The following is a 57,671-nucleotide window of genomic DNA, read 5'->3' as shown; positions in this document are numbered from 1 at the left end:
GGGAGCTTTATGCCGAAAGCGTGCGTCGCTTTGGGCATATTAGCACCATGATCGAACGCGATGACGATATTCCCCCACTTGCAACTCTCTTAAATGAGTTACAAAAGGCACGAGAGATTTCCGCTTCTGTTTTAACGCCGCAAAAAACTTTCGCCCACTCTATTTAGTAAAGGAATTTCCATGACAAGCTTATTCAACAGTTTTATCGACCTAACACTTCGGTGGCCTGAAAAAGTGGCGGCTTATTTACAATGGCTGGCCCCATTAGTCGCTCGTCTTATTGTAGGTGAAGTATTTATGACGGCTGGATGGGGAAAACTGCAAAATTTGGACGCGATGATTCAAAACTTTACCAGCTGGGGAATTCCATTTCCGCAAATACTTACACCTTTTACATCCGGTGCAGAATTTGTGTGTGGAATATTATTAATGCTGGGATTATTCACGCGCATTTCGGCTGGCATACTTGGCGTGATTATGATTGTCGCCATTAAAAGCGTACTCTGGGCGGACGTGGATTCATTGGACACTCTGTTAGGATTTTCTGAAACCGCTTACTTGGCCATTTTCCTGTGGTTATCAATTGCGGGCGCAGGGAAAATTTCTATCGATCACTGGTTAACACGTAAATAAAATGACGCATCCTAAAACGCTGGCGGATTTGCAACTGCAGTTACAAAATTTTTTGCTCGATAAAGATGAAGACGCGAGTGACATTACATTGGAGACACCACAGTTTTCCAAACATGAGCGCTTGAACATTTATCACGCTGCGTATCGCTTACGATTAATAGAAGCATTAGGCAATGATTACCCAGCCTTGCAAGGTTATTTGGGTAATGAGCAATTCACAGCTATGGCCCATGCATTTATTGCTGCACATCCGTCGCACCATCCATCGCTACGTTGGTTTGGTGAGAAGTTGCCAGATTTTCTACGCAACCACGAAACATGGAAATCAAATATTGAACTCGCAGAGTTGGCGGAATTTGAATGGCGCCAAGCTATGGCGTTTGACGCGGCGGATACACCTCTCGTCACTATGGACGATCTTCGCAGATTATTACCCGAACAATGGATGACACTGAAATTGCGTTTTCATCCATCCGTTCAAACTATGCATTTCTTTAGTAATGCACCAAAGCTGTGGCAGTCTTTGATACAGGATGAAACATCAATATCCGTGGAGCTGGCAACTGAAAACCAAACTTGGTTGATTTGGCGAGAAGACTTACAAGTTCTTTATCGCCCCTTAACTCAGGAAGAGGCTTGGGCGCTCAGCATATTTGCAGATGATAAAAATTTTGCGGATGTATGTGACGGCTTATGCAGATGGTTTCCCGCAGAACAAGTCCCTATGCAAGCTGCACAATATCTTCAACATTGGATTGGCAGTGGATTAATTGAAGAGATTCTCACCAATTAATTGCTGAGCACCAACTCCCACTGCTTATCCAACCGTTTGGGCGATATAGGAACTTGCGTTTTTAGCGTTTGCGCGAACAGCGATACACGCAATTCTTCTATCCACCAACGGTATTCCATTAACGCAGAATTCTGGCTTAACGCAAAATCCCCCTCTTTTTCCAAGTACTCTTGCAAGCGCAGCCAATAAGGCTGAATCTCCAACAGTGTCAGCTTGTCTTTTTGAGGATTGAGCGCAACTTTTTCCAAGCGCAATTGAATCGCGCGTAAATAGCGTGAATACTGTTTCAGCCATTCGTCCGGTGTTTTGTAAACAACGCCTACATAAAACAAATGTTTCAGCTGCTCTTGAATATCACTTAAAGCAAAAGCCATGACGAGCGCATTTTTTTGTTGCTTGATATTTTTTCGAACATCTACTAACAACTTTAGGCTAGTCAGTAAATGTGTGTAAATCTCCTGCGCATGGGCAACAAGCTTATCGCGAATTGAATTGACCACGTTTTCAAATTCAGGCTTGGTACGCGGCAAACTCTGCTGATCGCTAAGCGCTAGCTGCTTGATTGCAGCGAGAATAATGTCATCCACAACTTGATCCCGTGAGCCTATGCTGGCAAAGGTCAGCGCTATCTCTTGCCCCTTAAGTAATTCTTTTTGCAAATATTTTACGGGCGGGGTTAATTGCAAATATATTAAGCGCGCAAGACCGCGTTGAGTTAACTCCAAGGCTTGTTGGGGATTATCTAACACCTGTAAGGCCACCGAAGTATTTTTATCGACTAACGCGGGGTAGGCACGAATACCTATACCATTGCGCTGCAATTGAATCGCTTGCGGTAGGTTTTCAAAATCCCACTCAATAATATTGTCGCGTTCGATATTGGTCGCCGCTGATTGAATGTTTTGTTGCACTTGCGCGCGATATTTTTCCCGCAAAGGAGCCAGATCACGACCACTCGCAACAACCTTCCCTTTGTCATCAACCACTTTGATATTAAAGCGGTAATAATTATCCACCTGCGCTTCCAGCCATGCATCTGGCCCTACATCGACACCAGTTTGGCGTTTCAATTGCAAACCCAAGGCATCGGTCAGCGACTTATTGTCGGGTGACATTGCCGTAAGCGCTTTATCGACCACATCGGGTACAGGCACAAAATGTTTACGCAGGGATTTCGGCAAACCCTTAACCAAACTAATACACTTTTCACGCAACATGCCGGGTACTAACCATTCAAGGCGCTGTTCCGGCAATTGATGCAAGACACTCATGGGCACGTGGATACTCACGCCATCATCAGGATGATTGGGTTCAAAATGATAAGTCAGCGGAAACACCATACCACGCCATTCCAGCTCGTTGGGAAATTGCGCTTGAGTAATATCCAAGGCGCCGTGACGCATAAGGGTTTCGCGGCTGATGTATAAAATGTTGGGGTTTTCTTGCTCGGCTTTTTTGCGCCAATTTTCAAATCCGGCAAGGTTAAAAATATTTTCTGGAATGACTTCGTTATAAAACTCAAAAATAACTTGCTCATCTGCCAATATATCGCGACGGCGCGATTTTGCTTCCAAATCATCCAGCTCTTTTAGCAAAGTTTGCTGATGCGCATAAAAGTCATTCACCGCCCCTCTACGCTGCATATTTTTACGTTTAGGATGTTCCGCATATTGCCCTTCCACAAACGCGGAACGAATAAAGACTTCGCGGCAAATTGCGGGATCTATATGCGAATAAATAACCGATTTTTTTTCAATCAAGGTCAAACCATAGAGGCTTACCTTTTCATAGGCCATCACTTGACCGCTATGGCTGTTGTAGTGGGGTTCAAAGTACTGGCGTTTTACTAAATGCTCCGCTGCGACCAAAGCCCATTCGGGCTCAATTTTGGCAACCGTGTGCGCAAAAAGTTTTGAAGTTTCAATTAGCTCCGCCGCCATTATCCATTTCGGCGTTTTCTTAATGAGCGACGAGCCCGGGAAAATACTGAACTTGCGATTGCGCGCGCCTAAGTATTCGCGCTCTTCGTGGTTAAACCCTAAATTCCCAAGCAAACCGCTGAGCAAGGCTTTGTGTACGGGGTCATAGCCCGCAGGTACGGTGTTGACTTTAAATCCCAAATCTTTAATGGCAACGCACAATTGATGGTGAATATCTCGCCATTCACGTAGGCGCATGTAATTTAAAAATTCTTTTTTACACAGTTTTCGCAACTGGTTTTGCGAAAGCTCTTGCCGTTGCGTTTCAAAATAATCCCACAGGTTTACAAACCCGGCGAAATCAGAAAACTCCGCCCAAAAACGGCGATGACTTTGATCGGCTGCTTGTTGCTTTTCCACTGGGCGCTCGCGCGGATCTTGCACTGATAACGCACTCGCAATAATGAGCAATTCACGCACGCAAGATTGCTCTTGCGCCGCCAACAGCATGCGAGCGAGCCGCGGGTCTAAAGGCAATTTACTGAGTTGAGTTCCAATAGGCGTGAGTTGATTTTTTGTATTAACTGCTTGGAGTTCTTCCAGCAATTTGTAACCGTCGCTAATTAGGCGATGATCAGGCGCATCAATAAAAGGAAATTTATGAATATCGCCCATTTTTAATTGCAGCATCTGCAAAATAACGGCCGCAAGATTGGTGCGTAGAATTTCAGCATCGGTAAATGCGGGGCGATTATTAAAATCCTCTTCGCTGTATAGGCGAATACAAATGCCTTCTGCAACACGACCGCAGCGACCTTTGCGTTGATTAGCACTTGCCTGCGAAACCGGCTCAATGGGTAAGCGCTGAACTTTTGTGCGATAGGAATAGCGCGATATACGTGCAAAACCCGGATCAATTACGTAGCGAATACCAGGCACGGTAATGGAGGTTTCCGCGACGTTAGTCGCTAATACAATTCGCCTGCCGGTGTGCGGGGCAAACACACGTTGTTGTTCCGCCAAACTTAAACGCGCATAAAAAGGCACAACTTCCATATGCGCGAATTGGGCTTTGCGTAGCGCGTCTGCCGCCTCACGAATTTCACGCTCACCGCTTAGAAAAATTAATATATCGCCACCACGCGAGCCACCGCTGGCTTTTTCGTGCTGTTCAATCTCATGCACAGCATCCACTATGGCGCTATTAATATCTTGCTCGGTATCTTCGCTCTCATCATCTTCGGCTTGCGATTCAAATAAAGGGCGATACCACACATCCACCGGATAAGTGCGACCAGAAACTTCGATAATCGGCGCATTGTTAAAATGCTGCGAAAACTTTTCCAGATCGATGGTAGCTGAGGTAATAATTAATTTTAAATCGGGACGCCGCGGTAACAGCTGTTTTAAATAACCCAATAAAAAATCAATATTCAAACTGCGCTCGTGCGCTTCGTCGATAATCAGCGTGTCATATTTATTTAAGTAAGGATCATTTTGGATTTCGGCCAACAAAATCCCATCGGTCATGACTTTAATAAGTGTTTGATCGCTGGACTGATCGCTAAAACGAACCTGATAGCCGACCTTGTCACCCAAACGCGTATGCAATTCCTCAGCAATTCGCGTAGCTACTGTGTTGGCGGCAATGCGTCGCGGTTGAGTGTGTCCAATTAAACCGCGACTGCCGCGCCCAATGCTCAAGCAAATTTTTGGAATCTGTGTAGTTTTACCCGAGCCGGTTTCCCCTGCGAGAACGACCACCTGATTATTGGCTATGAGTTGAGCAATGTCTTCACGCTTTTCACAGACGGGTAGATCTGGAAAATCAATATTTGCGGGTATTAGTTCTTGCCGCTGAGCAACTTTGGCTTGCGATTGTACAAGCTGCGTCTGCCATTTCTCCAACGCCTGCTCAATGGGCTTCTTCGCTCGAGCGAGCTTTTCCAGTTCAACCAAACGACGCATCAGCCGGTGATAGTCCTGTGCCATCACATTTACGACGGATTGTTTGTATTTTGCCCACTCGCTCGCCATTCAACCTACCCTTTAATTACCCTTGGGTAATGTACTGCCAACTCACAATCACCCGATACAAGCAGCGCATATTAAAGGGCTGGTGCGCGGCTTCCAACTTTTAGTGCGTTCAACTGAACAGATTTTACAAACCTTATTCCTATTAGCGCTTCAGTCGTTGAAAACATGGCAATACAAAAGTCCAGATTCTGTTCAGTATTCGTTTGGGTTGAGTGACTAGAATAGCGTTTCGCTTTTGCTAATTCCGTATCTTGGGGGAAGCTCCTAATTTCACCCGTCCACGGGATGTAATACAATTAGCTACCCTCCTTTGGCGCATCGCCAGTAAAGGAGTCTTTTATGTACAGTGACCCCCTTATGAAAAAATGGTTTGCCGCCCTTGTTCTTTGCTCGTTAAGCATTCACACCTATGCCGATATTTTCTGGCGCTTTAGAAATCCAGATGGCACAACCAAATGGCAGTGGGTAGCCAACTTCTCCAGCAGTGTACTCATTCTCACACTGCTCATCGTCATGATTTTCCTGATTCTGGCAAACCGCCGGGCAGGCCGCGCTAACCGCGAGTTAACCGATATTAAATCCACTCTGGAAGATCGCGTTGCGCGCAGAACAGCATCCTTGATTGAAACCACTGAAGCATTAAAAAGCCGTGAGCAGTACATCACCAGCATTGTTGAATCAATGCCATTAATGCTCATCGGCTTAAACCAAAATATGGAAGTTATTCAGTGGAACCGTGTTGCCGAATCCTCCACTGGCCGCCCCATTGCCAGCGTGCTTGGCAAAAAATTGTGGGACGCCTACCCAGCAATTACATTAACGCCTGAACAAGTTTCAGAAGTTTTGCAAACACGCAAAACCATGACGATTAAACACAGCCAACGCGACCAATATTATTTTGATATTACGGTTTATGCACTTACCGATAAGGGCGAAACTGGCGTAGTTATTTTGGTGGATGACATCACCAAACAAATGAAAGCTGAAAATAAAGTTTCCGAGCGTGACAAAATGTCCGCCATGGGAGAGCTGGCTTCTGCCATGGCTTACGATATTAATTTGCCTCTGCAATCCATTTTATCCAGTTTGGATGATGCGCAAGCAAAATTATCGAATGCCGACATTCTGGCGACCAAAAGCGAACTGCTCGCAACATTGAAAAATGCCCGTTTTAGCGGAAAGCAAGCATCGGCCATTATTCAAAACCTGTTGGATTTGGCGAGCAGTCATCATGACGACAAATCACCGGCAGATATTACGCGCTTGATGGATGAAAGCATTTCACTGGCCGATACTTTATTTACCGATTTGTCCGGTTTGCGCTTTAGCGACATTAAAATTACACGTCATTATCACGATGGCTTGCCACAAATTCCTTGCTACTATTCCGAGCTGCAGCAAGTCTTTGTGCGCTTATTACGCAACGCATTTCACTCGCTTAATAACCTCGAACAAGCAAACCCTGCAATCAATGTAGAAATCAGTGAGTTTTATGATTCATTGTGGATTAAGATCCAGCACAACGGACGCCCCTTAACTCCATTAGAGCAGGAAGATATTTTTCAACCTTTCTTTTCTATTTCCGAGCGCGAACCTGCGTGTCCCGTTGAACAGCGCCTGTCTTATTCTTACTTTATTATTACCGATCATCATCGCGGCCAAATGTCAGTTACGTCTGATGAGAAGTTTGGTACCTGCTTTAATATCCAATTACCGCTCGTTTGATTTTGTCCTTATAGAAAAGAAAACGCCGACTCAAAAGAATCGGCGTTTTTGTTTGGGCAACGAATTACTCCAACAAGCTGCGCAACATCCACGCTGTTTTTTCGTGCAATTGAATTCGTTGCGTTAACAAATCTGCTGTTGCTTCGTCATTGGCTTTTTCTACCACGTCATACAGTGACCGAGCCGTGCGCACTACTGCCTCTTGCCCTTCCACCAACAAACGAATCATCTCTTGCGCTTTTGGAATCCCGTCCTCTTCTTTAATACTACTGAGCGCCGCAAATTGTCTGTAGGTTCCTGGCGCATAAACGCCTAATGAACGAATGCGTTCAGCAATTAAATCAACGGCCAGTGCAAGCTCTGTGTACTGAGTTTCAAACATCAAATGCAATGTTTGGAACATAGGGCCAGTAACATTCCAGTGAAAATTGTGGGTTTTCAGGTAGAGAGTGTAAGTGTCCGCCAGTAGTTTGGACAAACCCTGGGCAATGTCCTGACGGTCTTGCTCGTTGATACCAATATTAATGTTCATAGGTATATCTCCTTGGTGTTCAGCTGATGATAGTCTCAGCATATACGCACAACCAGTAGATTTTTCTTATCGGTCTGATTAATTGGACGAAGGCAGATTCACGCGCCCCATTAATATCCACCCGCGCTTACGTTCACGATGGCGAATATACATATCGGCAATATCTTGAGGTACTTGTTCGGGCGTGAAATATTGAAAATCCAAGGCGAGGTAAAATGTTTGCAGATGGGGAAGCGCGTAACAATAACAGCTACCTTCCAGTGTGGGTATTAAGCATCGCAGAAGATGACTCGCTAAGCCCTGATGCCTTAATTCAGGCGCCACACAAAGATTGCGCAGCAAAAAGCAACCTGAACGCTGCGGAATTATGCGCGCTGCCGCGATTATTTTTCCATTGAATGACAAGCTATAAACGCGCTCAAATCGCCCACATTTGACACGATAGTTGCAGCTCGAATAAAACTGGTTAGCCAGCGGCAGTCTTAACTCACTGACCAATTCAATCGAACATTTTTCCAGCTCAATAACAGCATCAAAAGACATCGCAAAGGCTATTTTTTATCTTCACTATTCGCGGGATCTTCCATACTATCCAACGGAAATAACTTGTCCAGGCTTTCTTCGTTATTCATCGGAATATGAGCAGGATCTTCATCCGACAAATCTATTTCTGTTTTAGCTTGTGGCTTTTCTGCAGGACTGGATTTAATTTCACCGGGCTTAGCGTTTAAGGTTTTCTCAAACTCTGCCAGCTCATCTTTTGCTTTTCCACCAATAAAGAATCGGTAGGCAAAATACAGGGCAGCGATCAATAAAAGGTTACCAAGACCTATGCCAATATAAAGCAGCAAGTTACTGGATTTCTCTTCCGGCTTTTTTTCCTCTTCATGAGCCGGCTTTTCCTCGTGAGCGCTCGGCTTTGCGTCTTCGTGTTTTACAGGCTTGTAGCTAAAGGTGTCAGCATGAACGGTCTCATCCAACTTATCGCCATCCAAAAGGTCACCGCGCGCCCGAATATCAATTTGATAGTCCCCTTCCTGCACCGGTGAAAAAGAAAATTCCCAATGATTGGATTCGAGCGAATTTAAATTCCTTTCCATATTGTTGTTTTGAGAATTTTTTATAGTAGCGCTTACTTGAGCTTTTTTAACATCTACCGATTTATCATCCAGGGAAATTTTGTAGCTATAAGTCACTCGTCCATGATCATCTGTGGCACTGGATTTTTCCAGAATGATTGCACTATCTCGCACAGTTAAGCTGTGTTTGAACTCACGCTTAAAGGTTTTGCCATCTATATATAGGTGTGTCTCATAATCACCGGTTGCCGGGAATGCATCCAAACTTTGGTGAAAAAAACCATCGGCTGGTAATTTTTCTACCGGAAAAGAAATACTCGTACTTTCGTTAGTCTTATCTTTAGCCACAATTGCGCTAGCTTCTAACAACCCTAAAAAGCGCTGATCGGTTATGGTTTTACCATTTTCTTGAAATGAATAGGTCAGGTTCAAAACATCTTTGCTGTGAATATTATTTTTTAATGGCTCTACCACTAATTGCAAATTACTCACAACTGTAATGCGGCTTTGGGGAGCAATTTCAGTTTTTATTTTCCACTGGCCCGCCTTCGGAGTGTCCGCAGTTATTAGGTCATAGGTATCAGTACGGTACCAGTTGATACCGTCCACGGGATTTGTAGCGGAATATTGTTTACCTTCAGGTGATTCAATCACCGTTTTGTCTTCGCCAGGCTTACGAAAAATTAGTGCTGTAAACTCTTTAATACTGGCGTCAACCAAGAATCCGTTATTCTCCAGTGGAACTCGCTCAGCAGGAACTGCTTGATCAAAAATTTTTAAAAACACACTCATCAACTGATCCGCAGACGCCGCTAAGGTATAAACACCATCAGTTGCGACGGATATTTTTTTAAGCAATTCAATGTCGGAATTTTCTGATAGTGCGACTGTGTGCACCGTGTAGCCCGCGGTTTTAAGGCTCGGCAAAATCTCGTTAATAATACGTTGGCGTTCCGCGAGATTAACAATCGCATCTTTACCAATATCCACCACACCGTCCGTTAATAAAACAATATGTGTTTTGTAATCGGGGCTCATGGCTTTTTTATCGAAACTTACTTCATCCAAGCCTTTGCCGATGTTGGTGTACATGGCAACGGAATTTATTTCGTTGGATTTTGCGGCTGCTTGTTTACGCCAATTTGCATCAACTGCCTTTAAAGGCATTAACATATTGACCGAGTTGCCAAAGGTCCATACTCCGGCACGGCTTTTGTCTGGTAGCAAACGAACGAGTAAATCTAATGCAGGTTTGCGCAGGTTCTTGGGGTCTGTTTGCTTCATGCTGCCGGAGATATCAATCAGCACACGAACATCTGAAGGTAATATTTTTGTCGCTTTAGAATCGGCCGCCGGTTTGGTTTCAGTGGCAGATTCCGCGTTCGCTGTGGGTTCTTCTTTTTTTTCCGCAGTGCTGCCTTTTTCCGCAGTGCTGCCTTTTTCTGCGGTGCTGTTTTTTGCTGACTCTGACGCGGCGGACGCCTGTGGCTTTGGTGCTTCGTGCGACTGCGCAAAAAGGGTTGGGCTAAAACCCAACACAATAATGAGCGCTAAAAGATGACTTATTCTGTTTCGCATAAATGAAAGCCTTTTTGGCAGGCAGCAGTTAAGTGATTAAGGAAGAACGCTAAATTTGCGTAATATCTTCATACATTTATAGCAGTAAAACCGTAAATCGCCATTTTCCTGACACCACAAATGAAAAAAGCCAGCATCTGCTGGCTTTTTATACGTCATCCAAAACTAATCCCGAACGGCTCGCATAGGAATTTCACCTTTGAGCAGCTCTTCTCGCGCCTCGTATTCATCTTTACTCAACCCGCGAGATGATCTAACAACCGGAGTTTCATGTCGACGCCCACCGTGGTGCTCAACACGGCGAGAACTACGCGATGATGAATTTCTACCTGATCGAGATCTACCAGAAGTCGCTTTTTGATCGCCCGATTTGCGCGTAAATACTACGAACACCGCCACCAAAATAATGCCAATTAACCAAATACCTACCATGACTTTAACCAAAGGCATAATTGCTTGTGGGCCGTTGGATAAGCCTTCAAATACCAAGGTGTAGATCGCAGGCGCCATGGTCATGGTTTCGGCGTCAATCGCGTAAGGTGTGAATAAAATCGTCATGACTGTCACAACCGCAGCGTAACGCACAAATCGCCACGCCCATAAAAACATCCACCAAGCGGCGATCGTACAACCTAAACTGCCTGCGAAGTAAATCGCCCAAGCGTATTGCAGTGTTGTTATTTGATTCATGAGTTCTCCTAAACCCAACGTACTACGTATTCTTCAAGATCATCGGGGTCAACCGAATTTTCATGCACAACGAGCCCTGCCACTGACATTCCCGCTTTATGTACAGAATCAGGATCACCTGATACTAGAGGATGCCAATCAAATAGTGGGATTCCCTCATCAATTAAACGATAGGCGCAAGTTTCGGGCAACCAGTAGGTGTCTTTTACCGACTCAGGCGTTAGCGCAATGCAATCTGGAATATGTGTTTGGCGCTCCTCATACACTTGGCATTTGCAACTCGTGTGATCAAGATAGCGGCAGGCGACCTTTGTGTAATAAACATCGCCTGTATCTTCATCTTCCAACTTATGCAGACAGCATTTACCGCAACCATCGCACAAAGATTCAAACTCAGTGCGAGACATTTCATGTAATTTTTTCGCGCGCCAAAAAACTTGTACCGGCATTTTTTTACCTGACTGATTTAATGGCCTGAGAGCTTGGAATTTTTTGCCCGCATCAGCTGCATCTCAGGATCTTGCTCATTACGGGGTGGCATTTGTAAATAATAACCTTGGGTATCCAAGCTTTCTGCGACCTTTTCTACACTCACGCGCGCTAACTTTTTGTCCGGCGTTAATAAAATTACCATCGCAGGTTGCGGAGTTCCAAAGAGCTTTATCAACTCATCGGGGACTTTTGACAAGCCTTCTTCTTTCTTAACGTAAAGATACATGCCCTCTTCTTTGGGGCTGCGGTAAATCTGGCAAATAATTTTCATGCGCACTTATTACTCAATACAATTTTAATCGGAGATTGACGTTGAAACTGGCTCAGATTGCAAACCAGATTTTGCTCCTTGCTGAACGAGCTCCAACAATCCTTTTCCGATCAAGTCATAACGCCAACCAAGCAGCCGCTCAGGCAAGGTGTAAGTTCCGCCTTTCATGCCTGAGCGTACAAGTGCTTCATATTCCTTTTTACGAATAAGTACTTCGGGCGGTAAATTGGAAGACTCCGCCACTTCACGCACATATTTTTTCAGCAGCTTCATCAACGGCGCTTCACTCAGCGCCAACGGCGCATCCAAACGCGCAGGCCAAGTTGATGAATCGGTTGCCGCGCTTGTTTTCACTATCCCCAACAGGGTTTCAGTATCCGTTCGCAAAGTGCGAGAAGGAATATCTTCAATACGCTGCAAATGAGTCAAATCCTGCGGTTGCTTGCGCGCGATTTCAAATAGAGAAGGTTCTTTAATCAAACGGTTGCGCGGAATATCACGCGCGCGCGCCTCGGTTTCGCGCCAAATACACAAGTCACGTAAAATCGCTAACTCTTGCGGACGCAACTTCCACGCAAAACCCACCTTATGATAAGCATCAGAAAAATCATCAGGCTTACGCGCATTAGTTACGAGATCAACGCAATCGCTTTTAACCCACTGCAACCGCTCGCTGGCTTTTAACAGCTGCAATAATTTTCCGTACACAATCAGCATATGCGCTACGTCGAGCGCTGCGTATTTTAATTGCGATGTACTCAACGGCCGCTGCAACCAATCAGAGCGAGTTTCATCTTTAGGGATTTCCACACCGAGCGCCGCTTTTATTAAACCGGCGTAACCGAGTGAAAAACCAAAACCGGCAAAGGCTGCCGCAATTTGTGTATCAAAAATCGGCGAAGGCACAATCCCCAATAATCGCTCGAAGACTTCTATATCCTCAGAGCAGGAATGCAAAACCTTAACAACCTGCTCATCCAACATTAATTCGCGCAGCGGCGAAAAATCCTGAATGGCGAGCGGATCGATCAAAAAACTGGTTTTGCCGTCGCCTAATTGAATTAAACCAGCGATGGGATAGAAGGTATCCGTTCGCATAAATTCTGTATCGACAGCAATCGCGGCTTGTTGACGCAAACGCGCGCACAACTCGGCAAGTTCAGCGTCTTGCGCAATCCATACAGGTTCAGAGGAAATCATCATAAATTAAAAATTTCTTCGGCTTGCAAACGCGTGAGCCAAGGTTCCGCCATCAATAAATTCCAGCTCACCACCTAAAGGCACACCGTGGGCAATGCGTGACACTAATACATGATGTTGCTTCGCGCGTTCGCTAATGTAATAGGCGGTCGCTTCACCTTCCACCGTAGGATTGGTAGCCAAAATAATTTCTTTGATAGGTTCACCGCTCGCCGCTGACTCTTGCAACAACCGCATCAACTGGTCGATGCCAATATCTTCCGGGCCTATGCCATCGATGGGCGAGAGATGGCCTAGCAACACAAAATATTTACCTTGGTAAGTGCCGGATTGCTCAATCGCCAACACATCCGCTGGGGTTTCAACCACGCACAAAATACTATTGTCACGACGATTGTTTGCACAAATTCCGCAATGTGTTTGTTCGGTGAGCGTGCGGCAACGTTGGCAGCGACCAACACCTTCAACTGCTTTATGCAGGCTCTGCGCTAACCGCTCTGCCCCTTCGCGGTCACGCTCGAGTAAATGCAAGGCCATACGCTGCGCCGATTTTGGACCGACACCGGGCAAGCAACGGAGCGAGGACATAAGTTCGTCGATTAAAGGGCTGAACATTGTTTAATTTTGTCTCAATAATTTTTCTATCATCAAAATGGCATTTTAAAATCGGCTGGCAAACCCATGCCCGCTGTCATCTTGGCCATTTGTTCGCGATTTTGGGTTTCGATTTTCCGTACAGCATCATTAACCGCAGCGGCCAATAAATCTTCGAGCATTTCTTTGTCTTCGCTCATCAAACTGTCGTCGATGCTCACGCGTTTTACGTCGTGACGACCAGTCATGACTACAGAGACTAAACCCGCTCCCGCCTCACCTTTCACTTCAGCTTGCGCGATTTGCTCTTGCATCTTTTGCATGTTTGCTTGCATTTGCTGAGCTTGTTTCATTAAGTCGCCGATGTTCATAGCTACCTCAAATTCAATTAAATAGGTTGTATAGTTTCTTCGCGCAAAGTCGCGCCGAAATGTTCAATAAGTTGCTGCACCACAGGGTCGGTTTTAATCGCATGCACGGCGTTGGCATAACGAGCCTCTTGCTGCCGCTTGGCAATCAGTGCCGGAGTTTCTGCGGTTAATTTTCCCGGCTGAATTTTTACGTGGACGCGCTCGATAAAATAACTGCTTAATAAATCCGCCAAGCGTTGCTGGTGACTGGGGTCGTAAAGCGTGCTGTTGTTTTCATCCACCACAAAATGAAATTCATTGCCGCTGCGCGCAATCATTTGGCAGTTGGCGATGGTGCTTTGCAAAATCCCCGTCACACCCAAACCTAAATAAATCTCAGGCCAATCCTGTACCGTCGCATGCTCATACGAAATTTTTCGAACTGTGGTTGCGGGCGGCACATCGACAATCGCTGGAACGGCCATCGGCACCGCTTGCTCTACTACTTCAGGTTTGGCTTCAACATTTACCGTCGCCTGAGTTTCAGGCGCTTCAGACTTTTTTGGTTGGGGCACCTCATCTGCAGGTGCATAATCTTCAACATCGAGATAGGCGGGTGCCGCTGCGTACTCGTCGTACTCATCGGCGCTCATCTCCGGCGCGTTATCGTAAGGTCCATCAAAAGGCGGTGGCGATTGCAGGTTAGACGCAGGTTGGACTGATGCTTGTTGAATTGGAACTTGTTGAATTGGCGTTTGCTGCACTGGCGCTTGCTGAACTGGCGTAAGCGCTGGGGATTTTTGCTCTGGAGCCTGTACCGATACCGAAATAACGGGCGCAGCCGGCACGACTGACGCAGGCTGAGCCGGCGATGCAACTGGCTGGAGCTTTAAAGGCGTGGACGATTGCGGCAAGGGCTGCGTGGGAACATCCACTACGCCTTGCGGCTTAAACGCCAACATGCGCAAGAGCACCATTTCAAATCCTGCACGAGCATCGGGCGCGAGCGGCAAATCACGGCGCCCCAACAAGGCGGTTTGGTAGAACAGCTGAACATCTTCAGCTGGCAATTGCTGCGCGAGCTGCATAATTCGCTCTTTATCGCCGTGGCTGTTATCAACCGCTTCTGGTAAAGCTTGGGCGATTGCAATTCGATGCAAAACCGAGAGCATTTCAGCCAAGGCATTTGCGTAATCGGGAGCTTGCTCTGCCATATTTTGCACGGCATTCAAAACCGCTTTGCCATCCAAGGAAGCCAAGGCATTTACAATTTCATAGACCGCAGCTTGATCCAAAGTCCCCAGCATAGCGGCCACTTCCGCTTGCGTGATTTTGCCCGAGCCGTAGGAGATGGATTGATCCGTAAGGCTGAGCGCGTCGCGCATACTGCCATCGGCCGCACGGCCCAATAACCAGAGCGCGCTTTCTTCGTAAGGAATCACCTCCTGTTCGAGTACGAACTTAAGGTGATTAACAATACGCTCAGGCGTCATGTTTTTGAGGTTGAACTGCAAGCAGCGCGACAGGATTGTCATGGGCAGCTTTTGTGGATCTGTAGTCGCTAACAGGAATTTTACGTGCGGCGGCGGCTCTTCAAGAGTTTTCAAGAGCGCATTAAAACTGCTGTTGGACAGCATGTGGACTTCGTCGATCAAATAGACTTTATAGCGACCACGTGTCGGCGCGTATTGGACGTTCTCCAAAAGCTCACGAGTATCTTCGACTTTGGTGCGGGAGGCCGCGTCCACTTCAATCAAGTCAACAAAACGACCTTCTGCAATTTCACGGCACGCCGAACAGGTGCCGCAAGGCTCAGAACTTACGCCCGTTTCACAGTTAAGACATTTGGCTAGAATTCGCGCGATTGTGGTTTTACCCACCCCACGAGTACCCGTAAACAAGTAGGCATGGTGCAAGCGGTTGTGATCAAGCGCGTTAATCAATGCTTGTAAAACATGCTCCTGCCCCACCATTTCGCGAAAAATGCGTGGACGCCATTTACGAGCAAGGACTTGGTAACTCATGCCGATAATTAACCTTCACAAAGCCAATAGGAAGCCACTAAAAATGAAGGCGATTATAGCCTTTCGAGGCTCAAATAGACACGCGAAAGATCGCAAGCAAGGCAAACACAAATGAGGGAGAAAAAGACGTAACACGAAGATGGAGGCAATCTAACCAGCCACACCCCGGCACATAACTAACTGCTACCGTTGCTCCCTTCCGGGCCTGGCGGGGTTCACAGGTCATCATTGCGAGGGGACCGGCTAGATCACCATTGCAGCTTGCAAGAAGATAACACGCGCCTTGCAAGAGGCGCGCATTATCAACAGTTTCATTTGCCATTGCAAGGCGCAATTGCGCCGCTCAGGCATTTAAAAGAAATCCGAGAAACACTTAAACGACATCTTATGGCCCGTCTATCGCCACGCAGTAAAACTATTGTTGAATAGGAATTAATTTAATTTCTACACGACGGTTTGCTTGGCGTCCTTCTTCGCTGGCATTGCTGGCAATGGGATTGGCTGGGCCGTAGCCTGCAGAATCTATGCGATCACTTGCCACACCTTGCGCCAACAAATAACTGCGCACAGCGGCGGCACGATCTTCACTCAAACGTTGGTTAAGCGACAAAGGGCCAGTTGAATCTGTGTAGCCGCTAATGCGAACAGTCGTTTGGTCATATTGCTTGAGCGCTTGCGCTACGGAATTCAATACTGAATAGAAATCGGCGCGAATATCCGATTTACCCACCGCAAAAGTAATATTGCCAGGCATGATTAAATTTAAATCATTGCCTTGGCGACTCACTTGAACACCGCTGTCTTTGAGTTTTTCGCGCAGCTCTTTTTCTTGCTTATCCATATAGTGACCGACGCCACCGCCAACCGCTGCACCGATCACTGCGCCCGTCAGCGCACCACGTCCACGATCGCTTTTGCTGGATGCCGCCGCGCCCAAAACAGCACCGGCAATTGCACCTATGCCCGCACCTTTTTTGGTTTTGGCATTGTCGCCATTTTGGGAATCCATGGTGGCGCATCCAGTGAATGCAATAACGGATAAGAAAACGATTAATTTTTTCATCTGTGTGTCTCTCTTGTGTGTGTCGCTTTTGTGTGTGTCGTTCTTGGGTTTGACTTCAATATCTACTCAAAAAATCAGGAAAAACTAGCCAGCCTTATTAACTTTCCGTAGACGAAGCTTAACGGAAAAAGTTCTTGGAAAAATCTATTCATACATCTTAACAAAGATTGAAATCGACAAAGCAGTTGGCAAGCTCGGACTAGACTGCGAGAATGCAAACTATTTAGCGCACTATAGGCACAGCCCCATGCATAGCAAATCCATCTACTCATTACTTAGCGCGATTTTGGCCTTTTTATCAATCAGCCTGATTGCGGGCTGCAAAAATTACTCCGTAAGCCTCAACAATAATGTTGTTTATACACCGCCATCAATCTTTAAAGATTATGCAATTGCCGACGCGAACCTTCGTGCATGCGTTGAGCAAACCATCTTGGATAAGCGCATTAGCAAAGCGGAAGATCTCAAACAACTCAACTGCAGCCATGCGGGCATAACTTCGCTCGCAGGGCTCGAAAAATTCTACGCGATTGAACATTTGAATCTTGCTGAAAACGCTATTCAATCCATAGCACCTATTACGAACATCAGCACTTTGAAGGTTTTGATCCTACGTAAAAATAACTTAACCAACGCTGAACCACTCCTCCATATCTTGGCGTTACAAGACGTGGACGTTTCAGAGAATGAAAAATTAGCATGCGGTGACTTAAAGCAACTCGCTAGCAATTTTCAGCACGGCAAATTGAAGTTAACGCTACCGGAACAATGCCGTTAATTACGCACCGTTTATAAATAAAAAAGCCATGCAGTGTTGAAGCTGCATGGCTTTTTTATTTGCATCAATCTCAGCGAACAAACATCAAACCAATAGTGTTTCTGAACTGGTGCATCACTTTCATTCGCACTGGCTCATGGTTGATGGGGCCAATGGATTTTCTAAACATCACCATCACTTCTGTACCTACAGGAGGACATGGCTGGTTTTCAATTTGAACTTGCGCACCGCCATCTGAAACGTCCTTTGCAAAACCCACAATAGTCCCAAAACTGGGATGGCTCATTTCTACGCGAACCGATGTGGTAGTCCGTTCAAACAGGCGTCTTTCAATCACAGCAGATCCCCTTGGTTTTTATTACGCTTATTGCAGAGATCTAAGGGCAGAAAACTGCCCCTAGTTAAAACATTTATTAAAAAGCCAGGCTTTTTAAAAAGTCAGTCCTATTAAAAAATTAGACCTAAGCGATTGCCTACAATCTCGTAGGACTCAACCACGTTGCCCAAGTTTTGGCGGAAGCGGTCTTTATCCAACTTCTCGCGGGTATCTTTGTCCCACAAGCGGCAACCATCGGGAGAGAATTCATCGCCCAGAATAACTTCGCCTTTAAACAAACCGAATTCCACTTTGAAATCCACCAGCAGCATATTGCCGCTCGCAAACAAGTCTTTCAGGATGGCGTTAATTTTAAAGGTCAGTTCTTTCATACGCGCCAATTGTTCTGGCGTTGCCCAACCAAAGGATTGCACGTGAGATTCGTTAACCATTGGATCGCCCAGTGCATCGTTTTTCAAAAACAATTCAAAGGTTGGTGGATTCAATTCCAAACCTTCCTGAACACCCAAACGACGCACCAATGAGCCAGCAGCTAAATTGCGGATTACGCATTCAACCGGGATCATTTGCATTTTTTTCACGAGTACTTCGTTGTCAGACAACAATTTTTCAAAGTGAGTTGGAATGCCTGCTTCTTGTAGTTTGCCCATGATGAAGGCATTGAACTTGTTGTTCACCATGCCTTTACGATCCAGCTGCTCGATGCGCTTGCCATCGAATGCAGAGGTATCGTTACGGAACACCATGATCACGCGATCTGGATCATCGGTTGTGTAAACAGATTTGGCTTTGCCCGCATAGAGCTCTTCGCGCTTTTCCATCGTTGTACTCACTTAAGTTGAAAAATAATTCTAGTCGACTTTTGGGATTATGCTCAGGCGATAGCGGCTATACGCCTTTCCTGAACAACTGCCAGCCAGTCAAAACCTTGATCCTGACAGGCATAGGTTACTTGTTGTATGGCTTGGGTAACGGGCTCCAAGGCAGCGCGCGCCACCTCAAGAGAATTGTTTTTTTGGCTGATATGAGCCACCACTAAATGCTGTAATCGCCGAGTATCTATCCGCTGTAAAAAGCCGGCTGCCTGTTGATTGCTCAAATGCCCCCATTGGCCACCGACCCGCTGCTTGAGCGAGGGGGGATAAGGGCCGGAAGCCAGCATAAACGGATCGTGATTTGCCTCAAGCAGCATGGCATCGCAGGCTTGGTAAGCCTCTTCCACGTGGGGTGTAATACTACCTAAATCCGTGAGTATTCCCAAGCGCAAGCCTTCATATTCAAAGACAAATTGCGAAGGCTCACGGGCATCATGCGGAACTGCAACCGGGTTTACGCGCAAGCCGTAAAGCTCGAAAGGCGCATAGGCATGAATGAAATTAAGTTGCGGCAGATCGCCCAAATCCCGGCTGTGGTAGGTTCCCGGCGTCATGTAAACAGGAATTCCGTAGCGCCGAGCCAGAGCAGGCACACCTTTGATGTGATCTGAGTGTTCGTGTGTGACGAGAATTGCAGTCAGGTCTTGGGCAGATTTACCGAGCCGCGCCAAACGCAGCTCAGTTTCTTTCACCGTAAATCCGCAATCAATCAGGAGCGAACCTTGCGCCCACTCCACGAGGGTGGCGTTACCCCTGCTCCCACTTCCTAAAGAAGCAAACCGCAGTTGTACGCCAGAGGAAAACAAATCCAACACCTATATCAAGTTCTTACGCAGCTTGGTGATCAAATCACGAGCCTCACGCGGCTTCAAACGTTTGCCGTAAGGGTCGCGCACGCGAACCAGATAATCGCCAGGCTTGCCAGTGACTACAAACAAGTAGCCGGGTGCTTTCTTGAGGTTCTTTTCATCATCACGAATAGAGTAAGGCGCAGACTCAAATGCTTCACCTTTCAGCATATTGGCGGTGATTTGATCCAAGCTGTAAGGCGTAGTTGCCGCCTTTGGCTTGCTCGCGCTTATGTGGAACAAACGCTTAAACCAACCCGGCTTGGATTCTTCTGGATCTTTGTAATAGACGTAGAACATGCCAGTGCTTGCGTCAGATTCAAACAACTGGAAACCATCTCGCTTGGCGGCATAGGCAATAGTTGCCATGGTACGCGTCTTATCCAACTTTAGGGTCATGACGGGTTCGTTTTTGAACATGCCCAAGGTCGCTTTGGCTGATGCATTACTGCTAATGCCTTGCGCCAACATGGAGGTGCCGCCTTCGGTGTTATCGCTCGCCAAGGTTGCGGAGAGCTCATCCAACAACCACTTTTCACGCTCTGGATTCATGGACTTGGAAGGCCATTCCGGATCTTGCGCGGGCGGCGTTGAACCTGCGACATTCATGTGGGTGATATGAATTTCACTGGTTTCTGGCTGGATACCTTGGTCGATTTGCAGACGGTATCTGTCTTGGCTATTCAAGTCAGTTTTAAATTGCAACCAACCGGTTTCGATAATCCCCTGCTTGAGATCAGCACGAGTTACTTTCAGGTTATTCGCATTCAAGAAATTGCGTACGCGCGGCCAAAGCTCACCGGGAGCATCATTCACCAGAATCCAGGAGTTCTCACCCACGCGTTGAATTTTTACGCTGTCTTGCAACATGTTGGCAGACAAAGGCATGGGACGTGGCACATCGTATTCAGAGGCGGTTGCATCGTAACCGAAATCGGCAGCGCTAATCGGTGGGATTGGGTAGAGCTCGCCCAGAGCATCTTTGTTAACACCTTCGGGCAAAACCAGTGGAGGTAGGCTATCCGCTTTCAAATAATCGTTTTCGCGATTGCGGAAAACACCGTCATCACCGAAGAATATGCCGCAACCAGAGAGCGAAACACTTAAACACACCAAGCATCCTAAACGAACCAAAACTGAGGGAGAAAAAACCGTCTTGGCCTTTGCAGTCATTAAATTCATGAAAATTCTCTAAGAGGATAAAACCGAATATCTAATTGCCAGATCTTGCACACAAATCCACGCTTCCCAAGGCTTGCCTCTAGACACGGACAAGTTGATAAAGTTCGGGATAGCCAACGAACCCCGCTTGCTTACTCAGGGGTAGCAATGCTCAGGGTCGCCAGCTTAAGTGATTACACGCCCGCGCGCAGCACTTTTTATAGGCCGATCTTACAAATCTGAAATCGGCTTATATTTAGGTACAAGCAAAACCATAATGCCGAGCGCCGCCAGATAAGCGACAGCGCAAATACCAAACATAATGGCATAGCCGGTGTAAATTTGACCTAACGCACCGTAGTAGTCGAACAACCAGCCACCCAGCTTCGACAATACAACACCGCCCATACCACCAGCCATACCGCCAATTCCCACCACAGAAGCCACAGCTTTCTTGGGGAACATATCGGACACGGTGGTAAAAATATTACAAGACCACGCCTGATGCGCGGATGCACCTATGCCAATCAAAATCACCGGAATCCAATAGCTGTAGCTGCCGAAGGGTTGCGCCAACAGAACCACTAGAGGGAAAAGCGCTATCACGAGCATCGCACGAATACGACCTTCGTAGGGGTTGTACCCTTTGTTCATAAAGTAGGTTGGGAACCAACCACCACCAATACTTCCCACCATGGTCATACTGTAAAGCACTGCGAGAGGAACCATGATTTCGGTTTTGTGCAGCCCGAATTGTGCTTCAAGGTATTTTGGTAACCAGAAAAGGTAAAACCACCAGACGCCGTCCGTTAGAAACTTACCGGACGCAAAAGCCCAGGTTTGGCGATAACTCAGTAACTTAAACCAAGATGTTTTCTCTGCCGGGGCTTCAGATGCAACCACCGGTTCTTCGTTATCGCTGTTGATGTAATCCAACTCAGCTTGGGACAAGCGTTTTTGCTTTTGGGGAACATCGTAAAAAACAAACCAAAAACCCATCCACACGAAACCTACCGCGCCTACCAAAATAAAGGCAGTTTGCCAGCCCCAGTGAGCTGCAATCCAAGGCACCAATAACGGAGCCAAAATCGCACCAACGTTTGCGCCCGAGTTAAAAATGCCCGTCGCGAAAGAGCGTTCTTTTTTAGGGAAATACTCAGCGGTTGCCTTAATCGCGGCAGGGAAGTTTCCAGCCTCACCAAACGCCAATACCGCACGCGACAGCATAAACCCGACAATGGATGCCGGAACTGCGGCTATACCGGCCAAGGCAAGAAGATTGTTGGTCAGCTCACCCATGGGAATTGCATAGGCGTGCATGATGGCGCCAATGGACCACACGATAATCGCGGCTATATAGCCTGTCCGCGTGCCCAATACGTCGATGATGCGCCCTGCAAATAACATGGAAATCGCATAAACAAATTGGAATACGGCGGTGATGTTCGCGTAGTCGCTATTGGTCCAGCCAAACTCTTTGGAAAGATCGGGAGCAAGAAGACTAAGAACTTGACGATCGAGGTAGTTGACGGTGGTGGCAAAAAAAATCAGCGCACAAATGGTCCATCGGTATCTGCCAATATTGGCATTGAGGCTTTGAATACTGCTCATGTTTTCTCTCTGTCTGGTTACGTTTTTATATACCCGTTGCGGCTGTATAAACCGCTTTATTGTTGTGTTTGGTACCAAACCGATGCCGATCGGAGAACTTTATAATTATGGTCTTGCTGTAGATATTACTTATTACCGGTAAGTGTCTTTATCTAGACGCTTCAAAAGCAAAAAAGCTCCACTGTTTAGCAGTGGAGCTTTAAATTTATTTTGCAGCGTTCATTGCTGCCGTTACTTGCGCATGGTATTGCTCTGACAAGCGCGTTAATGGCAAACGAATACCAGATTGAATCAAACCTAATTGCTCAACCGCCCACTTAACAGGAATTGGGTTGGACTCAACAAACATGGCATCGTGCAAAGGCAACAAACGCTGGTTAATAGCACGCGCTTCTTCAGCTTTACCAGCCAAAGCCAATTCACACATGCGTGCAATTTGTTTAGGCACTACGTTAGCCGTTACGGAGATGTCGCCTTTACCGCCCAAGAGGATCAGCTCTACAGCAGTTGCATCATCACCTGAGGTAACCGCAAAACCAGCGGGCGCACGCTCGATCAAATCTTTCGCGCGAACCAAATCACCCGTCGCATCTTTAATACCGATGATGTTTGGAACTGTGGCAATACGCAAAACCGTATCGTTTTTCATATCGACACCCGTACGGCCGGGTACGTTGTACAAAATTTGTGGGATCGCCACAGATTGCGCTACATATTGGTGATGCAAAAACAAACCTTCTTGCGTGGGCTTGTTGTAGTAAGGCGTTACGAGCAAGCAGGCATCGACACCTGCATCTTTTGCCGCTTGAGTAAGTTCAACCGCTTCTGAAGTAGAATTAGCACCTGTACCGGCAATAACTGGAACACGGCCATTCACTTGATCGACCACTTTTTTGATAACAGCCAAGTGCTCTTCAACACTCAAGGTAGCGGATTCGCCTGTGGTGCCCACAGCAACTATTGCGTGAGTGCCCTGCTCCAAGTGCCAGTCAACCAACTTATGCAGGCTCGCCCAGTCGAGTGAGTTATCTGCGTTCATTGGTGTTATTAGGGCAACCATACTACCTTGGATCATCACAAGCTCCGTTAGCTAAAATCTAGCGCACACTGAAAATTAGAAGGCGCAATGGTACTGAGTGGCAGGCAGGGACACAAGCAAAAGACTCGGCCCCACGCTTATTTCGACGAGTGCCCGTTTATTTTTTAAAGTCCAGCATGCGTTGCAGCGGAATCATAGCCTGACGCGCCAACTCTGGGTCTACATGAATTTCGTTATCGGCTCGATCAAACACGTTCACCAAATTATCCAGTACGTTCATCGCCATCCAAGGACAGTTGGCACACGAGCGACAAGTTGCTCCACTGCCGGCTGTAGGAGCGATATGGAAAATTTTATCCGGATTCAACTGCTGCATCTTGTAGAAGATGCCTTGGTCAGTGGCGACGATAAATTCTTTGTTGGGTAAGGTCTGCGCGGCTTTGATAAGCTGCGAGGTGGAACCCGCAACGTCTGCCAAATCCACCACCGCCTTAGGCGATTCCGGGTGAACCAAAATAGCCGCATCCGGGTAAAGCCTTTTCAGATCTTCCACACCCTTAGCCTTGAACTCTTCGTGGACGATACAGGCACCATCCCACAGAAGTACGTCAGCACCGGTTTTTTGCTGAACATAAGTACCTAAATGTTTATCCGGTGCCCAGAGAATTTTCTTACCTTGGCGATCCAGATAATCAACCACATCTAAAGCAATACTTGAGGTTACAACCCAATCAGCGCGCGCTTTAACAGCCGCAGAGGTGTTGGCGTAGACCACAACCGTGCGATCAGGGTTGGCATCGCAAAACGCCGAAAACTCATCAATGGGGCAACCCAAATCCAATGAACAGGTCGCCTCCAAGGTCGGCATTAGAACACGTTTGTGTGGCGTGAGAATTTTGGCAGTTTCACCCATAAACTTTACGCCGGCGACAATCAAGGTATCAGCCGAGTGATTTTTGCCGAAGCGCGCCATCTCCAAGGAATCTGATACGCAACCGCCGGTTTCCTCTGCCAAAGCTTGAATGAGCGGATCTGTGTAGTAATGGGCAACCAACACGGCATTATGTTGCTCGAGCAAGGCTTTGATACGGGCGATGTAATCTGCCTGTTGTTCAGGCGTATATTGCGGGGCATTCCAAGCGCGAGCGAGGTGTTCACGCACAAGCTCTTGGGCATTGGTGCTGGCTGCACCCATATGAAGTAGTTCAGACATTGGCTATCCCCGATCATCGCGCCCTAAGGCCAAAAAAGAGGTCGCGATTCTAACATAGCGCTGGAAAAGGGGTGGCCGAAAACGTTGATCACAGAAACAAAAAAGGATGCCGTTTGGCATCCTTTTATATCCAAAGCTGAGCTTTAAATAGTGGTGGGTCGTGCGGGATTCGAACCTGCGACCAATTGGTTAAAAGCCAACTGCTCTACCGACTGAGCTAACGACCCAAACTCGGGCATCTTGAATAAAAAAACGTATATTCAAGACTAAATATGGTGGGTCGTGCGGGATTCGAACCTGCGACCAATTGGTTAAAAGCCAACTGCTCTACCGACTGAGCTAACGACCCAAAGTCTTAATTAAGGGCACCTAATTAAGAGGCGCGTATAATAATGTTTTGCTCTGAAAAGACAAGCCTTTTTTGCGCCTATCTCCCTAAATCGAAAGGAAAAAAACGGAATTGATTATTTAAGAGGCAAGTTGCCGCATTGGTGACAGCTCAAATCGCTAACTCAAGCCTCTGCATAACGTGTTTGGTCAGGAACTCCAGCCTGCACAAAACCCGCTTTGCGCAAACGGCAGCTATCGCATTTACCGCAGGCTTCACCCTTGTCATTGGCCTGGTAGCAGGACACGGTAAGGCTGTAGTCAACCCCAAGACTCATACCCAACTTGATGATATCGCCCTTACTTAAATCGATAAGCGGTGTGCGAATTCTCAAATGACCACCCTCAGCACCAGCGCGCGTTGCCAAGTTCGCCATTTTTTCAAAAGCGGCAATGTATTCCGGGCGGCAGTCTGGGTAGCCGGAGAAATCCACGGCGTTGACACCGATAAAAATATCCTCTGCGCCCAAAACTTCAGCCCAACCTAAAGCAATAGATAGAAATACCGTGTTGCGTGCGGGAACGTAAGTAACTGGAATACCCGCCGTTTCGTGCTCGGGCACAGCGATAGATTCGTCGGTAAGCGCCGAGCCACCTATGGTGCGCAAATCCAGATTGATGACTTTGTGAGACACAGCGCCCATGGCTTTTGCCGTGCGCTCAGCCGCCGCCAACTCAATGCGGTGGCGCTGGCCGTAATCAAAACTCATGGTGTAGCAGTCGTAGCCTTCGCTGCGCGCAATAGCTAGGGCCGTGGTGGAGTCCAAGCCGCCGGACACGAGAACTACCGCTTTTTTTTGCGACATCTTAAGAACCTGATTTAACGATTAATGGCCGGGAACGTCGTTCCACAGCAGTTTGTGCAATTGCAGCTGGAAGCGAACCTTCAGGTTGTCCGCAAGAATCCACTCCGCCAATTCCAACGGCTGGATTTGGCCGAAGCTGGGGGAAAAGAGTACATCGGAAACCTTCTCGACCAATGCAAACTCATCCAACTTGAAGCGCGCCCATTCATAATCTTCGCGACTGCAAATCACAAATTTGATTTGGTCATTAGCTGTAAGCACGGGAATATTCTCCCAGCGATTGCGTGCAACTTCACCCGAACCCGGGGTTTTTAAATCCATGACTTTAACCACGCGCGGGTCAACTGCGTCGACAGCCAAAGCTCCGCTGGTTTCCAGTGATACCTTATAACCCGCATCGCACAACATCGTCAGCAACGTCAGGCACTCGCGCTGCGCCAAAGGTTCACCGCCGGTGACGCAGACGTAGCGCGGGTTATAGCTCGCTACTTTTTCCAAAATTGCTTCCAGAGAAAAACGCTCACCACCGTAAAATGCGTATTCAGAATCGCAGTAGCCGCAGCGCAGCGGGCAACCCGTCAAGCGCACAAACACCGTTGGAAGGCCCACAGTCGTTGATTCACCTTGAAGGGAATAGAAGATTTCGGTGATTTTTAGCGTGGCTTGAGTCATAGCAACCTGACGAATAGGGCTTGTCAGCTAAAGAAGACAGCCTGAACAAAAAGCGAGCGATTTTAGTGTTCGCGAAAAAGAGCGGCAGTTTACCCAAAGCCCAAGCGAGAAGCGAGAAAACCCACCCGCAATTAACGTTTAAGCGTTGCCGAGCCCGCCGTAGCGCTGCTATGCTGCCCAATGGCCCGCTCAATTTTGCATCTTTGGCCGACATTTCACCAACGCAGTTGAACCAGAAAGTAGTATGAAACCGACCAAAACCAGACGCGAATTACATGCGGAGCTACAAGCGCAAATCGATTCGTTTTTGCAGGAAGGCGGCGCCGTTAAAGAGGTTCCGCGCGGGCTGAGTGGCCGCCCTTACGCGCAATCACCTCTCATTAGTATCTTTGAGGGTCAAAGCCACGAAGATCGCACCCCCGTTCCCGAGGTTGTTGCCGCGATTGAGGCTCGCAAGAAGCCTCAAGCGCCCCTAAAGCACTTCAAACCTCGCCCAAAAAAGAAAGTTATTTTGGATGACTTTGGACAACCACTCCGTTGGGAGTGGGTTGAAGAATAAGCTACCCCTTGTTTTCAATAACAAAAAGCCCGATAGCTACAACCGCAGCTATCGGGCTTTTTCCTACGTGCGCAGGATTACAACAGATCTTTGCTTTTGAAATACCAGTAAGGCAATAGACCGGACAGAAGCATGATTAGTAACGCAAATACCCAGCCATGCGCCCACTCTACGTTGGGCATGATTTTGAAGTTCATCCCGTAAAAGCTTGCTACCACCGTGGGCGGCAGGAAAATAACCGCCGCTACCGAGAAGGTCTTGATGATCTGGTTCTGCTCGATATTGATAAAACCTTGGGTTGAGTCCATCAAGAAGTTGATCTTGTCGAACAAGAAGGCGGTGTGCGCCATAAGGGTATCCACGTCGCGTTTGATCTCACGGGCTGTTTCGTTGAGATCGTTGTTGTCACGAATGTAACGCTGCAGGAAGGAAATGGAACGCTGGGTATCCATCAAGCACAGACGAATTTTTCCGTTGCTGTCCTCCAACTTGGAGAGTCTATCAATCGCTTCTTCCAGCTCTGAGTCTTCGTCCTCCAACACCATATGACTGACTTCTTCTAACTTGCGATGAATATCTTCCAAGGCGTCCGCAAGGTTTTCAACCTTTTGCTCGAACATGGTGATGAGCAAATCTTGCGGGGACGTAATAGGCACTTGGCCGCGGCGAGCGCGCATGCGCAGCAAGCGGAAATCGGCAAGATCGCCTTCGCGTACGGTAATTAAACGCTTGTCTTGCAGTAGGAAAGCGACGGTTACGGTGTTGTGACGACCGCCTTCACCGGGGGATAAAAAGAGGGAGTGAACGTGCACGCCTTCGTTATCCTGAAAGTAGCGCGCCGAGAATTCGATCTCGTCTACGTCGTCGGACTCAGGCAATTCTGCACGCAGAAAAGTGTTTAATTCTTCACGCTCATCATCGCTGGGTTCGTGAGCATCAATCCATACGGCGTTTGCCATAGTGGCCTTAAGCTCATCGGTGTTTACCGCCTCTTCACGCAGCAACTGGCCTTGAATTTTAAACATTCTTAACATCAGTGTTCCTCTCCTGGTTGTAGCAAGGCAAGGTTGCATCAGGTTGCGCCAAGTTTATGGCGCGCCTTATACCACATAATGGCTGGTGATTCTGGCTTTTTTTGCTGGTCGCTAAAAGCTCTGGCTAACTTTAGCTCAGGATTCGCGTTTCGCGTAAAAACTCGGCTCGCCTTCGGGCCGGGTTTTGAAACGGCGATGCACCCACAGATATTGATCGGGTTGTTTAGCGACCGCTGTTTCAATGGTGTGATTTATACGTGTTGCATCAGCAATGTCATCGCCGGTCGGGAAGTTTTCCAAAGGCGGTTCTATCACCAAGTGATAATGATTGTTTTCATCCCGATAATGCGCGAAGGGAAGCACAACAGCCCTTCCCAACTCCGCAACACGAGCGGTTGCAACAACCGTTGCAGCGGGCACACCAAAGAAAGGAACGAAAACACCGTTTTTGGAACCAGAATCCTGATCTGGCGCATACCAAACAACATGCCCGCGACGCAGATTCTTGATGAGCTGGCGAGTATCCGTACGAACAATCGCAGTACCCGCAAAACTTTCGCGCGCGCTTATCAACTTATACGCCAACAAGGGATTCGGGTCCTTGCGGTAGAGCATGTCGTATTTGACATGGAAGGAAAGAATGCGAGCGGCGGCGTCCAGCGTGGTGAAATGGCATCCCACCAAAAGCACACCCTGCCCCTTCGCTTGCGCGGCTTGAATATGTTCCAAGCCGCGAATGCTATAACGATTTTTAAGTTGGCGCTCCGGCCCCCACAGCGCTACCGATGACTCCACCACACTTTTGCCGGTGGAATGCATAACCTTACGCAGCAAGATTTTTTGTTCGTCAGCCGAAAGTTCTGGGAAACAAAGCGCGATGTTGACGCGCGCTATATGTCGACGCGAACCCGCCAGGTAATAAAACACATCCCCTAATAAACGCCCGAACGCCAAACTGATGGACATGGGCAAGTAACCGAGGAGATGGAAAAACCCCAAGCCTATCCACGTTGGCCAATAACGCGGGCCATAAAAAGACGGATGAAATGCAGGTGGGGTATGGTTGTCCACTAAAAATCCTGAGGTTGAAATAAGTTTGGATATTGGGCTGGGAACAAAAAGCTGGCGAATTATATCAGCCAACGAGGCAGATGAAATCGAACTTTAAACGCGCAGCTGGAAAGAAAACACGGCAGTCATCTGCTACCCTGTCTGCTTTCCAGCCATTTGCGCCGTGCCTTACTATGAATATCCAACAACTCTCCACCAACATTGACCAGAAGCTCAACGCCTTGGAGCAACAACTCGGGCGCTTGCAGGCACAGCTTCCCGGCGCAGGCGACAATCGCGAACAATTGCTGAACGATATGGCGGCCTTGGAGCAAATTAAAACCAAGCTGCAAAAGTCAAGAAACATCATGTGGGAAGCACACCAGCTGCAAACAAATAGCGACCAAAAGCGGCTCCAACAAAAACGCTGGCTGGGTCTCGGGTTATGTGTTGTAAGTGGCTTGGGGTTGGTGTTGTTAATTGTCTGGATGCTTAGCCAATAAAAGACAAAGCCAGTCGAAACTGGCTTTGAGTGAACGTTTAACGCTAAGGCTTAGGCGACAGCACCATCAATCAAAGGCTTTAGCTCACCCTTCTCGTGCATTTCGGTAATGATGTCACAACCACCGATCAACTCACCCTTAACCCACAATTGCGGGAACGTTGGCCAGTTTGCGTACTTTGGCAACTCGGCACGAATTTCTGGATTACTCAATACATCAACATAAGCGAAGCGTTGACCGCAAGCCATGACGGCTTGGGATGCACGCATGGAGAAACCACACTGAGGTGCATTGGGCGAGCCTTTCATAAACAGAATGACGGGGTTTTCAGAGATTTGTTGTTTGATAGTTTCGATAACGTCCATAAAGGGTACCTCTAAATCGGTGGATGACCATAAACATGCGCAAGAAGCGCATAAAAACCTAGTAAAGCACTCAAGTATTTCTATTCTAACCCACTTGCCGCCCAAACTCACCCGATAAGCTTCCAAAACGCCACTCGAACCGGCCATTCGCAGCCAGCCGCTGCCCACCCCACTGGCTAAGCATCACCTTTATGTGCAAGATGCCTGAAACACTATACTCATCTTTGAGTTTCAACCGGCTCTTTGTAGCCACACATTCCTATTCAACGGAGTAAGGTTTACGCGCACATGCTGAAGTTAAGGCTGCAATTTTTTATTGTGATGTTGGTGATTTTTAGTTTGCTCACAACAGGTTTGTATGTATTTATCAAATACAGTTTTAAGCAGGATTTCTGGAAATACATTGAAGAAAAAGAAACACGTTTTGCGCAACCGCTTATCATCGATTTAACCAACAAATATCAAGAAGAAAAAAATTGGGATTGGATTACCAATTGGGATGAATATGTCTTCGCCAAACTTGAATCTGAAACGCGGGAATACCGCAGAGCCAACCCGCAACAATTCGGCGACCCCATTCCTAACGCAAATCCTTTAGCGCCCGAGGATGCGAACAGGCTACAGAGCAGCACGCTACAACCCTCACAACAAGTGTTCCGCGAATGGCGACGTATGCCGCCCATGTTTGCGTTGCGCTACATTTTTTTATTGGATAAAAATCGTCAACACATCGCAGGAAAAAATAAGGATGTTGACGAAGCCTTTTTAATCCCGTTAATGGATGACAACAAAATTGTCGGCTACGTTGGAATTCCCTTCAACCCCGCGGTACGGGATTTACAAGACGCCGACTTCGCTGCGGGGCAAGAACACAAATTATCGCTCGTCATTTTAATTGCCCTTATTATTGCGGGACTCGTATCCTTCCCACTTGCACACCTGCTTACCAAACGTATCAGCGACTTGGTTCGACAAGTAAATTCTTTTAGCCGTGGCAATTATGTTGAGAAAGCGTCTGTTAAGGGACACGATGAATTGGCGGAGCTTGCACGACACCTCAACAACCTCGGTGAAACACTGGAGCAAAGTGAAAATACCCGTCGCCAATGGGTTGCCGATATTTCTCATGAATTGCGAACACCTATTGCCGTTTTGCAAGCGGAGTTGGAAGCCGTTGAGGACGGTGTGCGCCCTATGGATCAAGATGCAATCAAACGCTTAATGTCACACAGTCAACGATTGAAACATTTGGTTAACGATTTATATGAACTCTCGCTTACCGATCTTGGCGGAATGACTTACCGCAAAAACACCATGGATTTAGCGGTTTTATTGCAGGAATCCGTTAATAGCATGCGCCCGCAGTTTTCAATGCACAACATAGAATTAAAGCTCTCATTACCAAATTCCTCCGTTACGATTTACGGAGACCAAAACCGCCTTCAACAATTATTTGTTAATCTCTTAAAAAATAGCGTGCAATATACCAATGCGCCCGGTTTAACCGAGGTTCAGCTAAAAGTTGAAGATCAGCAAGCTATTGTTATTGTAGAGGACACAGCGCCCGGCGTTGCAGAAGCTCATCATGAAAAATTGTTTGAACGCCTGTACCGTGCAGATTCATCGCGTCACAGAACGACCGGTGGAGCTGGTTTAGGGTTATCGATTTGTAAAAATATTGTGACGGCTCATGAAGGCAAAATCACCACCACGAACAGTGATCTTGGTGGACTGAAAGTTATTATTAGCCTGCCGTGTGTTAAGGATCATCTATGAACATTTTAATTGTTGAAGACGAAGTGGATTTGGGTAGCATAGTTCGCGATTATTTGAACGCGAACGGATTTGCATCCACATTGGTAAACGATGCCGATAGCGGACTGGAAAAAATCAAACAAGAATCTTGGGATTTAATTGTGTTAGATGTAATGCTCCCCAGCAAAAGTGGGCGCATTAATGGCTTGGCTTTGTGTCAGGAAGTTCGCAACAATACCAATACTCCAGTCATTATTATGTCTGCGCGAATTGAAGAAACAGATCGACTTATTGGATTCGAATTGGGTGCAGATGATTATATTTGCAAACCCTTCAGCCCGCGTGAATTAGTTGCGCGCGTTAAAGCCATTTTAAAACGCGCTAACCCGGAACCCTGTCAAGGATTTCAACTGATTAAAGAATCTCTCACCGCCATGTACGGCTCAAATAAAGTTGAACTCACCTTAATTGAATACCGTATTTTAAAAACCTTGTCGGCTCGTCCCAACACGATTATTTCGCGCGATGATTTGATGAAAAATGCATACAGCGATCACCGCATTGTGAGTGATAGAACGATGGATTCACACATCACAAAGCTACGAAAAAAGTTGTTGCCGTTAACAGACAAAGAAATTATCCACTCAGTTTATGGTGCAGGTTACAAGTTTCACATTAGCGATAACTAGGGAGTTCGCACCAGCACTCAGCTCTTTAAATCGGCTTGAGTTGACCCAAAGATAAAGTTTCACAGTCTTTGCACAATTTAATTTCGCCAGAAAATTTACGTTCAGGTTCTGAATTGCCGCAATAACTCTTCGATTTTAGTGACCTGTGTTTCCAGATGTTGGCGCGAAACCTGCGCCAATTCGCCCGCCTCTTGATTGTGTTTCGCCTGAGTCAAAATAGCGTTAATACTCGCGTTAATCTGGCTCATTTCCTGTTTCTCATCTTCGGACGCATGAGCAATATGCGCATTCATGGATTTAATCTGTTCAACCACCTGCACTATGTCTGCAAAGGCATCCGAGGTTTTTCCTATGCGATCTTTGATCATAAGCGCTTGTTGCTGAGCACTATCCATTACCTCCACAGCTCGAGCAGATCCGGTGGATAAATTGGCAATAATCGTCTCTATAGATTTTGTGGATTCTTGCGTGCGCGAAGCCAAGCTTCTAACTTCATCGGCAACCACAGCAAATCCTCTTCCGGTTTCGCCAGCGCGCGCTGCCTCAATGGCCGCATTTAACGCCAACAAATTGGTCTGTTCCGCAATACTGCGAATCACTTCAAGCATCGCGCTTATGTTCTGGCTATCTGTTACCAAGTTCGAAATCACTTGCGAGGCTCTATCTACCTCTCGGGCAATTTGATCAACCCCTTGCTGAGCCAGCACAACTATATGATTTCCTGTATGCGTACTCAAAACCGCCTGCTCTGATGCCTCGTTAGCGCGCTCCGCTGCATCTCCCACTTTAAAAAGCGAATCAGATATTTTCCGCAAAGCCTCCGCCATGGATGATATTTCCATATGTTGTGCACTGGCCACGGACGAAGACACACTAATACTCTGGGTAATCTGCGTACTCGCTACCATTAAGGATTGATTACTATGCTGAACCTGCCCAATCAACGCTTGCAGTTTTTGAACAAATCTATTGAAAGCCAGCGCTAGACTGCCAATCTCGGTCGCATCATCCGCACCCGGTAACCTTACCGTTAAATCACCTGAACCGGCGCTCAAAGAGGACAATTGCTCCGTAACCTTTTTAAGCGGATCTAAAATCACTTTACCGGCGAAATAAAAAACCAGAACAGCCATCAACAACGACAAAAGCAAACCAAATAACAACTTTGCATTTGCTGCGGAAACAACCTTGGCAACGGTTTTTGTTTCGCCTTCAACCTTGCCATCAGCAGCCTCTTCCATTTGCGAGATAAAACTAAGGAGCCCCTCCACTTCGCTATCAAATCGCTTAAACGTGGCTTCGGCTGTCGGCGAATCATTCGTAAGCTCGGAGAATAGTTGATCGCGAAGTTGGTGATAGAGGTTCAATTTATTATCGAGCTCGGAAACCTGTGTTGCACCCATCAAGCCTTGCGCTTTCATACGATCGAGGGCTTCAGTCTCACGCTCGGTCGCGCTTGCCAAGAGCAACTTAGCACTACCTGAGTCTATTTTTTTGGCGTGCAAACGCTGCAGGGTAATAATTTGTTTTTCCAGTTCAATTTGCCCCTCCATGGCACCATCGGCCGTGTCCCACGCGGGTCCGGTAATGTAACCAAGCATTCGCGACATTTCGTCCGTTGCCTTATAGCTTATGTAAGAACTAAGACCTACGGCCGACACAAATACAAGCAATCCAATCGTTATTGCCTTTTTGATATTCATAAACCGCTCCTACCGACTATCGTCGATTTTCCTTTTCACGCGAAATTTTATAACCCAACGTAAAGCCGCAACCCCACGGCAAGGCTATTCTCAACATCTGGCGCCATGCTCGGGTGTGCAACCCTGTAAACGCTTGTTTGAAAGCTAACTTTTTCGGTCACTGGCCAAAAATAACTTATCTCGCTTGTGGTTTCGGCTGAATAAAAATCGGGGTTAGCTAATAAAAAATCCTCACTATTTTTTGCTTTCGCAAAGGCCAAACCCACTTCATCACCTTCTCGCATCCAATTCTTAAAAGTAAACCCACCACCTATATATGAACCAAGTTGGTTTTTGTGCTTATCAGCCTTTCCATATTGAATGAAGGCGGCGAAATTTTCAGTCCAGTATTTTTCGCCGATCAGATAAAAGCCGCTGTTAGATTGACTTAGAGTTCCATCAACCGGATTCTCCACCCGCGCGGTGTGACGCCAGGCACCCAAGCCGATTTTGAATTGATGTTCAGCGAAGATTCCAAGCTCAGATGCGGTAAATAAGCCATCATCACGAGAAAACTTGATATGCGTTCCGTGGGTGTGCGCCGGATCCCCGGGAACACCATCGTAAACGGCAAGCAAAAAATAGGTATCGTGATGATTAAGAGTCAAATGAACACCGGGCGCAGTCACAGGGAAAATGGACGGTGTAACTTGCGCAACTTCGGGGCCAACCCCCATTGAAGAGAGATTAAACAAGCTCGCCGATTCAAGCGCGTAAAAGGTCGAGTTGTAATCATGTAGCCCCACAAGGATTTTAACGGCACCCTCCGCAAAACTGTGCTCGTACCAAAACTCATAAAGCAACAAATTATCCGTGGCTTCAATATTTGAAAGAACTTGCAACTCACCGGTTAAGGCTGAGGGAGGCCTTCCGTAATCCCCCAAAACATACACAAAAAGATTGCCACCATCCCACCAGCCGGCAGCACGGGTATCAATATTCAAAGTCACATCCAAATTACCGAGATTACGCGTACCTGTATCCAGCCCACCCTTGAGGTTAGTGATAGATTCAAGCGTTAGCGTATTCTCCCACTTGAATGCATCTGATTCTTCCGCCCAGAGACAAAGTGAAAACGCCCATATCAGGGAACCTGCCAAAATTCTCGTTACCATACGAAGATCCTTCAGAGAAGATTCTAAAAGTATAGGCAGGTTTAGCAAATGAGCAGCGCTAAACGAAAAATTAGGGAAGAGTGAAAAAAATAAGAATAAAAAAATGCCCAACATTCACTTTGGTAATTAAGTGTTGTTGGGCATAAGCAAATTTGAAATGCGATGAGGAGGTGATCCGTTAAGATTCTACCGGCAGCCAAATTTCCGTACCGCCAATTCCTTTAGCTGGATCAAAATCTTCTGCGTAACGCTCAAAAAAATGCACCAATTGGCATTTATGCTTAACACCGGATGTCGGCAGCCAGCGATCAAAAATATAGTCAATTGTATTTCTGATTTCCGAAACATGGGCTTCATGTGTAAAGACTGCATATCTATTCGCAGGCACAATTAGCGGACTAAGATCTGCGGGTAAATCCGTAAATTCCCTTACTTCACAGCCTGCCATGTAATAGAGCTCACCGCTCTTGTTTTCGCTACTGTGAACACACAACCCATAAGCAACGGCGTTGGTTTGATGCGTAATATTGTTTATATGGGGGCCAAATTTTTGCCACAACGCGGGAATAGCATCGGGATCATGGGTTAGCAGCTCGCGCATTCCCGCAATGAGTAAGGGTGGCAGTTCAACAAAACGTGGAGTGATATTCATAGACATTTTTCCCGTAACGCTCACGCAAATTGAGGATTGAAGCGCTCGTCTTTCTCAGGATTTAATTCTCTGATGGGACGTATTTCCACACAACCCAAACGCGCTGGTGGAATTTTGCTGGCGATTTGGATTGCTTCATTTAAATCGCGCGCATCTAATAAATAAAAACCCGCAAGCTGCTCTTTTGTTTCTGCGAATGGTCCGTCAGTAATTAATTGCTTCCCGTCCCGAATACGAATGCTAGTCGCTGTGCTCACTGGGTGTAAGGCATTACCGCCAACCATATAACCACCACTGCGCAGATCCTCCCCGCAGGCAACGCATTCCTCATTGAGGGATTGCCATTCCGCTTGCGTCATAGCGTTAATTGTTTTCTCTTCGTAATAAATCAGCGCAAGGTATTTCATTTTTTGGTTCTCCAAATGCTATTGAATATGGCTAGGTTCCATGTAAGCAAATTCCCATTGGTGCCCATCTAAATCTTCAAAACCATGACCGTACATAAAACCATGGTCTTGCGGTTCGTTATAAATTCGGCCACCTGCCGCCACCGCTTTGCGTACAATATCGTCTACGGCTGCGCGACTTTCGGCAGATAAGCAAACTAATACTTCGGTTGCCTTTTTTGCATCTACTAATTCTTTGCTAGTAAAATTTTTAAAGAAAGGTTCAGTGAGTAGCATGACGTAAATAGTGTCACTAATAACCATGCATGCCGCTGCATCGTTGGTGAATTGAGGGTTGAAGCTGTACCCGAGTTTCTCAAAAAATACTTTTGATTTCGGCAAATCTTTTACGGACAGGTTTACAAATATTTGCTGGCTCATATTTTTATCTCAGAAAAATGTTTAACTATTTATGGCAACGATGGGTTTGAATCCGCCGTGCGCCATGCGTTTCATATCAAAGGGCATTTCGGCATTTTCTCGTAAACGAGGGTCTTCCATCACTGCTGCCAAAATGCGATCACGATCTTCGCGTGATGCATAAACAACCCACGCGAAAATAACAATTTCATTTTCTCTAGCATCAGCGCACACACGAAATGATCGCATCTCCTCGCCACTCAAATCATCTTCAATCGTTTCCCAATAGGCGAGCGCACCATGCTCCATCCAAACTTCGCCTGCTTTGGTTGCCAGCCTTTTGTATTCTTCCAACCGATCGGCCGCCAGAGGTAATAAAAAACCATCTACATATTGACTCATGATTTTTCTCCGTAGGATTTAAAGTGATTTGCCATCGTAGTGATGCACAGGCACCGCGAGCAGATCTATATCCTCTATGCACCGAATATTAATCGCAAATGTAGGATTGCCTTGCGGATCATTCGCTTCACCAAAAGGTTGCACGCCGCAAACGCCGCAAAATTGATGTTTAATAATGTGTTTATTAAACGTGTAAGTAGTGATGTTTTCGCGTGGGGTTAATAAGTTGACTTGCGTTGCCGGCACAAACCATAAGAGTGTTCCCTTACGCGAACAGATGGAGCAATTACACGCAAGCGCACTTTTAATTTCGCCTTCAACCGTAAATGCAATATTGCCGCAATGGCAGCTACCTTTGTAATTCATAGCAACTCCTTTCATTGGTGAGGTTAATTCGGCCTATTCCCCATCGGGAATTTCAGACTCAACTAGTTGTGTAAGAAGCGTGAGTGATTCCTGCCAACCCAGATAGCAAAACTCAGCGGGAATTGCGTCTGGAATACCGGATTGCACAATTTTCAAATCGGTACCGCATAGCACGGATTTAATTTCAACGGTTACCGTCATTTCACCTGGCATATTGGGGTCGTCAAATCGATTGGTATAACGAATCAGTTCATTAGGTTTTAGCTCGATATAGGTTGCACTAAAGCTATGGCTTTTTTGCGAACTAAAATTAGTAAACGACATGTGGTAACCGCCACCAACGCCTTCTTTCATGCTATGAATTTTGGCAGTGAAGCCATGGGGTGGAAGCCATTTTACTAAAGCATCGGGCGATAAGAAGGCACGATACACGCGATCTGGCGTGGCGCGCAGCACACGGTGGAGACTTACTGAATTTGGCATGAGCTTGTCCTTATTAACAATGAGAAGATCGATTAAACACATCGTAAAATTGATCTTTCGATGTGGATTGCTGAATAGTCGAATACATGTTTCGAAAATCGACAACTTATTCTTATATTTTTAAAAAATCGGGATTGGCGTTAAAACGCAGCAAGCTTAGCCTGTAAAAATCGGCGTTCCGGCTCAAGCTGAGTGAGCTGCAGTGCCTGCTCATAAGCGCTTCTAGCTGAGTTCAGCTCGCCCAGTTGGCGATAAAAATCTGCGCGCGCGGCGTGAAGCAGGTAATAATCTTGAAGCTCACCTCTGGCACATAACGCGTCAACAGCCTTTAACCCAGCAGCGGGACCATCACGCATCGCCAAAGCAACGGCACGGTTAAGCTCAACAACAGGTGACGGGTTCAGGCGCAGCAATAACTCATACAAGCCCACAATTTCAGACCAATCCGTATCGGCATAGGTGGGCGACTCCGCGTGTACCGCCGCAATCGCCGCTTGCAATGAATAAACACCGAACCCACCCATGGTAAGTGCGCGGCGAATTAAGGGTTGAGCTTCCGCGATTTGGGAGTGATCCCAACGTGCGCGGTCTTGTTGCTCAAGCGTCAGCAAATCGCCTTTTGCATCCATTCTTGCTTGAGCACGCGAATCCTGAATAAGCATAAGGCCCAGCAAGCCGAACACCTCAGCCTGCGGGATTAGCTCGACCAACAGCCGCCCCAAACGAATTGCTTCGCGGGTGAGATGCTGGCGAACAAGCGATTCCCCGAACGATGCGGAATAACCTTCGTTAAACACCAAATAAATTGTGTGCAGAACGGTATTAAGACGTTCTGGCAATTCGTGCTGAGCGGGAATTTCATAGGGAATGGCAGCATCGCGAATTTTATTTTTTGCACGGACTATTCGTTGCGCAATGGTTGAAGGTGTTGCGAAAAATGCACGTGCTATTTCTTCTGTAGTGAGCCCACAAATTTCACGCAGTGTAAGCGCAAGTTGCGCTTCTGTGGATAAACTTGGGTGGCAACAGGTGAAGATAAGTTTTAATTGGTCATCTTCGATTGATTCATTAAACCAATCTTCGCTATCGCTAATTGAGGATTCCAGTTCTTCCGCGATGCCCGCTAAAGATTTGTTAAACAATGAACGACGCCGCAAGTGATCAATGGCTTTAAATCGGCCTGCGGAAACCAACCAGGCTCGCGGATTTTTTGGAATACCCTCAACAGGCCACTGCGCCAGCGCTGCAATAAAAGCATCGTGCAAGGCTTCTTCTGCCAAATCAAAATCGCGCAGCAATCGAATTAATGTCGCCAATACGCGGCGCGATTCGCGTCGGTAAACTTCGTTAATATGTGCGATGAGATGCGGATGGCTAGCCAAGGATGATTCCTAATATTTTTAAAGGGCTTCAGGTGTATCTGTATCTGCTTTTCCTTTTTCCATTCCTGCGCGAGCGATACTAGCCAAGGATTCGTAGCGGCGCCGAAACTCATCCAACTGAGCCTCGTCCAACTCTTCTAAATCCAGCAATATGTTGTGCGCACCTTGAGTCACACGAATCAGTTCATCTAATTTAATTTGAATGGCTTCAGTATCACGGTTTTGCGTGCTTTGAATTAAAAAAACCATGAGAAAAGTGATAATCGTTGTCGCCGTATTAATCACCAATTGCCAAGTGTCGCTAAAATCAAAAATCGGCCCGCTAATAATCCACGCCAAAATCGTAATAATGGCAAATACAAACACAATGGGGCGGCCGCAAAAACGGGATACTTGTTTCGCGAAATTTGAATACCAATCGTTTGTTTTCATCTCGGCAGTATTCCCCCGTTTTAATCTGCGTTGTAATAAATGCCAAACGGCGGCTTAGCGAAGAAAGCCATCGCCTGTTCGATTTGTTCTTTGGGGATAATACTTGTGGCTGCTTGATGGTGAGCAATAGAAACCCATTCTTCAATCACCGCTAAGTGCGCATTATTTTCGGCGCCTTTCAGTAGGCGACAACTTAAACAGCCATCGGCTTTGCTCACTTGGTTAACAACATTCTGCATAAAACTTGTTAAGGCAATTTCACTACCGGGCTTAGCCTCAAAGTGATTGATGCGGGTAATACTCATGTTACGATCTCCATTTAAAATGAAATCAGGAATTTTCTTTGCTATGCCCCAACCTTGCCAAGTGTGTGTAGCGGAATCCTCTGGAATATTTCAAACCAAAACCAAATGCGCGGTCAAAACCTATATGGGCAATCCACACAATAGCAATTTGGTTTACGGTAGATGACGAAACAAAAAAGCCGTAGGCAAATAACATTAACGGTAAGATATAAGAGTGCATTGTGTTATAGGCTATTGCACCCACGCGCGAGCTGTGAAAGTACGCCAATATAGAAAGATCTGGCACCAAAAACACCAATACAAAAAAGCCCCATTGAAAGCCCATAAACTCGTAGGCCATTAACGCGAACACAAAAATTGTTACGCCCTCTAATCGCAATAACCAATGAAGGTTGCCGGTGACATAACCTTGTTCGAGTCGACTCATTTCCATCCCCTCTTTATTTTTGTTGTAGCGCTAATTTTCGTTTTGTTAATGCCGTGGCTTCATGCTCAAGCGGATTATCGGGCCAAGGGTGGCGAGGATACTTACCACGCATTTCTTTGCGAACATCAGGATAAGCTTGCTGCCAAAAGGTTTGCAAGTTCATTGTTATCGCAAGCGGGCTTCCATTGGGTGAGAGCAAATGAATTTTTAAAGGCAACTTACCACCCGCCAATTCAAGCTGCTCGCAACCAAAAAATTCCTGCAACTTTGCAGATACTTGCGGAACACCCTCTGCCGAAAATTCTACAATCACGTGGCGACCACTCGGTAGCTCAATTTTTTCCGGCAACAGTTGTGCGATGCGCTGGCAGTTCTCATACCCCAGGTAAAATTCCAACGCATTTAACCAAGGCAAGTGTTCGAGTCGCGTTTGTTCGTTTAAAAAAGGGAGCAACCAAAAATGCAAATGCTGAACGAGATGCTCCTCATCCAATGGAGGCATTTCCAACAATGCTTGAGCAGAAACAAGACGCGCTCGCTGCAAAAATCGCTCAGCGGCTGAATTCCACTGCAATTGCATCAACCCTTTGGCAGCAATTTCATCGCGAATAAGTTCTAACAATAATCCAGGCAACTTATCTGCCGACACGGGTTTAAATTCTTCGCCAATCAGCACGCCGCCCATGCGCCATTGGCAATGCATTTGCCAAGCGCCGGATTTAAATACCAGTTGATGTTGCTGCTGACTTAGAGCGCGCTGTTCATCAGCAGATAATTGCAGCGCAATTCCCACACCAGCGTGGCCTTTTGGTTTTGGGTTGATAATAGGAAACAGCGCCCATTGGGATTCGAGTTTGCCTTGACTCTCTACGCTAATACCGGAATTTAATCGGTAACGGCCAGAGTCCTGTTGGTAGCCAATTCGGTCGCTAAACGCAACTGCTAATTTATGGATAGTTGAATTCGCTTTTGCATCAAGGCGCACACCTAATTTTTGCAACCAGCGTTTTTGTTGGTGCTGCCATTGACGATTGCGCTGTAACTCTTGCGCAGCGAGTTTTAGCAAATCGTCGAGATCTGTATCGCAACTTAGATCAAAATGCAGCGCCAACGCCAAAAGCATATCTGTTTCTGCAATTACTTTTTCTTGCGCCAACAAAAACGCAGCCACGCGCGGATGCGTACCCAAGGCACTCACCTTCTCGCCCGCTTGGGTAATTTTATTGTCGGCATCGAGCAAATTCATTTGCCGCAATTGTTGTTGCGCAAAATCCAGCGCGAGCTTGTTGGGCGATTCCAACCACGGCAAGGATGATGCCGGGCTACCCCAATGTGCAAGGCGCAGTGCAAGCGGTAAAAAATCCGTTGCGCGAATTTCGGGTAAATCCGCTGCCGCTAAAGGTTGGTCCTGCGACCACAACCGAATGCAATGCCCTGCTTGTACGCGCCCCGCGCGACCGCGGCGTTGATCTGCGCTGGCTTGGCTAATTCGCGCCAAACGTAAACGTGTTAGACCTGTGCGTTGTTCGTAGTCCGGGCGACGAACCTGACCCGAATCTATCACCAAATTTACATCAGCAATCGTTAAAGACGTTTCTGCAATATTGGTCGATAAAATAATGCGCGCACCAGAGGCAGGATTTAACGCGCGTTTTTGCTCAGCGGCAGGAACCCGACTGTGCAAACGAAAAATCTGTTGTTGCGGATAAGCGCTTTGAATCGCCTGCGCGCATCTTTCAATTTCATTCCAACCCGGCAAAAAAATAAGTGTGGTAGATGTTTGCCAATCCGCATAGGATTTCAATGCACGCAGCACATGATCTTCGATTCGCTCTGGATAAGGTGCGTTTGCTTTAGGTGGTAGATAGTGTGTTGTCACCGGAAAGCACTGCCCCGGCGCGAACAATCGCAGGCTTATTTTTTGTTGCAACTGCGGATCAGGTGTTGCACTCATCAAGATAAGCCGTAGATCATCACGCAAAATTTGAACTTCTTGCAGCCACGCCCATGCCGTGTCTTGGTTTACCGAGCGCTCATGAATTTCGTCCAGCATGACGCACGCAATATTTTCCAGCGTGGGATCTTGCAGCATGTGTTGTAACAAAATACCCGGTGTCATCAGCAACAAACGCGTTTCGTCACTGGTGCAGCTATCATAGGGAACTTGGTAACCCACGGTTTGGCCAAGTTCATCTCCCACTAAATCTGCAAGGCGCTGTGCAAGAGATTGAACCGCGAGCACACGAGGTTGCACCAAAATAATTTTTTGGCTTTCAGGAAGTTTATGAAGCATCCACAAGGGCGCGAGTGTGGATTTACCCGCGCCGGGCTCTGCTTCTAATAACAGCGTTTCTTGCCCCAAGGCGCTAAAAAATTCATCACGCAACGCAGTTAAGGGGTATTGCGGAAGCTTGTCTAAAAAAGAAGGCGCATTAAAGGTCATAAGTAAACTTCACGCCTGCAGCGATAGATCTCCCACTTGCCGATTCAAATGACCGACCATTGGTTTGATTCACAATTACCGAGCCAACGTAATTTTTATCCGTCACATTTGCTAACTTTATCCACCAATCTAATTGCACCGGTAAATCAACGCTACCTGAAGCTGCAAGATCGACGCTTGTGTAAGCGGGCGCTTTAATTTGGTTGTTATCATTCGCGGCAACCTGACTGCGATGCACAGCGCTCAGGCCTAATTTGAGTAAATTATTTTGAAATGGCGACCAATTAATTTGCGCATAGTGGTTTTGCGTTGCAACACCAGGTAGTTGCAAACCCTTAAATTGGCCTGCGGTATAAGTTGCATCCAAATAATTTAATGCGAGGCGCGCATCTAAATAGTTGTTGAATTGATGGCGGCTGCTTATTTCAATACCCTTACGCTCAGTCGCGGTGGCATTGATATAAGTTGTACGCCCGTTATTGGATTGATCGACGACAAGTTCGTCATGCGTTTTTATAACGAAAGCAGTAATGCCAGCGGTGAATTTTTCACGCTGATAATCCAAACCTACTTCTTGCTGACGGTTGCTCGCCGCATCCAAGGTTTTGTTAAAACCTCTATCACCATTGGTATAGGCCAACTCCGTTAGTGTTGGTGTTTCAAAGCCTTCACCCAGTGCCGCGTGCAACGAAAGTTGATCGTTAAAGTGATAGCGAGTACTTAAGGATTCTGAACTGCGACTAAAGGTTTTCTCACCACTGTCATCCGCATTTTTTCCGGGAATGACAAAATAATCCGCTACGGATAATTCCACGTGGGAGCGCCGCACCCCTGCTAAGAATTCCCAATTCTCCGTGGCTTGCAATTGTAAAATCGCATAGGCATCGCGATTATCTGCTTGGTCGAGTTCGTCGCGGCGCAAATCACCTGCAACACCTGCGTTGTTAACGAAACCCTTGCGCAAGTCATCCATTGCAGACCACTCGCCGCCGAGTGTAAAACTCGCAGGTAAATTGGCGAACTTAAAATCCCACGTGTAGTTGCCGTTGCCGCCGTTAAAGGTGCGATTTAAATCTACCACGCCACCGGAATTAGAAAGTGCCTCGCCCTTTTGTGCAAGATATTGTTGGATATGACGCTCACCGCGCCAAAGCGCAACTTGCCAACGCTGATCTCCGCGCTCTTGCTTAAAGCTTAAAGCGTTTTGCTCGTGATCGATGGATTTGCGGGTGTTGAAAAATTCTGCGCTCGAATTTGCTTGATAGGGATCGGCTAACCACTGCGCCTGCGTTAAACCAAGCGGGTCTTGCAGCAAGGGGGCGTCTTCTTTATCAAAGCGCCATTGCGCCTGCACGCCGTTTTCAAACGTGTAATAAACCTGCGCACCTAACTGATTGCGCTCCGCACTGGCGTGAGGGCGGTTTCCGTCTGCATCCAATTTACTCGCCTGAATCCGCGCGCCGAAATCGCCACTGCGAAATTCGCCTAAGAGGTGATGCCTAGCCAAGCCTTCTTCGTCGGCCACCGTATCAACCGAAATGCGGCTTTGTTGGGGCGACGCTGTTTTAAGATTGATGACGCCGCCCGCGCCATTTCCATAGAGGCTGGCAACTGGGCCGGTCATAACACTAATTTGCTCAACGCCATCCAAGACTGCACCGGAAAACTGGCCTTGGCCGTCAGGCATGCTCAGCGGAATTCCGTCTACCTGCAGCTTTAAACCACGCACACCAAAGGCAGCACGTGCGCCGAAGCCACGAAGCGTAATGCGAGTATCCTGTGCGTAATTGGAGCGGCTATCTGCCTGCACTCCATTAATGCCCTGCAGAAGTTCTACTGCATCTGCGCGGCTACCCGGTTGAAGCTGCTCCACATCCAAGGTTTGCGCACCCGCAATGGGTGAGCTTGATCGCTCTCCAGTAATCACCAGAGTCTCAATGCCACTCTGCGCATTCACATGGGTGGAAACAAACATAGCCCCGCCCAACAAAGCCCACTTCTTTAGATACATCGACATGAAAACCGCCACCTATTGAGAATGCTGGGGATGCTATCAGAATCGTTCTCGATAGGGGCGAGGCTTAACAAAAACATAAATTTTCTTGCGAGTGCTCTGGAGCCTAAGCGGAACACTCGAGCGGTCGCCAGGTTTTCACTAAACAGGCGTCTTATTTTTCAGCCAATTGAGCGCGCAGCTTTTCATTGCGCTCGGCAATTTCCGGGGTAACCGCATCACCAAAGTCTTCTAGTTCGTAGACCGGGCGAATGTCTATATCGGAATCCTCTAACATGGGATTCGGGCAACGCTTAACCCACTCTATGGCTTCCTCCATCGACTTAACCTGCCACATCCAAAAACCGGCAATGATCTCCTTGGTTTCCGTAAAAGGGCCGTCAGTCACTATGCGGCTTTTACCTGAAAAATGAACACGCACGGCTTTTGAAGTGGGCTGCAAACCATCGCCCGATAACATGATGCCCGCCTTCACGAGCTCTTCGTTGTATTTGCCCATAGCCTCCAATAACTCAGTGGTGGGCATAATGGCGGCTTCAGAACTCGGCGTAGCTTTTACACAAACCATAACTTTCATAGGTAGATCCTCATTAGGGGGTGATATTTATCAGACGGGGCAAGCTCAGAGCATAAACCCCATTTTCCCCTATTAGTCGAATGTACCTGGTGATTTTCGACAAAGCTCTGGATTTGCCATTGCCGCCGTTTACTTATACTATTGCCGCTCATTTTCGTGATTTTGCTTATAGAAGAAGCAAGACTCGCAAAATGCTCAGATCTCGCAGGCAACACAATTTTTCTTAGAAGGGCGCCGCCCACATCTGGCGCTGTAGTTAATTCCCTGCATATTGAATCACCAAGCCATTTAGCTGGCTTTGGTGCTGTATTTTTTGTTGATTAGCTTCTGGAGAGCATGATGACTACCTTGATGAACACCTACGGCGCAAGAACCCTCACCCTGACCAAGGGCGAAGGCAGCCGAGTGTGGGATGACAAGGGCAACTCCTATCTGGATGCCATCAGCGGTATCGCTGTGTGCGGCTTGGGCTACTCGCACCCTGCGCTCACAAAAGCGCTCACCGAGCAAGTGGGCACCCTGATCCATTGCTCCAACTACTACAACATCCCCACCCAGCAAAAGCTGGCGGATTTGCTCATTCAGCAGTCTGGTATGGATAAGGTTTTCTTCTCCAACTCAGGTGCAGAAGCCAACGAAGCGGCGATTAAAATCGCGCGCAAATACGGTAACGACAAGGGTGTGAAAAACCCGGCCATCATCGTTACCAGTAACAGCTTCCACGGCAGAACCCTTGCGACCTTGAGCGCAACGGGCAACCCCAAAGTACAAATCGGTTTTGAACCATTGGTGGAAGGTTTTATCCGTGTGCCTTTTAACGATGTTCCCGCGATTGAAGCGGCAGCTGCAGAGCATGGCAACATTGTGGCGATTCTGGTTGAGCCCGTACAAGGCGAAGGCGGTATTCGTGTTCCTGCGCCCGATTACTTGAACAAGTTGCGCGCACTCGCAGATGCCAAAGGCTGGCTGTTGATGCTGGACGAAATCCAAACTGGCAATGGCCGTACCGGCACCTTCTTCGCATTCCAACACAACAAGATCCTGCCGGACGTGGTAACGACCGCAAAAGGCTTGGGCAATGGTGTACCTATTGGTGCTTGTATCGCTCGCGGCAAAGCAGCAGACGTATTACAACCGGGCAACCACGGCACCACCTTTGGCGGCAACCCTTTAGCCACCAGAGCAGGCGTTGCTGTTGTTGAAACATTACTGGCAGAAGGTTTGATCGAAAAAGCCAAAATTCTTGGCGATAAAATCCTGGCCGACTTTAAAGCCAAACTCGCGGGTAACCCCAAAGTGGTTGATATCCGCGGCAAGGGTTTAATGATTGGTATTGAATTAAACGCGCCAGCGGCCGAGCTGATGGATAAAGCCCGCGCCAAAGGTATTTTGATTAACGTAACCTCAGTGAACACCATTCGTTTGCTACCCACCTTCATCCTTACCGATGAAGAGGTCAACGAGCTGGTTACCAAAGTGGTCGAATTAGTCACTGAGTTTTAACAAACGCGGGCACGGCTCCTGTAGCCAAAGCCCGCAGCAATGACCTGCAGTTATAAAATGCGCTTTCGCATTTTTTCAGCAGCTCGAAAAAGAGAAGAGCATTATGGTTCCCCCAAAGGCACCGAGACATTTTTTAACCCTCGAAGACGTTAACCGCGACGAGTTAAACCACATCATCAAACGCGCTATAGAGTTAAAAGCTTTGCAGCGCAAAGGCATAGCCACAGAAATTTTTAAAGACAAAGTGCTGGCGATGATTTTCGAAAAATCATCTACCCGTACCCGCGTGTCTTTTGAATCTGCCATGGCGCAAGCGGGCGGCCACGCTATTTTCCTGTCCACCAAAGATTCACAACTGGGTCGCGGCGAACCTATTGAAGATTCCGCACGTTGCATCGCCAGCATGGTCGATATGGTTATGATCCGTACCTTCGCCCACGCTACCGTTGAACGCTTCGCCGAATATTCGCGCGTACCTGTTATCAATGGTTTGACCGACGATCATCACCCCTGCCAATTACTTGCAGACATTCAAACATTCGTTGAGCAACGCGGTTCACTCGCGGGCAAAACCGTGGCATGGGTTGGCGATGGCAACAACATGTGCCAAAGCTACATGCAAGCCGCCGAGCTGTGCGATTTTGAATTGCGCATTGCAACGCCCAAAGGTTTTGAACCATGGGAGCACATGCTGGAAAAACACAAAGACCGCGTCTCCATCAGCCAAGACCCAAAAGCCGCTGTTAAAAATGCCGATTTGGTTGTGACAGATACTTGGGCATCCATGGGCCAAGAAGACGAGAAAAAACAACGCGAGAAAATTTTCGCCGGTTACCAAGTGAACCGCGAACTCTTAAGCCACGCAAAATCCGACGTTCTCTTTATGCACTGCCTACCCGCCTACAGAGGCAAAGAAGTGAGCGCCGAGATAATGGACGACCCAAATGCAATTGTGTGGGAAGAAGCCGAAAACCGCTTACACGCCCAAAAAGCACTGATGGAGTTTTTGTTCACGAATTGACGGTAAAGAGCAAGCGCGCTCAATGTCATTTTTCATGTGATAGAAGTCGAGAAACTAAAGAGGGAAGTCATGAACAAATCAGGAATAGTTTTAGCTTTAATAGCATTAATGAGTAGCTATGCGCTTATTGCTGCCGCTCAGAATACATCTGAAGACGATTATTCCAGCTCTAAAGCCAAAGTCCAATTTTGCAATGTTACCTCCTCCGCTATTGTGACCAAGGTATTCTCTCTGGAAGGCAGAGATGTCGACTTAGTTACAAAAATGGCTCGAGCAGATGCTCGGCAATCAGCTTCACTCTTGTCTGAAGAAGGATTTAATTTTTCATGGCTCTTAGGGGAAATTTACGTTGAGCACTTTATGGAAGCCTTAAAACCTCAACTAAATGGCAATAATGACTCGCGAGAAGTAGTCATCTCAGACATAACGAAGCATGTAAGTAGATGGTGTGACCGACACGTTTCAAAGCTATATTGGCAAAGAGACATAAACACATGGAGAGACGAGTTTACGAAATCTATTGCCGAATCCTGGCCAAGCTTGGAGGTTTACATTCAGGAAACCATCAAACCAATCCCTTCATTAGATGATCGGTTAAACAGATCGAAGAAAGCGCTAGATTGTGCCGGCTTCCTTACTGCTCAAAACCAAAATTTAGCCAATTCGATCTCTGTCGATGAGCAGAAGAAAAAAGATACCATAGCATTCATGAAGCGAATTATATTGAAACATCGAAACTATATATTGGCAGAAAGTTTGTACACAGGATTCTCGAGAAAGGATGTTAACGATGCAATCAGGGAGGTCTCGGATGCCTACTTTAAAGAGATTCCAAAAAACAATCAGGATGACGCCAAAAAGAAAACACTATCTTGTGCTTCAATATTTGAGTTCAACGCAGGAACTTTTTAGCTTTACCCGCAATCTAGCATGAGATGGTAGCAGCGGCGATACTGCTTTACGGAGCTTGGAAGCGATTGGCAAAATATTTATCTAACACAACAATACACTCATTAACTTGATCTTAGTTAGTATGTAAATTGAGACGATAAACGAAGCCAAAATTTTCGCAATCAACCGTAGGCACAATCTATATTAGGAATGTACAGTTCAAAAAGTGGCTTACATTTTTTAGCTTATAATTTTAAACCGTGATGATATCACGTGTGCTTGAATTCTTTCCTACAACTATAAAAACCTAAAAACGGGAATCGTCATCCTCGCGTAACGGTGATGACGATTCCCTAATAAATAGTTTAACCTTCCATGCGAATAGAACACATCAACATCAGCGCGCCAATGAATCTGTTAACGCAAGTTCGCGATTTCTATATTGAAATCCTCGGATTAACCGAAGGCTTTCGCCCACAATCAACCATTCGTGGGTTTTGGTTATATTCTGGCGAGCGCGCACTGATTCACTTGGCAGAGAGCGACCAGCATTTTGCAAGTGAGCACCAAGGCTATCTAGACCATATTGCGTTTCAAACAACGGGATTGAAAACAATGGTTGAAAAGTTAAACCAACACGAAATCCCTTTCGCTCAGGATTATTTTCCAGAAATTAATATGACGCAGCTGTTCTTTAAAGATCCTGCCGGAACGGGAATTGAAATTAATTTTGTTAACGAGTTGCTTTAATCTATTAAATATCTGGATTTTCCCTCACTGGGCATACAAGGAATCCACGTATTCACACAAAGATCCAAACAGTTCTTGCGCCAACTCCATTGACTGCATGCATTTGGCAACTCCCATAATGCCCTGATAACTACTCAGTAAGAACGCTGATGTTTTTTGCGCATTTATATTTTCGCGAACGATTCCATCGCGCTGCCCCTGATAGAGTGCCGCGGCAACAACCTCGACAATACTTTTCATGACCGCTTGTAATCGCTGGTGAAATCCTTCATCCAACGTAGACATTTCCTGAACTAAATTGGTAAGGGGGCAACCGTTAAAACACTCACCTGAAACTATATCTGCATATTTCTTGTTGAAAAAATCTTTAGCTGCTTTCAAAGGATCATTAGACTCCGCCAAAAATTCGCTCCAATTTTGCTGAAAGTAAGCCATGATAACTTCATCTAATACCGCATAACCCAAAGCCAATTTATTCGGAAAATAATGGTAAAGCGCGCCTTTCGCTAATTGTGTTTTCTTTAAAACAGCGTCAATCCGCAAACCTTGGTAGCCATGCTCATACATTTCTTCATGCGCCGCCTGCAAAATACGTTCGCGTGTTGATTCAACAGTCGCTTCTGTAGGAATTACACTATTCATAATTTATCAATATCTCTCACATCGTCATCACCCTAAACGATGATGACGACTATTAATTGAAATCTATCCTTAAACCTTTTTCACCCTAAACCAAGCGGCATAAAGCGCTGGTAAAAACAACAAGGTCAAACCTGTCGCCACAATTAAGCCGCCCATAATTGCTACCGCCATTGGCCCCCAGAACACAGAACTTGAAAGCGGAATCATGGCGAGCACTGCTGCGGCCGCTGTTAGAATAATGGGGCGGAAACGGCGAACGGCTGATTCCACTATGGCATTCCAAGGTGCTGTTCCGCTCGCAATATCCGTTTCAATTTGGTCGATTAGAATTACCGAGTTACGAATAATCATTCCGAACAAAGCAATTACACCTAACTGCGCAACAAAGCCCATGGGGCGATGCAAAATCAACAGCGCCATAGCGACACCAGCAACACCGAGTGGCCCCGTTAAGAACACCAACACAGAGCGCGAGAAACTTTGTAGCTGCAACATTAACAAGGTGAAAATAATAAAAATCACCAAGGGAACGTTCGCAGCAATAGAATCCTGTGCCTTACTGCTATCCGCTGCCGCACCGGCTAAACGAATTGCATAACCAATTGGCAATGAGGCTTTTAGTTCGGCAAGCTTTGGTTCAATTTGGCTGGATACGGTTGGGCCTTGAATTCCGTCCACCACATCGGCCTGTACTGTAATTGCCCACTCCCGGTTTTCACGCCAAATAATGCCCGGCTCCCACACAAATTGCGCACGCGCGACTTGCGAAATCGGAATAGATTTTCCACTACCCGTTGGCAAATAAGTATCGTTAAGCTTTTCAATCGTTGAGCGTTCATCCAACGGCTGACGAATAACAATATCAACCAAACGATTTTTCTCGCGATACTGCCCAACAGTTGTACCGGTTAAAATCGTGTTGGCGGCGCGCATCACGGTTTCCGATGTCATCCCCAGCGAACGTAATTTATCTTGATCCAAATCTAAGCGCAGAACTTTAACCGACTCATTCCAGTTGTCGTTAACGCCTAAAGCATTTGGATTAGCGCGCATAACATCTTTCACTTGATCTGCAATTTCGCGCACTTTGCTTACATCAGTACCGCTTACACGAAATTGCACGGGGTAAGGAACTGGTGGTCCAGTAGGTAGAAACTTAACGCGGCCACGCACCTCAGGGAAATTCACTTTGAATTCATGAATTATTTTTTTGCGCAGCTCTGTTCTGGCTTCCAGATCTTTAGGTAATACAACAATTTGCGCCACGTTAGATTGCGGAAAGATTTGATCCAACGGCAGATAAAAACGCGGGCTTCCTGTACCCACATAACTTGTTATGCTTTCAACACCCTCTTGCGCATTGATAAAGGTTTCGAATTTTTTAACCTGTTCCTCGGTAGCGGCATAGGAAGCACCTTCTGGCAGCCACATCTCCACCATCAACTCTGGGCGAATGGAATCGGGGAAGAACTGTTGTTCGATAAACTTAAAACCAAATACGCCAAGTATAAAAACGCCAAGCGTGATGGCAATTGTGGTTTTGCGAAACTCCACACACCAGTTCACCAAGGCTCTGAATTTGATATAGAACGGTGAATCAAATAATTCGTGTGGCGCTTCATCGGCAGCGTGAGGTTTTACTTTCAACAACAAATAACCGATGTAAGGCGTAAATAACACTGCCACCAGCCAAGAGATTAATAACGCAAGGCAATTCACCGAGAACATCGAAAAGGTATATTCACCCGCCGCCGATTTTGCCAACCCAATCGGCAAAAAACCGGCTGCCGTAATTAAGGTTCCGGTCAGCATAGGCATAGCGGTTGATGTGTAGGCGAAGGTTGCTGCATCAAACCGCGAATAACCTTCCTCCATTTTTCGAACCATCATTTCTACGGCGATAATCGCGTCATCCACCAACAAACCCAGCGCAATAATTAATGCACCGAGCGAAATTTTATGCAGATCTATGCTGAAGATGTGCATAAACAAAAAAGTAATTGCCAAAACCAATGGAATGGTGAGCCCTACAACCAAACCGGGGCGTAAATCTATGCGAATGCCTTTTTCATCTTTATGGAAGCCAAGCGCAACAAAACTCACGGCCAATACAATAACCAAGGCTTCCACTAAAGTTTTGAGGAATTCGTTTACCGATGTTGAAACGGCTTTCGGTTGGTTAGTCACACGATCTAATTCGACACCCACTGGCAACTTGCGCTTTATATCTGCCGCGGTGATTTCAAGATTTTTTCCTAAATCAATAATATTGCCGCCTTTCTGCATGGACACGGCAAGGCCGATAACTTCTTTGCCGTTAAAGCGCATTTTGTCGTGCGGCGGATCTGTATATTCGCGTTTAATTTCAGCGAAATCGCCTAAACGGAAGTTAGTTCCGTTTGCGCGCAAGGTTAAGTTTTCTAAATCCTTCGGGGATTTAAATGCGCCGGTTACGCGCACTTGCACATTGTCGGTTTCGGTTGTTAATACGCCGGTAGACTCAATGGCATTTTGCGCACTTATTTGATGAATTATGTCTTCGAGCGAAATTCCTAGCTGGGCAAATTTTTTGTGCGAAAAAACAATGTTAAGTTTTTCGTCCTGAACACCTAGTAACTCGACTTTGGCCACCAATGGAACGCGCAACATTTGTTGCCGAACTAAATCGGCGTAGTCTTTTAGTTCCGCATAAGTGAAACCATCGCCGGCGAGTGAAAAAATAGAACCGTAGGTATCACCAAACTCGTCATTGAAAAATGGGCCAAGCACACCTTGCGGCAAGCTGTATTTCATATCGCCCACTTTTTTACGAACCTGATACCAGGATGCAGTCGTTTCTTTTGGCGGAGTTGATTCCGCCAATTGCAACAAAATAGTTGTTTCGCCCGGCTTGGAGAAGCTGCGAATAACATCAATGTACGGCGTTTCCTGTAAAGTTTTCTCGAGCTTATCCGTCACCTGATTGGCCATATCCAATGCACTTGCGCCAGGCCATTTTGCGGTTACAACCATAACGCGAAATGTGAATGGCGGATCTTCATCTTGCCCGAGATTTTTAAAACTCATAATGCCGCCAATTAACAAGGCGGCAATTAAATAGCGAATGAGCGGAATATGTTCGAGCGCCCAGCGCGACAAATTTAGCTGTGGGCTTTTCATTTAACCGCTCCTTGCGATTGAACGACAGTTGGATTTGCAGATTGAGGAGCCAGTAAATTTTGTGATGTTAAATAGGGCTCTGCCGGTGCAGGTTTTGGCTCAGGCGGCAAAATAGAAACGCGTTGACCGGGATTCAATACATGAACACCTGCTGTGACAACTGTTTGCCCGGCAACTACACCGCTGGTGAGCAAAACGTCATTTCCGCTAACGCCACCTATTTGTACAGGCACTAATTTCACCGCACCTTTTTCAACAACCCACACCGAAGTAACGCCTTTCTCTTGGTAAAGAGCCGTGAGCGGAACCTTCACAAACGCGCCCGGCGTATTAACCAAAAATTGCACAGCAGCCGTCATACCCAATTTAACCAATGCCGTTTGTTTGGGTGTTGGATCAATGATGGAAACTTTGGCAATAAAAGTACGCGTTGCTGCATCAGCAACCGGAGAAAGTTCGCGAATTTTTCCGTTAATGATTTCTTTGGGATTTGCCCACAAACGAATTTCTATTTTGGTTGCGCGCTTAACTACATCGACATTGTTTTCGGGAATTCCAACAACCACTTCCAGCTCACCCGCTTTGGCCACTTGCACAACGGGTGAACCTGCAGCGACGACTTGGCCAACTTCAGCATTAATGGCGGTAACCACACCTTCAACATCGGAAGTTAATGACGCGTAAGCAGCTTGGTTAGATTGGGTTTTGAAAACGGCTTGTGCTTGCTCAAAACTCGCTTTGGCAGATTCAAATGCGGTGTTTTTGGCATCCATTGCGCTTTGGCTAATTGCGTTGGTTTTGCGTAATTCCTGATAGCGCTTTAATTCAAACTCGGCTAATTCAAAATTGCTTTTGGCGGATTTAAAACTGGCCTCGGCTTGCGCTTGCGCCAAACGCAAATCCTGAGGATCAAGTTGCATTAACACTTGGCCAGGCTTAACCAAGCTCCCCACATCAACCTTACGCGTTTGAATTTTTCCTCCCACTCGGAAACCGAGCTGAGACTCAACTCTCGCCTGCACATTGCCGGAATATTCGGCAGTGACTTGCTGTTGAGAAGCAGCGAGCTGTATAGCGCGGACAGGACGAATGTCTTCAGTTTTTTGCTCCGATCTTCCGCAACCGGCAAGCACGCTAGCCAAGGCTAATCCGGTGACGATAAAAATGAATCTACGCATGTGATTCCTTACTCCTGAGAAAACTCACGGTTAAGCTCCGTGAGCAACATGATTAATCCGATGTGGGACGCGCAAAAAGCGGGGGTAAAGCGCAAACCGACCAGTTGGTCTGCACGCCAAGATACAGACCGACCAGATGGTCTGTCAATGCAAATTCAGAAGCGTCACTCAGAATGTGATTTTTGCCACTTTTTTGGTTTGATAAGGATCGCCATTTTCCATATTTGGTGCTTTACATACCAAATATGGATGCTAGGCTATACACGAAACTCGTCATTCACTCCAACAGGAGAGGTAACTAGCAATGAAAAACCATTCTTTACTCGCGATTATCATGTCTGCAGGCTTGGTGGCCTGCGGAGGCGGATCAGGTGGCAGCAGCAATACTCAGGCTCCAATTAGCAATAGCAGCCAAAGTAGTTCGGTTGCCGCTACAAGCACCAATGTCGCGCAAGGTACTGTCACAGGTTTTGGCAGTGTGATTGTCAACGGCGTCCATTTTGATGTTAAAGGAGCATCAATCGAGATCGATGGCGAGTCTAAGGTCGAATCTGATTTGGCCGTTGGTCAAGCGGTAAGTGTAGTGGGCACGGTAAACGACGATGGTGTTCACGGCAAAGCTAGTAAGCTATCAGCTGAAACCCGGTTACGCGGCCCTATCGAAAGCATTGATCTAACAAAGGGCATCGTAGTTGTACTCGGGCAAACAGTTCTGATTAATGGCGATACTTTTTATGAGGACGGCGTAACCGCTGCAAGCTTAAAAGTAGGCGATGTTATAAAAGTAAGCACGCAAATTAATGCAGATAGCCTATTGGTCGCCACCCGCATTGAAATTAAAACCGGAGACGAAGCTAAAGATTTATTGTTAGCTGGAGAAGTCAGCAACCTCGATACCACAGCAATGACATTTACTCTCAATGGCACCAAGGTAGATTACAGCAAAGCAACCATTGCGGATCTACCCAATAAAGTTCTTAAAGACGGCATGCTGGTTCGTGTTCACGGCACAGTCGTTAATGGCGTTTTTGTTGTTAATGGCAGCGTCCATTCAAGTGCTCTGGATTTAAAACATGATGGCGAGCTGGATACCAAAGCAAAAGTAGAATTAGGTGGGATTGTTTCCAAATTAAATATACCTGCAGCGGAAATGCTCTTAGGCCCAACCTTTGTGTTAGGAAATACCACCGTATTTTTTACAAAAGGTGTGAAAATTGAGGGCGGTACACTGTCGGATTTGGCAAATGGTGTTCGCGTTCGTGTTAAAGGAAAGTTTGACGCCGACAAAAATGTAATTGCAGAAAAAATTATACTTATTTTGAAAGCCAGAGTGGACGATGAAGGTCTTGTGCAAGCAACTGACCTCACCAAAAATACACTCACTGTAAATGGTGTAACCTTTGAAGTTACTGCGGACACCAGCTTTAACGATCGCAGCAAGGCCGATGTGCGTCTGTTTAGCTTGAAAGATATTGCGACCGGCGATTTCGTTGACGTGCGCGGTTATAAGATCCCAGCTTCGGATACATCACCAGAGCGCATGGTTGCTACTCGTGTAGAACGTAAAAATTCTTCTGAAAAAGCTAAGGATGGCTTCAAAACTGAAATCAGTGGTAAGGTTGAACTGGTTGGCAGTGACTCCATTAAAGTATCTGGACACACCATCAAAATCACAAACACAACAACAATTTTCGGGTTTAACAGCATTCAGCTATTTTTGGCAAATGCACTTGGTATGAGCGTTGAAGTGGAAGGTGTGGTAGAAAACGATGTATTCATTGCTCGTGTTATCAAAATTGAAAAAGACGAAAGTGAATCGGAACACTCATCTTCCAGCAACTCATCGTCTAGCTCTGTGAAATCAAGTTCATCTAGCTCCAGCTCTGTCTTGTCGAGTTCATCATCTGTTTCGTCTGCCAGCAGCACATCGTCGGCAGCGAGCAGTTCGGCGAGCCAAATTTAAGCTGCGCGTTGGCTAAATGCTTCTCTGTTGGCTGAGCGTCCCTGGTTCAGCTAACAGAGCTTTTTAGTTGTACTAAATTAAGATATTTCATTTAACGTTAACGAGCTTTTAAGACAAGCCATGCTCACACCCAAAGAAACAGTTCTCTCAGCATGTCGGCACCTTATGGCGCCGATTGTAGGGATTTTGTTACGCAATGGTGTGACTTACAAAGAACTGGCAAATCTCTGCAAGCAAATTTATGTTCAAGTCGCAACCAAAGAATTTGGTATTCGCGGCCGCGACACCAACCTTTCACGAATTGCGTTAATGACAGGCATTGATCGAAAAGAAGCTGCCCGTATTAAGCAAGAGTTAAAAAATAACGAAGAAAGCGAAGCATCTCAAGCTGGGCAAGACCGTATGACTCGTGTGTTATCCGGCTGGCATCAAGACAAAGACTTTCTCACACACGACGGAACCCCCAAACCGCTCTCAGTCGACGGAGATGTAAATAGTTTCTCCCAGTTGGTAAAACGATATGGCGGCGATATGCCCGCCGTAACCATTTTAAAAGAATTCAAGCGTTGCGAAATTGTGCGCCAGGATGACGACGAAAAATTACACGTATTAAAACGCTATTACGTGCCTTCTCAATCTGACCCCGGGGCCCTACTGAGAGCCGGTAGCGTAATAAACGATTTAAGCAGCACACTCTATTACAACCTCTATAAGGCGGAAGCATCCAAACAAAAGCCGCCCCACTTTGAACGACGC

General features: G+C 46.7%; 57 protein-coding genes, 2 tRNA genes and 1 other RNA gene (1 of these 60 running past the window's edge). 15 read left to right on the top strand and 45 right to left on the bottom strand.

All coding sequences use genetic code 11. The features are described 5' to 3' along the window. The 3 genes in view from U1F02_RS11945 to U1F02_RS11935 are tightly spaced (at most 13 nt apart) and all read left to right on the top strand, a layout consistent with a single transcriptional unit that may run on beyond the window. Positions 1 to 167, top strand: the final stretch of a protein-coding gene (locus U1F02_RS11945) for a DUF692 domain-containing protein (protein WP_409990629.1). 703 nt of this gene lie to the left of the window's left edge; only the last 167 of its 870 coding nucleotides appear in the window; its start codon lies off the left edge, out of view; the stop codon is at positions 165 to 167. Positions 168 to 180: 13 nt separating this feature from the next. Continuing rightward, positions 181 to 633, top strand: a complete 453-nt coding sequence (locus U1F02_RS11940; RefSeq protein ID WP_409990628.1) for a DoxX family protein — start codon at positions 181 to 183, stop codon at positions 631 to 633. Position 634: 1 nt separating this feature from the next. Continuing rightward, positions 635 to 1,426 carry a DUF2063 domain-containing protein gene (locus U1F02_RS11935; protein WP_409990627.1) on the top strand — a complete coding sequence of 264 codons (792 nt, stop codon included), beginning with the start codon at positions 635 to 637 and terminating at the stop codon, positions 1,424 to 1,426. Here the strand turns inward: U1F02_RS11935 and hrpA are convergent. Continuing rightward, positions 1,423 to 5,382, bottom strand: coding sequence for an ATP-dependent RNA helicase HrpA (gene hrpA, locus U1F02_RS11930; protein WP_409990626.1), 3,960 nt, complete (start codon positions 5,380 to 5,382; stop codon positions 1,423 to 1,425). The genes U1F02_RS11935 and hrpA overlap by 4 nt on opposite strands. Positions 5,383 to 5,721: 339 nt before the next feature. Between hrpA and U1F02_RS11925 the strand changes: the two genes are divergently transcribed. After that, positions 5,722 to 7,107 carry a two-component system sensor histidine kinase NtrB gene (locus tag U1F02_RS11925; protein ID WP_409990625.1) on the top strand — a complete coding sequence of 462 codons (1,386 nt, stop codon included), beginning with the start codon at positions 5,722 to 5,724 and terminating at the stop codon, positions 7,105 to 7,107. A gap of 64 nt (positions 7,108 to 7,171) precedes the next feature. Here U1F02_RS11925 and U1F02_RS11920 read toward each other — a convergent pair whose 3' ends face one another. From U1F02_RS11920 to U1F02_RS11865, 12 genes are all read right to left on the bottom strand, one after another. Then, a complete protein-coding gene (locus tag U1F02_RS11920; protein WP_409990624.1) occupies positions 7,172 to 7,639 on the bottom strand; it encodes a Dps family protein in 468 nt (155 codons plus the stop codon). Positions 7,640 to 7,717: 78 nt separating this feature from the next. Further along, positions 7,718 to 8,182: a GNAT family N-acetyltransferase gene (locus U1F02_RS11915; RefSeq protein WP_409990623.1), complete on the bottom strand. Its 465-nt coding sequence runs from the start codon at positions 8,180 to 8,182 to the stop codon at positions 7,718 to 7,720. Positions 8,183 to 8,190: 8 nt separating this feature from the next. Next, positions 8,191 to 10,296, bottom strand: coding sequence for a VWA domain-containing protein (locus U1F02_RS11910; RefSeq protein WP_409990622.1), 2,106 nt, complete (start codon positions 10,294 to 10,296; stop codon positions 8,191 to 8,193). A 165-nt stretch (positions 10,297 to 10,461) separates the two neighbouring features. Further along, entirely contained in the window at positions 10,462 to 10,986 is a 525-nt protein-coding gene (locus tag U1F02_RS11905; protein ID WP_409990621.1) for a hypothetical protein, read from the bottom strand. A gap of 8 nt (positions 10,987 to 10,994) precedes the next feature. Continuing rightward, positions 10,995 to 11,435: a YcgN family cysteine cluster protein gene (locus U1F02_RS11900; RefSeq protein ID WP_409990620.1), complete on the bottom strand. Its 441-nt coding sequence runs from the start codon at positions 11,433 to 11,435 to the stop codon at positions 10,995 to 10,997. Positions 11,436 to 11,452: 17 nt separating this feature from the next. Next, positions 11,453 to 11,749, bottom strand: a complete 297-nt coding sequence (locus tag U1F02_RS11895) for a YcgL domain-containing protein (protein ID WP_409990619.1) — start codon at positions 11,747 to 11,749, stop codon at positions 11,453 to 11,455. Positions 11,750 to 11,773: 24 nt separating this feature from the next. Next, complete coding sequence (rnd, locus tag U1F02_RS11890) at positions 11,774 to 12,952, bottom strand: ribonuclease D (protein WP_409990618.1); 1,179 nt, start codon at positions 12,950 to 12,952, stop codon at positions 11,774 to 11,776. A gap of 3 nt (positions 12,953 to 12,955) precedes the next feature. Then, complete coding sequence (gene recR / locus U1F02_RS11885) at positions 12,956 to 13,564, bottom strand: recombination mediator RecR (RefSeq protein WP_409990617.1); 609 nt, start codon at positions 13,562 to 13,564, stop codon at positions 12,956 to 12,958. Positions 13,565 to 13,596: 32 nt separating this feature from the next. Then, positions 13,597 to 13,914 (bottom strand): YbaB/EbfC family nucleoid-associated protein, encoded by a 318-nt coding sequence (locus U1F02_RS11880; RefSeq protein ID WP_409990616.1) that lies wholly within the window; start codon positions 13,912 to 13,914, stop codon positions 13,597 to 13,599. 17 nt (positions 13,915 to 13,931) lie between these two features. Beyond that, on the bottom strand, positions 13,932 to 15,917 hold the full coding sequence (gene dnaX, locus U1F02_RS11875) for a DNA polymerase III subunit gamma/tau (RefSeq protein WP_409990615.1): 1,986 nt from the start codon (positions 15,915 to 15,917) through the stop codon (positions 13,932 to 13,934). 149 nt (positions 15,918 to 16,066) lie between these two features. After that, an RNA gene (ffs, locus tag U1F02_RS11870) (signal recognition particle sRNA small type) lies at positions 16,067 to 16,162 on the bottom strand. 170 nt (positions 16,163 to 16,332) lie between these two features. Further along, a complete protein-coding gene (locus U1F02_RS11865) occupies positions 16,333 to 16,980 on the bottom strand; it encodes an OmpA family protein (protein WP_409990614.1) in 648 nt (215 codons plus the stop codon). A 247-nt stretch (positions 16,981 to 17,227) separates the two neighbouring features. Here U1F02_RS11865 and U1F02_RS11860 point away from each other — a divergent pair, with 247 nt between their 5' ends. Then, on the top strand, positions 17,228 to 17,758 hold the full coding sequence (locus U1F02_RS11860; protein WP_409990613.1) for a leucine-rich repeat domain-containing protein: 531 nt from the start codon (positions 17,228 to 17,230) through the stop codon (positions 17,756 to 17,758). Positions 17,759 to 17,828: 70 nt separating this feature from the next. On the opposite strand, the gene U1F02_RS11855 is transcribed toward U1F02_RS11860, so the two are convergent. The 11 genes from U1F02_RS11855 to queE form a co-directional block, all read right to left on the bottom strand. Beyond that, entirely contained in the window at positions 17,829 to 18,095 is a 267-nt protein-coding gene (locus U1F02_RS11855; RefSeq protein ID WP_409990612.1) for a PilZ domain-containing protein, read from the bottom strand. A gap of 110 nt (positions 18,096 to 18,205) precedes the next feature. After that, complete coding sequence (purC, locus tag U1F02_RS11850; RefSeq protein ID WP_409990611.1) at positions 18,206 to 18,916, bottom strand: phosphoribosylaminoimidazolesuccinocarboxamide synthase; 711 nt, start codon at positions 18,914 to 18,916, stop codon at positions 18,206 to 18,208. A 53-nt stretch (positions 18,917 to 18,969) separates the two neighbouring features. After that, the gene (locus U1F02_RS11845) at positions 18,970 to 19,785 is read right to left on the bottom strand and encodes an MBL fold metallo-hydrolase (protein WP_409990610.1); all 816 of its coding nucleotides are present in this window, start codon (positions 19,783 to 19,785) and stop codon (positions 18,970 to 18,972) included. Continuing rightward, positions 19,786 to 21,000 (bottom strand): outer membrane protein assembly factor BamC, encoded by a 1,215-nt coding sequence (bamC, locus tag U1F02_RS11840; RefSeq protein WP_409990609.1) that lies wholly within the window; start codon positions 20,998 to 21,000, stop codon positions 19,786 to 19,788. It lies immediately after the preceding gene. Between the two features lie 210 nt (positions 21,001 to 21,210). Beyond that, positions 21,211 to 22,590 (bottom strand): MFS transporter, encoded by a 1,380-nt coding sequence (locus U1F02_RS11835; RefSeq protein WP_409990608.1) that lies wholly within the window; start codon positions 22,588 to 22,590, stop codon positions 21,211 to 21,213. 205 nt (positions 22,591 to 22,795) lie between these two features. Further along, positions 22,796 to 23,665 carry a 4-hydroxy-tetrahydrodipicolinate synthase gene (dapA, locus tag U1F02_RS11830; protein ID WP_409990607.1) on the bottom strand — a complete coding sequence of 290 codons (870 nt, stop codon included), beginning with the start codon at positions 23,663 to 23,665 and terminating at the stop codon, positions 22,796 to 22,798. Positions 23,666 to 23,786: 121 nt separating this feature from the next. After that, a complete protein-coding gene (nadA, locus tag U1F02_RS11825; RefSeq protein WP_409990606.1) occupies positions 23,787 to 24,842 on the bottom strand; it encodes a quinolinate synthase NadA in 1,056 nt (351 codons plus the stop codon). A gap of 151 nt (positions 24,843 to 24,993) precedes the next feature. Continuing rightward, positions 24,994 to 25,069, bottom strand: a tRNA-Lys gene (locus tag U1F02_RS11820). A 46-nt stretch (positions 25,070 to 25,115) separates the two neighbouring features. Continuing rightward, positions 25,116 to 25,191, bottom strand: a tRNA-Lys gene (locus U1F02_RS11815). Positions 25,192 to 25,354: 163 nt separating this feature from the next. Further along, on the bottom strand, positions 25,355 to 26,035 hold the full coding sequence (gene queC / locus U1F02_RS11810; RefSeq protein ID WP_409990605.1) for a 7-cyano-7-deazaguanine synthase QueC: 681 nt from the start codon (positions 26,033 to 26,035) through the stop codon (positions 25,355 to 25,357). 21 nt (positions 26,036 to 26,056) lie between these two features. Then, the gene (gene queE, locus U1F02_RS11805; RefSeq protein WP_409990604.1) at positions 26,057 to 26,707 is read right to left on the bottom strand and encodes a 7-carboxy-7-deazaguanine synthase QueE; all 651 of its coding nucleotides are present in this window, start codon (positions 26,705 to 26,707) and stop codon (positions 26,057 to 26,059) included. A 244-nt stretch (positions 26,708 to 26,951) separates the two neighbouring features. On the opposite strand from queE, the gene U1F02_RS11800 reads away from it, so the two are divergent. After that, positions 26,952 to 27,266 carry a hypothetical protein gene (locus U1F02_RS11800; RefSeq protein ID WP_409990603.1) on the top strand — a complete coding sequence of 105 codons (315 nt, stop codon included), beginning with the start codon at positions 26,952 to 26,954 and terminating at the stop codon, positions 27,264 to 27,266. A gap of 77 nt (positions 27,267 to 27,343) precedes the next feature. Here U1F02_RS11800 and corA read toward each other — a convergent pair whose 3' ends face one another. Further along, complete coding sequence (gene corA / locus U1F02_RS11795) at positions 27,344 to 28,300, bottom strand: magnesium/cobalt transporter CorA (protein WP_409990602.1); 957 nt, start codon at positions 28,298 to 28,300, stop codon at positions 27,344 to 27,346. Positions 28,301 to 28,435: 135 nt separating this feature from the next. Beyond that, a complete protein-coding gene (gene lpxL, locus U1F02_RS11790; RefSeq protein WP_409990601.1) occupies positions 28,436 to 29,371 on the bottom strand; it encodes an LpxL/LpxP family Kdo(2)-lipid IV(A) lauroyl/palmitoleoyl acyltransferase in 936 nt (311 codons plus the stop codon). Between the two features lie 80 nt (positions 29,372 to 29,451). On the opposite strand from lpxL, the gene U1F02_RS11785 reads away from it, so the two are divergent. Then, positions 29,452 to 29,853, top strand: a complete 402-nt coding sequence (locus U1F02_RS11785; protein ID WP_409990600.1) for a hypothetical protein — start codon at positions 29,452 to 29,454, stop codon at positions 29,851 to 29,853. Positions 29,854 to 29,903: 50 nt separating this feature from the next. On the opposite strand, the gene grxD is transcribed toward U1F02_RS11785, so the two are convergent. Continuing rightward, complete coding sequence (gene grxD / locus U1F02_RS11780; protein WP_409990599.1) at positions 29,904 to 30,218, bottom strand: Grx4 family monothiol glutaredoxin; 315 nt, start codon at positions 30,216 to 30,218, stop codon at positions 29,904 to 29,906. A 288-nt stretch (positions 30,219 to 30,506) separates the two neighbouring features. On the opposite strand from grxD, the gene U1F02_RS11775 reads away from it, so the two are divergent. Continuing rightward, positions 30,507 to 31,994, top strand: a complete 1,488-nt coding sequence (locus U1F02_RS11775; protein ID WP_409990598.1) for an ATP-binding protein — start codon at positions 30,507 to 30,509, stop codon at positions 31,992 to 31,994. Continuing rightward, positions 31,991 to 32,662, top strand: coding sequence for a response regulator (locus U1F02_RS11770; RefSeq protein WP_409990597.1), 672 nt, complete (start codon positions 31,991 to 31,993; stop codon positions 32,660 to 32,662). The genes U1F02_RS11775 and U1F02_RS11770 overlap by 4 nt, the downstream gene beginning before the upstream one ends. A 101-nt stretch (positions 32,663 to 32,763) precedes the next feature. On the opposite strand, the gene U1F02_RS11765 is transcribed toward U1F02_RS11770, so the two are convergent. From U1F02_RS11765 to U1F02_RS11695, 15 genes are all read right to left on the bottom strand, one after another. Continuing rightward, positions 32,764 to 34,365, bottom strand: a complete 1,602-nt coding sequence (locus tag U1F02_RS11765) for a methyl-accepting chemotaxis protein (protein WP_409990596.1) — start codon at positions 34,363 to 34,365, stop codon at positions 32,764 to 32,766. A gap of 47 nt (positions 34,366 to 34,412) precedes the next feature. Then, positions 34,413 to 35,519 (bottom strand): carbohydrate porin, encoded by a 1,107-nt coding sequence (locus U1F02_RS11760; protein ID WP_409990595.1) that lies wholly within the window; start codon positions 35,517 to 35,519, stop codon positions 34,413 to 34,415. 178 nt (positions 35,520 to 35,697) lie between these two features. After that, complete coding sequence (locus U1F02_RS11755) at positions 35,698 to 36,171, bottom strand: GyrI-like domain-containing protein (protein WP_409990594.1); 474 nt, start codon at positions 36,169 to 36,171, stop codon at positions 35,698 to 35,700. 20 nt (positions 36,172 to 36,191) lie between these two features. Then, the gene (locus tag U1F02_RS11750) at positions 36,192 to 36,578 is read right to left on the bottom strand and encodes a YciI family protein (RefSeq protein ID WP_409990593.1); all 387 of its coding nucleotides are present in this window, start codon (positions 36,576 to 36,578) and stop codon (positions 36,192 to 36,194) included. A gap of 18 nt (positions 36,579 to 36,596) precedes the next feature. Beyond that, positions 36,597 to 36,998 (bottom strand): VOC family protein, encoded by a 402-nt coding sequence (locus U1F02_RS11745; protein ID WP_409990592.1) that lies wholly within the window; start codon positions 36,996 to 36,998, stop codon positions 36,597 to 36,599. Between the two features lie 21 nt (positions 36,999 to 37,019). Next, positions 37,020 to 37,379: a DUF1428 domain-containing protein gene (locus U1F02_RS11740; protein ID WP_409990591.1), complete on the bottom strand. Its 360-nt coding sequence runs from the start codon at positions 37,377 to 37,379 to the stop codon at positions 37,020 to 37,022. 18 nt (positions 37,380 to 37,397) lie between these two features. Continuing rightward, entirely contained in the window at positions 37,398 to 37,745 is a 348-nt protein-coding gene (locus U1F02_RS11735; protein ID WP_409990590.1) for a GFA family protein, read from the bottom strand. A 33-nt stretch (positions 37,746 to 37,778) separates the two neighbouring features. Continuing rightward, complete coding sequence (locus U1F02_RS11730; RefSeq protein ID WP_409990589.1) at positions 37,779 to 38,228, bottom strand: SRPBCC family protein; 450 nt, start codon at positions 38,226 to 38,228, stop codon at positions 37,779 to 37,781. Positions 38,229 to 38,368: 140 nt separating this feature from the next. Beyond that, positions 38,369 to 39,610, bottom strand: a complete 1,242-nt coding sequence (locus U1F02_RS11725) for an RNA polymerase sigma factor (protein WP_409990588.1) — start codon at positions 39,608 to 39,610, stop codon at positions 38,369 to 38,371. Between the two features lie 18 nt (positions 39,611 to 39,628). Further along, positions 39,629 to 40,042, bottom strand: a complete 414-nt coding sequence (locus U1F02_RS11720; protein WP_409990587.1) for a low affinity iron permease family protein — start codon at positions 40,040 to 40,042, stop codon at positions 39,629 to 39,631. A 20-nt stretch (positions 40,043 to 40,062) separates the two neighbouring features. Further along, on the bottom strand, positions 40,063 to 40,347 hold the full coding sequence (locus tag U1F02_RS11715; RefSeq protein WP_409990586.1) for a putative quinol monooxygenase: 285 nt from the start codon (positions 40,345 to 40,347) through the stop codon (positions 40,063 to 40,065). Positions 40,348 to 40,372: 25 nt separating this feature from the next. Next, complete coding sequence (locus tag U1F02_RS11710) at positions 40,373 to 40,774, bottom strand: DUF4260 domain-containing protein (protein ID WP_409990585.1); 402 nt, start codon at positions 40,772 to 40,774, stop codon at positions 40,373 to 40,375. 13 nt (positions 40,775 to 40,787) lie between these two features. After that, positions 40,788 to 43,217: an ATP-dependent helicase HrpB gene (gene hrpB, locus U1F02_RS11705; protein WP_409990584.1), complete on the bottom strand. Its 2,430-nt coding sequence runs from the start codon at positions 43,215 to 43,217 to the stop codon at positions 40,788 to 40,790. After that, entirely contained in the window at positions 43,207 to 45,234 is a 2,028-nt protein-coding gene (locus U1F02_RS11700; RefSeq protein ID WP_409990583.1) for a TonB-dependent receptor family protein, read from the bottom strand. Before U1F02_RS11700 ends, hrpB begins: the two co-directional genes overlap by 11 nt. Positions 45,235 to 45,385: 151 nt before the next feature. Next, a complete protein-coding gene (locus tag U1F02_RS11695; RefSeq protein ID WP_409990582.1) occupies positions 45,386 to 45,808 on the bottom strand; it encodes a YciI family protein in 423 nt (140 codons plus the stop codon). Positions 45,809 to 46,147: 339 nt separating this feature from the next. Here U1F02_RS11695 and U1F02_RS11690 point away from each other — a divergent pair, with 339 nt between their 5' ends. The 4 genes from U1F02_RS11690 to U1F02_RS11675 all read left to right on the top strand — a co-directional run bounded on the left by U1F02_RS11690 (position 46,148) and on the right by U1F02_RS11675 (position 49,973). Then, a complete protein-coding gene (locus U1F02_RS11690; protein ID WP_409990823.1) occupies positions 46,148 to 47,311 on the top strand; it encodes an aspartate aminotransferase family protein in 1,164 nt (387 codons plus the stop codon). Positions 47,312 to 47,414: 103 nt separating this feature from the next. Further along, the gene (argF, locus tag U1F02_RS11685; RefSeq protein WP_409990581.1) at positions 47,415 to 48,332 is read left to right on the top strand and encodes an ornithine carbamoyltransferase; all 918 of its coding nucleotides are present in this window, start codon (positions 47,415 to 47,417) and stop codon (positions 48,330 to 48,332) included. Between the two features lie 69 nt (positions 48,333 to 48,401). Continuing rightward, positions 48,402 to 49,244: a hypothetical protein gene (locus U1F02_RS11680; RefSeq protein WP_409990580.1), complete on the top strand. Its 843-nt coding sequence runs from the start codon at positions 48,402 to 48,404 to the stop codon at positions 49,242 to 49,244. Between the two features lie 387 nt (positions 49,245 to 49,631). Beyond that, complete coding sequence (locus tag U1F02_RS11675; RefSeq protein WP_409990579.1) at positions 49,632 to 49,973, top strand: VOC family protein; 342 nt, start codon at positions 49,632 to 49,634, stop codon at positions 49,971 to 49,973. Positions 49,974 to 49,997: 24 nt separating this feature from the next. On the opposite strand, the gene U1F02_RS11670 is transcribed toward U1F02_RS11675, so the two are convergent. From U1F02_RS11670 to U1F02_RS11660, 3 genes are all read right to left on the bottom strand, one after another. Next, positions 49,998 to 50,615, bottom strand: a complete 618-nt coding sequence (locus U1F02_RS11670) for a TetR/AcrR family transcriptional regulator (RefSeq protein ID WP_409990578.1) — start codon at positions 50,613 to 50,615, stop codon at positions 49,998 to 50,000. Between the two features lie 69 nt (positions 50,616 to 50,684). Further along, positions 50,685 to 53,774 (bottom strand): efflux RND transporter permease subunit, encoded by a 3,090-nt coding sequence (locus U1F02_RS11665; protein WP_409990577.1) that lies wholly within the window; start codon positions 53,772 to 53,774, stop codon positions 50,685 to 50,687. Next, positions 53,771 to 54,952, bottom strand: a complete 1,182-nt coding sequence (locus U1F02_RS11660; RefSeq protein WP_409990576.1) for an efflux RND transporter periplasmic adaptor subunit — start codon at positions 54,950 to 54,952, stop codon at positions 53,771 to 53,773. Before U1F02_RS11660 ends, U1F02_RS11665 begins: the two co-directional genes overlap by 4 nt. 304 nt (positions 54,953 to 55,256) lie before the next feature. Between U1F02_RS11660 and U1F02_RS11655 the strand changes: the two genes are divergently transcribed. Together U1F02_RS11655 and U1F02_RS11650 are read left to right on the top strand one after the other, a co-directional pair. Further along, positions 55,257 to 56,915, top strand: a complete 1,659-nt coding sequence (locus U1F02_RS11655; RefSeq protein ID WP_409990575.1) for a DUF5666 domain-containing protein — start codon at positions 55,257 to 55,259, stop codon at positions 56,913 to 56,915. A 120-nt stretch (positions 56,916 to 57,035) separates the two neighbouring features. After that, on the top strand, positions 57,036 to 57,671 hold a 636-nt coding region (locus tag U1F02_RS11650; protein WP_409990574.1), incomplete at its 3' end, for a DUF6502 family protein.

The sequence above is a fragment of the Cellvibrio sp. genome, assembly GCF_046347455.1.
Taxonomy (GTDB): domain Bacteria; phylum Pseudomonadota; class Gammaproteobacteria; order Pseudomonadales; family Cellvibrionaceae; genus Cellvibrio.
The sequence above is the reverse complement of the archived record's forward strand: the minus strand, read 5'-3'. Positions and strand labels throughout refer to the sequence as shown.

Bases quoted from the DNA above. Each gene is read 5' to 3' on its own strand.
- U1F02_RS11940 (WP_409990628.1), top strand. From the start codon at position 181: ATGACAAGCTTATTCAACAGTTTTATCGACCTAACACTTCGGTGGCCT.
- U1F02_RS11935 (WP_409990627.1), top strand. From the start codon at position 635: ATGACGCATCCTAAAACGCTGGCGGATTTGCAACTGCAGTTACAAAAT.
- hrpA (WP_409990626.1), bottom strand. From the start codon at position 5,382: ATGGCGAGCGAGTGGGCAAAATACAAACAATCCGTCGTAAATGTGATG.
- U1F02_RS11925 (WP_409990625.1), top strand. From the start codon at position 5,722: ATGTACAGTGACCCCCTTATGAAAAAATGGTTTGCCGCCCTTGTTCTT.
- U1F02_RS11920 (WP_409990624.1), bottom strand. From the start codon at position 7,639: ATGAACATTAATATTGGTATCAACGAGCAAGACCGTCAGGACATTGCC.
- U1F02_RS11915 (WP_409990623.1), bottom strand. From the start codon at position 8,182: ATGTCTTTTGATGCTGTTATTGAGCTGGAAAAATGTTCGATTGAATTG.
- U1F02_RS11910 (WP_409990622.1), bottom strand. From the start codon at position 10,296: ATGCGAAACAGAATAAGTCATCTTTTAGCGCTCATTATTGTGTTGGGT.
- U1F02_RS11905 (WP_409990621.1), bottom strand. From the start codon at position 10,986: ATGAATCAAATAACAACACTGCAATACGCTTGGGCGATTTACTTCGCA.
- U1F02_RS11900 (WP_409990620.1), bottom strand. From the start codon at position 11,435: ATGCCGGTACAAGTTTTTTGGCGCGCGAAAAAATTACATGAAATGTCT.
- U1F02_RS11895 (WP_409990619.1), bottom strand. From the start codon at position 11,749: ATGAAAATTATTTGCCAGATTTACCGCAGCCCCAAAGAAGAGGGCATG.
- rnd (WP_409990618.1), bottom strand. From the start codon at position 12,952: ATGATGATTTCCTCTGAACCTGTATGGATTGCGCAAGACGCTGAACTT.
- recR (WP_409990617.1), bottom strand. From the start codon at position 13,564: ATGTTCAGCCCTTTAATCGACGAACTTATGTCCTCGCTCCGTTGCTTG.
- U1F02_RS11880 (WP_409990616.1), bottom strand. From the start codon at position 13,914: ATGAACATCGGCGACTTAATGAAACAAGCTCAGCAAATGCAAGCAAAC.
- dnaX (WP_409990615.1), bottom strand. From the start codon at position 15,917: ATGAGTTACCAAGTCCTTGCTCGTAAATGGCGTCCACGCATTTTTCGC.
- U1F02_RS11865 (WP_409990614.1), bottom strand. From the start codon at position 16,980: ATGAAAAAATTAATCGTTTTCTTATCCGTTATTGCATTCACTGGATGC.
- U1F02_RS11860 (WP_409990613.1), top strand. From the start codon at position 17,228: ATGCATAGCAAATCCATCTACTCATTACTTAGCGCGATTTTGGCCTTT.
- purC (WP_409990611.1), bottom strand. From the start codon at position 18,916: ATGGAAAAGCGCGAAGAGCTCTATGCGGGCAAAGCCAAATCTGTTTAC.
- bamC (WP_409990609.1), bottom strand. From the start codon at position 21,000: ATGAATTTAATGACTGCAAAGGCCAAGACGGTTTTTTCTCCCTCAGTT.
- U1F02_RS11835 (WP_409990608.1), bottom strand. From the start codon at position 22,590: ATGAGCAGTATTCAAAGCCTCAATGCCAATATTGGCAGATACCGATGG.
- dapA (WP_409990607.1), bottom strand. From the start codon at position 23,665: ATGATCCAAGGTAGTATGGTTGCCCTAATAACACCAATGAACGCAGAT.
- nadA (WP_409990606.1), bottom strand. From the start codon at position 24,842: ATGTCTGAACTACTTCATATGGGTGCAGCCAGCACCAATGCCCAAGAG.
- queC (WP_409990605.1), bottom strand. From the start codon at position 26,035: ATGTCGCAAAAAAAAGCGGTAGTTCTCGTGTCCGGCGGCTTGGACTCC.
- queE (WP_409990604.1), bottom strand. From the start codon at position 26,707: ATGACTCAAGCCACGCTAAAAATCACCGAAATCTTCTATTCCCTTCAA.
- U1F02_RS11800 (WP_409990603.1), top strand. From the start codon at position 26,952: ATGAAACCGACCAAAACCAGACGCGAATTACATGCGGAGCTACAAGCG.
- corA (WP_409990602.1), bottom strand. From the start codon at position 28,300: ATGTTAAGAATGTTTAAAATTCAAGGCCAGTTGCTGCGTGAAGAGGCG.
- U1F02_RS11785 (WP_409990600.1), top strand. From the start codon at position 29,452: ATGAAATCGAACTTTAAACGCGCAGCTGGAAAGAAAACACGGCAGTCA.
- grxD (WP_409990599.1), bottom strand. From the start codon at position 30,218: ATGGACGTTATCGAAACTATCAAACAACAAATCTCTGAAAACCCCGTC.
- U1F02_RS11775 (WP_409990598.1), top strand. From the start codon at position 30,507: ATGCTGAAGTTAAGGCTGCAATTTTTTATTGTGATGTTGGTGATTTTT.
- U1F02_RS11770 (WP_409990597.1), top strand. From the start codon at position 31,991: ATGAACATTTTAATTGTTGAAGACGAAGTGGATTTGGGTAGCATAGTT.
- U1F02_RS11765 (WP_409990596.1), bottom strand. From the start codon at position 34,365: ATGAATATCAAAAAGGCAATAACGATTGGATTGCTTGTATTTGTGTCG.
- U1F02_RS11760 (WP_409990595.1), bottom strand. From the start codon at position 35,519: ATGGTAACGAGAATTTTGGCAGGTTCCCTGATATGGGCGTTTTCACTT.
- U1F02_RS11755 (WP_409990594.1), bottom strand. From the start codon at position 36,171: ATGAATATCACTCCACGTTTTGTTGAACTGCCACCCTTACTCATTGCG.
- U1F02_RS11750 (WP_409990593.1), bottom strand. From the start codon at position 36,578: ATGAAATACCTTGCGCTGATTTATTACGAAGAGAAAACAATTAACGCT.
- U1F02_RS11745 (WP_409990592.1), bottom strand. From the start codon at position 36,998: ATGAGCCAGCAAATATTTGTAAACCTGTCCGTAAAAGATTTGCCGAAA.
- U1F02_RS11740 (WP_409990591.1), bottom strand. From the start codon at position 37,379: ATGAGTCAATATGTAGATGGTTTTTTATTACCTCTGGCGGCCGATCGG.
- U1F02_RS11735 (WP_409990590.1), bottom strand. From the start codon at position 37,745: ATGAATTACAAAGGTAGCTGCCATTGCGGCAATATTGCATTTACGGTT.
- U1F02_RS11730 (WP_409990589.1), bottom strand. From the start codon at position 38,228: ATGCCAAATTCAGTAAGTCTCCACCGTGTGCTGCGCGCCACGCCAGAT.
- U1F02_RS11720 (WP_409990587.1), bottom strand. From the start codon at position 40,042: ATGAAAACAAACGATTGGTATTCAAATTTCGCGAAACAAGTATCCCGT.
- U1F02_RS11715 (WP_409990586.1), bottom strand. From the start codon at position 40,347: ATGAGTATTACCCGCATCAATCACTTTGAGGCTAAGCCCGGTAGTGAA.
- U1F02_RS11710 (WP_409990585.1), bottom strand. From the start codon at position 40,774: ATGAGTCGACTCGAACAAGGTTATGTCACCGGCAACCTTCATTGGTTA.
- hrpB (WP_409990584.1), bottom strand. From the start codon at position 43,217: ATGACCTTTAATGCGCCTTCTTTTTTAGACAAGCTTCCGCAATACCCC.
- U1F02_RS11700 (WP_409990583.1), bottom strand. From the start codon at position 45,234: ATGTCGATGTATCTAAAGAAGTGGGCTTTGTTGGGCGGGGCTATGTTT.
- U1F02_RS11695 (WP_409990582.1), bottom strand. From the start codon at position 45,808: ATGAAAGTTATGGTTTGTGTAAAAGCTACGCCGAGTTCTGAAGCCGCC.
- U1F02_RS11690 (WP_409990823.1), top strand. From the start codon at position 46,148: ATGACTACCTTGATGAACACCTACGGCGCAAGAACCCTCACCCTGACC.
- argF (WP_409990581.1), top strand. From the start codon at position 47,415: ATGGTTCCCCCAAAGGCACCGAGACATTTTTTAACCCTCGAAGACGTT.
- U1F02_RS11680 (WP_409990580.1), top strand. From the start codon at position 48,402: ATGAACAAATCAGGAATAGTTTTAGCTTTAATAGCATTAATGAGTAGC.
- U1F02_RS11675 (WP_409990579.1), top strand. From the start codon at position 49,632: ATGAATCTGTTAACGCAAGTTCGCGATTTCTATATTGAAATCCTCGGA.
- U1F02_RS11670 (WP_409990578.1), bottom strand. From the start codon at position 50,615: ATGAATAGTGTAATTCCTACAGAAGCGACTGTTGAATCAACACGCGAA.
- U1F02_RS11665 (WP_409990577.1), bottom strand. From the start codon at position 53,774: ATGAAAAGCCCACAGCTAAATTTGTCGCGCTGGGCGCTCGAACATATT.
- U1F02_RS11660 (WP_409990576.1), bottom strand. From the start codon at position 54,952: ATGCGTAGATTCATTTTTATCGTCACCGGATTAGCCTTGGCTAGCGTG.
- U1F02_RS11655 (WP_409990575.1), top strand. From the start codon at position 55,257: ATGAAAAACCATTCTTTACTCGCGATTATCATGTCTGCAGGCTTGGTG.